General features: G+C 47.9%; 48 protein-coding genes and 1 riboswitch (1 of these 49 running past the window's edge). Of the genes, 42 read left to right on the plus strand and 6 right to left on the minus strand.

The window, feature by feature from the left end; translation table 11 throughout:
- Nucleotides 1–800: 800 nt before the first annotated feature.
- From OCV59_RS07305 to OCV59_RS07375, 15 genes are all read left to right on the plus strand, one after another.
- Complete coding sequence (locus OCV59_RS07305) at nt 801–4,751, plus strand: cell wall-binding repeat-containing protein (RefSeq protein ID WP_147593837.1); 3,951 nt, start codon at nt 801–803, stop codon at nt 4,749–4,751.
- 237 nt (nt 4,752–4,988) lie between these two features.
- Nucleotides 4,989–8,060 carry an RICIN domain-containing protein gene (locus tag OCV59_RS07310; protein WP_147593838.1) on the plus strand — a complete coding sequence of 1,024 codons (3,072 nt, stop codon included), beginning with the start codon at nt 4,989–4,991 and terminating at the stop codon, nt 8,058–8,060.
- A 1-nt stretch (nt 8,061) separates the two neighbouring features.
- Complete coding sequence (locus OCV59_RS07315; RefSeq protein ID WP_147593839.1) at nt 8,062–10,713, plus strand: cell wall-binding repeat-containing protein; 2,652 nt, start codon at nt 8,062–8,064, stop codon at nt 10,711–10,713.
- Between the two features lie 30 nt (nt 10,714–10,743).
- Complete coding sequence (locus OCV59_RS07320) at nt 10,744–11,880, plus strand: DegT/DnrJ/EryC1/StrS family aminotransferase (protein WP_147593840.1); 1,137 nt, start codon at nt 10,744–10,746, stop codon at nt 11,878–11,880.
- 156 nt (nt 11,881–12,036) lie between these two features.
- Nucleotides 12,037–13,344 carry an O-antigen ligase family protein gene (locus OCV59_RS07325; RefSeq protein ID WP_147593841.1) on the plus strand — a complete coding sequence of 436 codons (1,308 nt, stop codon included), beginning with the start codon at nt 12,037–12,039 and terminating at the stop codon, nt 13,342–13,344.
- A 491-nt stretch (nt 13,345–13,835) separates the two neighbouring features.
- Nucleotides 13,836–15,194 carry a hypothetical protein gene (locus tag OCV59_RS07330; RefSeq protein ID WP_147593842.1) on the plus strand — a complete coding sequence of 453 codons (1,359 nt, stop codon included), beginning with the start codon at nt 13,836–13,838 and terminating at the stop codon, nt 15,192–15,194.
- Between the two features lie 149 nt (nt 15,195–15,343).
- Nucleotides 15,344–16,054, plus strand: coding sequence for an IspD/TarI family cytidylyltransferase (locus OCV59_RS07335; protein ID WP_147593843.1), 711 nt, complete (start codon nt 15,344–15,346; stop codon nt 16,052–16,054).
- Nucleotide 16,055: 1 nt separating this feature from the next.
- A complete protein-coding gene (locus OCV59_RS07340; protein WP_147593844.1) occupies nt 16,056–17,081 on the plus strand; it encodes a zinc-binding dehydrogenase in 1,026 nt (341 codons plus the stop codon).
- A 16-nt stretch (nt 17,082–17,097) separates the two neighbouring features.
- Entirely contained in the window at nt 17,098–18,819 is a 1,722-nt protein-coding gene (locus tag OCV59_RS07345) for a glycosyltransferase family 2 protein (RefSeq protein ID WP_262584208.1), read from the plus strand.
- Nucleotide 18,820: 1 nt separating this feature from the next.
- Nucleotides 18,821–19,966, plus strand: coding sequence for a CDP-glycerol glycerophosphotransferase family protein (locus tag OCV59_RS07350; RefSeq protein WP_147593846.1), 1,146 nt, complete (start codon nt 18,821–18,823; stop codon nt 19,964–19,966).
- Nucleotides 19,967–20,050: 84 nt separating this feature from the next.
- Entirely contained in the window at nt 20,051–20,884 is an 834-nt protein-coding gene (locus tag OCV59_RS07355) for an AAA family ATPase (RefSeq protein WP_147593952.1), read from the plus strand.
- A 4-nt stretch (nt 20,885–20,888) separates the two neighbouring features.
- Nucleotides 20,889–22,082, plus strand: coding sequence for a vWA domain-containing protein (locus OCV59_RS07360; protein WP_147593847.1), 1,194 nt, complete (start codon nt 20,889–20,891; stop codon nt 22,080–22,082).
- A 186-nt stretch (nt 22,083–22,268) separates the two neighbouring features.
- Nucleotides 22,269–22,637: a CidA/LrgA family protein gene (locus OCV59_RS07365; protein WP_147593848.1), complete on the plus strand. Its 369-nt coding sequence runs from the start codon at nt 22,269–22,271 to the stop codon at nt 22,635–22,637.
- Nucleotides 22,630–23,322: an LrgB family protein gene (locus tag OCV59_RS07370; RefSeq protein ID WP_147593849.1), complete on the plus strand. Its 693-nt coding sequence runs from the start codon at nt 22,630–22,632 to the stop codon at nt 23,320–23,322. The genes OCV59_RS07365 and OCV59_RS07370 overlap by 8 nt, the downstream gene beginning before the upstream one ends.
- Nucleotides 23,323–23,353: 31 nt before the next feature.
- Nucleotides 23,354–24,034 carry a FadR/GntR family transcriptional regulator gene (locus OCV59_RS07375; protein WP_147593850.1) on the plus strand — a complete coding sequence of 227 codons (681 nt, stop codon included), beginning with the start codon at nt 23,354–23,356 and terminating at the stop codon, nt 24,032–24,034.
- Between the two features lie 194 nt (nt 24,035–24,228).
- Here OCV59_RS07375 and hcp read toward each other — a convergent pair whose 3' ends face one another.
- Nucleotides 24,229–25,998 (minus strand): hydroxylamine reductase, encoded by a 1,770-nt coding sequence (gene hcp, locus OCV59_RS07380; protein ID WP_147593851.1) that lies wholly within the window; start codon nt 25,996–25,998, stop codon nt 24,229–24,231.
- Between the two features lie 205 nt (nt 25,999–26,203).
- Between hcp and OCV59_RS07385 the strand changes: the two genes are divergently transcribed.
- The gene (locus tag OCV59_RS07385; RefSeq protein WP_147593852.1) at nt 26,204–26,482 is read left to right on the plus strand and encodes a type II toxin-antitoxin system RelB/DinJ family antitoxin; all 279 of its coding nucleotides are present in this window, start codon (nt 26,204–26,206) and stop codon (nt 26,480–26,482) included.
- Between the two features lie 147 nt (nt 26,483–26,629).
- On the opposite strand, the gene lexA is transcribed toward OCV59_RS07385, so the two are convergent.
- On the minus strand, nt 26,630–27,292 hold the full coding sequence (lexA, locus tag OCV59_RS07390) for a transcriptional repressor LexA (protein ID WP_147593853.1): 663 nt from the start codon (nt 27,290–27,292) through the stop codon (nt 26,630–26,632).
- A 728-nt stretch (nt 27,293–28,020) separates the two neighbouring features.
- Between lexA and OCV59_RS07395 the strand changes: the two genes are divergently transcribed.
- The 17 genes from OCV59_RS07395 to OCV59_RS07475 all read left to right on the plus strand — a co-directional run bounded on the left by OCV59_RS07395 (nt 28,021) and on the right by OCV59_RS07475 (nt 43,565).
- A complete protein-coding gene (locus OCV59_RS07395) occupies nt 28,021–28,302 on the plus strand; it encodes a hypothetical protein (protein ID WP_147593854.1) in 282 nt (93 codons plus the stop codon).
- Nucleotides 28,303–28,474: 172 nt separating this feature from the next.
- Entirely contained in the window at nt 28,475–28,786 is a 312-nt protein-coding gene (trxA, locus tag OCV59_RS07400; RefSeq protein WP_147593855.1) for a thioredoxin, read from the plus strand.
- 365 nt (nt 28,787–29,151) lie between these two features.
- On the plus strand, nt 29,152–29,652 hold the full coding sequence (gene infC, locus OCV59_RS07405) for a translation initiation factor IF-3 (RefSeq protein WP_147593856.1): 501 nt from the start codon (nt 29,152–29,154) through the stop codon (nt 29,650–29,652).
- Between the two features lie 36 nt (nt 29,653–29,688).
- Entirely contained in the window at nt 29,689–29,889 is a 201-nt protein-coding gene (rpmI, locus tag OCV59_RS07410; RefSeq protein WP_147593857.1) for a 50S ribosomal protein L35, read from the plus strand.
- A 15-nt stretch (nt 29,890–29,904) separates the two neighbouring features.
- Entirely contained in the window at nt 29,905–30,258 is a 354-nt protein-coding gene (gene rplT, locus OCV59_RS07415) for a 50S ribosomal protein L20 (RefSeq protein WP_147593858.1), read from the plus strand.
- 184 nt (nt 30,259–30,442) lie between these two features.
- A complete protein-coding gene (locus OCV59_RS07420) occupies nt 30,443–31,351 on the plus strand; it encodes a sigma-E processing peptidase SpoIIGA (RefSeq protein ID WP_147593859.1) in 909 nt (302 codons plus the stop codon).
- A complete protein-coding gene (sigE, locus tag OCV59_RS07425; RefSeq protein ID WP_147593860.1) occupies nt 31,339–32,043 on the plus strand; it encodes an RNA polymerase sporulation sigma factor SigE in 705 nt (234 codons plus the stop codon). The genes OCV59_RS07420 and sigE overlap by 13 nt, the downstream gene beginning before the upstream one ends.
- A gap of 133 nt (nt 32,044–32,176) precedes the next feature.
- Entirely contained in the window at nt 32,177–33,118 is a 942-nt protein-coding gene (gene argC / locus OCV59_RS07430; RefSeq protein ID WP_147593861.1) for an N-acetyl-gamma-glutamyl-phosphate reductase, read from the plus strand.
- A 2-nt stretch (nt 33,119–33,120) separates the two neighbouring features.
- Nucleotides 33,121–34,350 carry a bifunctional glutamate N-acetyltransferase/amino-acid acetyltransferase ArgJ gene (gene argJ, locus OCV59_RS07435; RefSeq protein WP_147593862.1) on the plus strand — a complete coding sequence of 410 codons (1,230 nt, stop codon included), beginning with the start codon at nt 33,121–33,123 and terminating at the stop codon, nt 34,348–34,350.
- A gap of 2 nt (nt 34,351–34,352) precedes the next feature.
- On the plus strand, nt 34,353–35,243 hold the full coding sequence (gene argB, locus OCV59_RS07440) for an acetylglutamate kinase (protein ID WP_147593863.1): 891 nt from the start codon (nt 34,353–34,355) through the stop codon (nt 35,241–35,243).
- Nucleotides 35,236–36,405 (plus strand): acetylornithine/succinylornithine family transaminase, encoded by a 1,170-nt coding sequence (locus OCV59_RS07445; RefSeq protein ID WP_147593864.1) that lies wholly within the window; start codon nt 35,236–35,238, stop codon nt 36,403–36,405. Before argB ends, OCV59_RS07445 begins: the two co-directional genes overlap by 8 nt.
- Nucleotides 36,406–36,608: 203 nt before the next feature.
- Nucleotides 36,609–37,379, plus strand: a complete 771-nt coding sequence (gene sigG / locus OCV59_RS07450; RefSeq protein WP_147593865.1) for an RNA polymerase sporulation sigma factor SigG — start codon at nt 36,609–36,611, stop codon at nt 37,377–37,379.
- A 351-nt stretch (nt 37,380–37,730) separates the two neighbouring features.
- Nucleotides 37,731–39,251, plus strand: a complete 1,521-nt coding sequence (locus tag OCV59_RS07455) for an amino acid permease (protein WP_147593866.1) — start codon at nt 37,731–37,733, stop codon at nt 39,249–39,251.
- Nucleotides 39,252–39,370: 119 nt separating this feature from the next.
- On the plus strand, nt 39,371–40,045 hold the full coding sequence (locus OCV59_RS07460) for a GTP pyrophosphokinase (RefSeq protein ID WP_262584210.1): 675 nt from the start codon (nt 39,371–39,373) through the stop codon (nt 40,043–40,045).
- Nucleotides 40,046–40,085: 40 nt separating this feature from the next.
- Nucleotides 40,086–41,165: a trigger factor gene (gene tig / locus OCV59_RS07465; protein ID WP_262584211.1), complete on the plus strand. Its 1,080-nt coding sequence runs from the start codon at nt 40,086–40,088 to the stop codon at nt 41,163–41,165.
- A gap of 201 nt (nt 41,166–41,366) precedes the next feature.
- A riboswitch (glycine riboswitch) is annotated at nt 41,367–41,467 on the plus strand.
- A gap of 198 nt (nt 41,468–41,665) precedes the next feature.
- Nucleotides 41,666–43,090: an alanine/glycine:cation symporter family protein gene (locus tag OCV59_RS07470; protein WP_147593869.1), complete on the plus strand. Its 1,425-nt coding sequence runs from the start codon at nt 41,666–41,668 to the stop codon at nt 43,088–43,090.
- A 223-nt stretch (nt 43,091–43,313) separates the two neighbouring features.
- Entirely contained in the window at nt 43,314–43,565 is a 252-nt protein-coding gene (locus OCV59_RS07475) for a YlmC/YmxH family sporulation protein (RefSeq protein ID WP_147593870.1), read from the plus strand.
- A gap of 212 nt (nt 43,566–43,777) precedes the next feature.
- On the opposite strand, the gene OCV59_RS07480 is transcribed toward OCV59_RS07475, so the two are convergent.
- Entirely contained in the window at nt 43,778–44,128 is a 351-nt protein-coding gene (locus tag OCV59_RS07480; protein ID WP_147593871.1) for a hypothetical protein, read from the minus strand.
- A 511-nt stretch (nt 44,129–44,639) separates the two neighbouring features.
- On the opposite strand from OCV59_RS07480, the gene nrdR reads away from it, so the two are divergent.
- From nrdR to OCV59_RS07500, 4 genes are read left to right on the plus strand one after another with little or no spacing between them, the layout of a single operon-like run.
- On the plus strand, nt 44,640–45,104 hold the full coding sequence (nrdR, locus tag OCV59_RS07485; RefSeq protein WP_147593872.1) for a transcriptional regulator NrdR: 465 nt from the start codon (nt 44,640–44,642) through the stop codon (nt 45,102–45,104).
- A 24-nt stretch (nt 45,105–45,128) separates the two neighbouring features.
- Nucleotides 45,129–45,779, plus strand: coding sequence for a (d)CMP kinase (gene cmk / locus OCV59_RS07490; RefSeq protein ID WP_147593873.1), 651 nt, complete (start codon nt 45,129–45,131; stop codon nt 45,777–45,779).
- Nucleotides 45,779–47,023: a DUF1015 domain-containing protein gene (locus OCV59_RS07495; RefSeq protein WP_147593874.1), complete on the plus strand. Its 1,245-nt coding sequence runs from the start codon at nt 45,779–45,781 to the stop codon at nt 47,021–47,023. The genes cmk and OCV59_RS07495 overlap by 1 nt, the downstream gene beginning before the upstream one ends.
- A 59-nt stretch (nt 47,024–47,082) precedes the next feature.
- Entirely contained in the window at nt 47,083–48,711 is a 1,629-nt protein-coding gene (locus tag OCV59_RS07500) for a peptidoglycan D,D-transpeptidase FtsI family protein (RefSeq protein WP_262584212.1), read from the plus strand.
- 51 nt (nt 48,712–48,762) lie between these two features.
- Here the strand turns inward: OCV59_RS07500 and sigK are convergent, their stop codons facing one another.
- Nucleotides 48,763–49,389: an RNA polymerase sporulation sigma factor SigK gene (gene sigK / locus OCV59_RS07505; RefSeq protein ID WP_147593876.1), complete on the minus strand. Its 627-nt coding sequence runs from the start codon at nt 49,387–49,389 to the stop codon at nt 48,763–48,765.
- Nucleotides 49,390–49,579: 190 nt separating this feature from the next.
- Nucleotides 49,580–49,738: a DUF1540 domain-containing protein gene (locus tag OCV59_RS07510; RefSeq protein WP_147593877.1), complete on the minus strand. Its 159-nt coding sequence runs from the start codon at nt 49,736–49,738 to the stop codon at nt 49,580–49,582.
- A gap of 156 nt (nt 49,739–49,894) precedes the next feature.
- On the opposite strand from OCV59_RS07510, the gene radC reads away from it, so the two are divergent.
- The 3 genes from radC to minD are packed head-to-tail and all read left to right on the plus strand — an operon-like array spanning nt 49,895 to nt 53,652.
- Nucleotides 49,895–50,575 carry a RadC family protein gene (radC, locus tag OCV59_RS07515; protein WP_147593878.1) on the plus strand — a complete coding sequence of 227 codons (681 nt, stop codon included), beginning with the start codon at nt 49,895–49,897 and terminating at the stop codon, nt 50,573–50,575.
- 21 nt (nt 50,576–50,596) lie between these two features.
- A complete protein-coding gene (locus OCV59_RS07520; RefSeq protein WP_147593879.1) occupies nt 50,597–52,945 on the plus strand; it encodes a peptidoglycan D,D-transpeptidase FtsI family protein in 2,349 nt (782 codons plus the stop codon).
- Entirely contained in the window at nt 52,927–53,652 is a 726-nt protein-coding gene (gene minD, locus OCV59_RS07525) for a septum site-determining protein MinD (protein WP_262584213.1), read from the plus strand. The genes OCV59_RS07520 and minD overlap by 19 nt, the downstream gene beginning before the upstream one ends.
- Nucleotides 53,653–53,710: 58 nt before the next feature.
- Here the strand turns inward: minD and OCV59_RS07530 are convergent, their stop codons facing one another.
- Entirely contained in the window at nt 53,711–54,808 is a 1,098-nt protein-coding gene (locus tag OCV59_RS07530) for an FtsW/RodA/SpoVE family cell cycle protein (protein ID WP_147593881.1), read from the minus strand.
- Between the two features lie 166 nt (nt 54,809–54,974).
- Between OCV59_RS07530 and rny the strand changes: the two genes are divergently transcribed.
- Both rny and OCV59_RS07540 read left to right on the plus strand, forming a co-directional pair.
- Entirely contained in the window at nt 54,975–56,519 is a 1,545-nt protein-coding gene (gene rny / locus OCV59_RS07535; protein ID WP_147593882.1) for a ribonuclease Y, read from the plus strand.
- A gap of 72 nt (nt 56,520–56,591) precedes the next feature.
- On the plus strand, nt 56,592–57,671 hold the 5' portion of the coding sequence (locus OCV59_RS07540) for a cysteine desulfurase family protein (RefSeq protein ID WP_147593883.1). The gene runs 84 nt beyond the window's last position; the window shows 1,080 of its 1,164 coding nt (coding positions 1–1,080); the start codon lies at nt 56,592–56,594; its stop codon lies off the right edge, out of view.

Raw genomic sequence — 57,671 nt, forward strand, 5'->3', positions numbered from 1 at the left:
AAAAAAAAACAACAGAGCATACCTTTTTGAGATATACTCTGTCTTGTTGTTTTAAGAAACGCCCGGTCCAATGTCGCTTAACTTAATGACATTGGTTACGTGCCGTTTTCTTTTTTAAGATCAATGGCGGCGGATGGTTATTAGAAAGGTATGCAGGGTATGCAGGAGAGAAATATAGTTGGAATAAAAAAGAAAATGAGAAAAATATTGTAAAATAATCGCAAGAATGATACAATGAAAACAGAGAAGCCTGAGACACGGTGGACGGAAGCTCCCTGGAAAGGGAGGTGATACTATGATTACATATGAAGCCCTGAGTGCATTCTGCACCGCCGGACTTTTGATAGTCGCAGTTATCGCCTTGTTGAAAGACAAGCATTAGTTTTTACAGGAAGTAAAAACTCCGTCCCAACCTCTATAATGTGACGGAGTAATTACTTCAAATCATTATGGGAGCAGCCGTTCATCGGCTTCTCTTTTCTAATAAAACTATACATCCCTGGCAGGTGTCTGTCAATACTTTTCAAGGTCTATATGATGGTTTGATAGAGCATATGGTTTGTGGTAATATTTTTCTTCAGACCTTTGCATACATACGATGAAAATAATAGATCTGCTGAGCAAAAATCAGGTGGATATTGCAAAGATGCAGCCTGCTCTTTTTGTTACATTTTACGAACTGATTGTTACTTATATGTGAACGGAGAGTTCGATTGTGATATAATAAGATGTCTAAATATAGCGACGGGATATAGAAAAATGTAGAGATAACGTTATATCACAGAGAAAGGAACGAGAAGATGGAGTGGATAAGGAAAAGGAAATTTAACAGAACGATAATCGCCGCTCTGCTGATGACCATGACAGTCTGGCTGTTGCCGGCAGGGCTCATGGCGGATAAGGCCGAGGCGGCGACCACATTGAAAAATCCGAGAATCGTTGAGGATTCATCAATGTATGCCGGGCAGAAGGTGACCTGGGACTGCGTATGGTTCGGCAGTTATCCTCAGTCAGAGGTGGTGTGCGAAACTGACAGTGATGCGATAGCAAACCTTGAGACAATGAACACTAACTTCGGTGTAGAGTATTCAAAGGTAAGTGAAAATATCTGGAACAGCATAGTGAATGCGAGTTATGACGGCAACGGTGATGCTAAAGTTGGGAGCACAAAGTACCGCAGGATAAAGAAGGGCGATGCGACATATGCGACTTACGGTGACAGCAACTATTATAAGTGGGGCGATGATACTGTTCGATATTTCAGATACGAACCGATCAAATGGCGAGTGCTGAACGTCAATGGGACAGATGCGTTCCTGCTGGCAGACAAAGCTCTTGATGACCAGTGCTATAACAATTCAAATACATCTATCACATGGGAAACATGCACAATTAGGAGCTGGCTCAATGGGTATGACAGCTCTTCTAACAGCTATGGCAGAGACTATACTAAATTCAATTTCATAAACACTGCATTCACATCAAGTGAACGCAGTGCGATAAAAACGACAGAAGTAGCAAACGATAACAATATAAGTTATGGTACAGCAGGCGGCAATGATACAAGTGATAAGGTATTCCTTTTATCGGAAAATGAAGTCTATAATTCTAATACAGCCTTTTCGTATGGTTTTACAAAAAGTGATTCAAAGTGTGATGAAGGTCGCAGATGTAAAAGCAGCACCTTTGCGAAGGCAATGGGTGTGTACAGTAGTATTATAGACAGTAGTACATACGCAGGGAACTGCTTTTGGTGGCTGCGTTCGCCTGGCTATGATACTGATATTGCCGCCGACGTCAGTAATGACGGCCACGTCGTCAGTGGTGGCGGCAGCAGTGTCAACTGTGATGTTTATGCCGTGCGTCCCGCTTTGCATCTTGACCTTTCATCATCTGATCTATATAGCTATGCAGGAACAGTATGCAGTGACGGAACTGTGAACGAAGAGGGCGGTGGTGTGGTGACACCGGACGATCCGGACAGTAATCAGGTCGACGGAACAGTCAGCGTACCATACATATCTTCATATGATAAGACTGACAGGTCTTTGTCCGTTAAATACAGAGACGGATTCTTTACAGCAGGAAACCAAAAATATGATATGGACTTAAGCAAGGTTTCTCTGGGACTTACAATGACCACGATGAAGCAGAAAAAGAGCGGAAGCAAATATGTGTGGGACGACAGCAATACAAAAAGTTTTCTGAAAAACACATTGAAATTCGACGAAGGATACAAGCCATACAACCAGAATAAATCGCTTACGGATACCTCTGATAAGGCTGCTTACGCCATCGCACATAAAAAAGTCTCGATAGATGGCAGTTATACTACGATCGTTGCCGTGGCAGTGAGAAGTGCGAACTATGGTGGCGAATGGTACAGCAACGGACAGGTCAGCGGTGGCAGTGACAGTAAACTCCATAAGGGATTTTCAGGTGCGGCAGCGGAAATATCAGACAGCGTGAAAGCGTATATGAGAGACAACGGGATCAGCAGTGATGCAAAGATATGGATCACAGGCTTCAGCAGGGGCGGTGCAGTTGCGAATCTCACAGGGAGGATGCTTGTGAACAGGTCGGCGGTGAAAGCGGAGAATATGTACTGCTACACATTCGCAGCCCCTCTGACTACGAAGAAGCTTTCCAGATCACAACTAGGTATATTCAACACAGTCAACAGCTTTGATATGATACCGGATGTCCCTATGAAATCATGGGGATTCGGCAGATATGGAGATAACTATTATCTTCCGAGTAAGATGAACAAAGGTTATGCCACACTGAAGAAGCAGGCTGACCAGAGCTTTAATGAGCTTACAGGGCAGAGCTATGGTGTTTACTGGAACCATCTGCTTTTTAAGGAAAAGCTTCTGGATTCTCTTAATGGTGCAGTAGGATATACGGAATCTTCATATGCAAAGAATTTTCAGGGCAATGTGTCCACACTCCTCGGTTCAACTATGGGAGACACTGGAAAGGATGCGGATACTGCAGGTTTACTGAATAGTCTGCTATGTGTAAATATGAAAAGCGTTAATACATCTGTTCTTGCTACGATCGGTACTGTCATACTTGGTATAACAAATGTAAAGGACCTGAGCAAGGGAAGGAACAGCAAACTTTTCAGACAGCACTGGCCGGAAGCATATATGGCATGGCTGCAGCAGGGAAAAGTATACAACAATCTGGGAACGAAGCTAATATCTGTGAAATGCCCTGTGGATGTATACGTATATGATAAGAGTGACGGCAGTCTGGTGGCAGAAATAAAGGATGAGGATTTCGAAAAATTCCAGGAGGAGAATCCGGATATGGCGTTGGAAGCTTATGTGGATGAAAACGGGCAGAAACAGGTGCTCGTACCGGGCGACGGCGATTATACCGTAAAGGTGGTCGCAAGAGAAGACGGCAAGATGAATTATGCGATCTCTGAATATGAAAACGAAGAACTCGTCCGCAAGACGAACTATACAGATGTGAAGATAAAGGAAAATGATGAATTCGAATGTTCACTTGAAGCCGTTTCGGAACCGCTGACAGAAGAATTCGAGCTGATCAAAAACGGAGATATGACGATCCCGCAGACTGAGCAGCTCACGGAAGATAATCTTGAAAGCATCGATATAGATGCTCAGGCAGAAGGAGATGGCGCAGTATTCGGAGGAGGCTCGTATACATCGGGAGACAGTGTTGTACTGAAGGCGGTAACATCCGATACGTCAGTATTCACCGGCTGGTATGAAAACGGAAAACTCATCAGTGAAGAAAGTGACTACGGATTCCTGGCTGAAAAAGACCGCACTATCGTCGGCAAATTCAAGACTGTAAAGGGTGATATTTTCGGCAGCGAAAGCATGATCAGGATCGCCGGCGACAATCGTTACGCTACTTCGACTGCCGCAGCCGATGCTTTGAAGAAGAGCCTCGCAGCCGACAAATTCGAGAACATCATCGTAGCAAGCGGTGCTGACTATCCGGACGCGCTGGCAGGCAGCTACCTTGCAAAGGTGAAAAACGCTCCTGTGATGCTGGTCGGCAAGGATGCGAATACCGAAGCTGATGTCAAGCAGTACATAAACAAGAACCTGAAGAAAAGCGGCACTGTATATCTGCTGGGCGGCACCGGTGTGGTGACTTCGAGGTTCGAAAAGAGTCTGGGAGATTTAAAGGTAGAACGACTCGGCGGTCAGACGAGATATGAGACCAATATAGCGATACTAAAAGCTGCAGGCGTGGATAAGGAAGATCTGCTCGTGTGCACAGGCGAGGGCTTTGCAGACAGTCTGTCGGCGTCAGCAGTCGGCAAACCGATACTGCTCGTAGCAGGCAGCGGTGTGGATGACACTCAGAAGAAATACTTAGGCAGCCTGAAGATAAAGGATATCTATCTGATAGGCGGAACAGGCGTAGTAAGCGATAAGACCGGAACGCAGCTGAAGAAGTATGATCAGGACGATAAGTGTGAGCGTGTAGCCGGACAGAACAGATACCTGACGTCGGTGGCGGTAGCGGAGGAGTTCTTCCCTAAAGGCAGTGACAGTACAGTACTGGCATATGCCATGAATTTCCCTGACGGCCTTGCAGGCGGACCGCTGGCGCTTTCCATAAAAGCTCCGCTGATACTGACAGACAACAGCGGATACAGCGATGCGGTGGCTTATGCAAAGAACGCAGGTATCAAGAAAGCTGTTGTTCTAGGTGGTCCGACGCTGATATCTGATGGCATAGTGAAAAACATAATCAAATAAATATGAAACAGAGAAGACGGCAGCTACGTGCCGTTTTCTTTTTTGCCTTATAGTGGGTGTCTGTCAATACTTTTCAAGGTCTATATGATGGTAATGGTTGCCTCTGGACGTTTGCGAACGTGCACTGCCTGCTCTTTTTGTTTGTGTATTCAATCCTCAGCTGATATAATATATTTTTAGAAGAGAAGAGCCGGAACAGAGTGAATAAGTTGTTGCAATATATATGGAGATATTAGCATGAGATCATCAGTACGAAAAGTGAGGAATGTTGTACTGCTGCTGGCAGCAGTATGTATGCTGCTGGCGGGTACAGAAGTATATGCGGTGGATAAAAGCAGCGATGAGCAGTCAGCGGCTGGGGAAAGCAGGCTGGCGAACAGCTGGAGATTCAAAGACGGCGAGCCGATCGATCCGGCAGATATAGACAGCAGAGACAGCGGAAACGGTGGTGCGATAAAACGGCGGAGTTCTGCGCAGATGCCCGATATCACGAGAAAAGGGATCGACGTCAGTGAATGGCAGTGGGATATAGACTGGGCGAAGGTCAAGGCGAGCGGAATAGAGTTCGCTATAATAAGGTGCGGATACGGCGAGAATCAGACAGACCAGGACGATGCTAAATTTCTCAGGAACGTCACGGAATGCGAAAGACTCGATATACCGTACGGTGTTTACATATATTCATATGCGACAGATACAGCGAGTGCTGCTGACGAAGCCGATCATGTGCTGAGACTGATAAAAGGGCACGATCTTTCCTATCCGGTGTATTTTGATATGGAGGACAAGAGCACCCTGCCGTACAGGGCGAATTTCGGTGCCATAGCATCGGCATTCTGCAGCAAGATATCTGCAGCAGGATATCCCGTAGGAGTATATGCGAACCTCAACTGGTGGAACAATTATCTGACTTCGCCGGTGTTTGACAACTGGTACAAGTGGGTGGCGCAGTACTACACGACATGCCAGTATCAGAAAGAGTATGCGATGTGGCAGTATTCATCGTCAGGAAGCGTCCCGGGGATAAACGGGCATGTGGACATGAACTATCTGATAGGATATCCGGATGACCACGGCAGGAACAATAATGCGGCGATCGATGAAGGCACATATACGATAAGCAGCAAGGCAGATCCTGAAAGAGTCATAAGCATAAAGGATGCATCGGTAAATAACAATGAGTCTGCACAGCTCGATGTGCTTTCCGGCGATGCTGCTTCAAACCAGAAGTTTGAGGTGATATCTGTCGGTGAGAAGCGATACAAGCTTCTTGCAGAGCATTCCGGCAAAGCGCTTGATGTCAGAAACAGCAATAACGAGCCGGGAGCAGAGATGCAGCAGTACGAATGGCATCAGGCAAGAGCTCAGATCTGGGAATTCACGGATGCAGGCGATGGCTACTACTATATAAAATCGAAGCTGGGGACGTATCTCAAGCAGGACGCTGCGGGAAGCAGCGTCCTGACAACTTCGGAGTTTTTTGATGATGATACACTCAAGTGGAAACTGGAACTCACCGGATCGGCAAATATCGATGATGGTATATACAATATAGTTTCTGCAGCAGACAATGATGCGGTGCTGGAGGTAAAAGACGGTGGTGTAGCAGACAGGGTCGCGGTACAGACCGGGAAATACAGCAACTGGATCTCGCAGCAGTATTCAGTGAAATATGTCGATAACGGATATTATCGTATAACAGCAGAACATTCGGGTAAAGTCTTCGATGTGGCGAGCGGTTCAAAAGATGCGGGTGCATCGCTGCAGCAGTACAGGGACAACGGTTCAAATGCGCAGCTGTGGAAATTCGTAGAGACCGGGGATGGACATTACTATCTCAAATCAAAGCTGGGGACGACGGTTACGTTATCGGATAAGAGCGGCGCAGTCAGCATGGAGATCATGGCTTTTGGAGAAGGGCAGAAATGGGAGCTGAAACCAGCTGAACTGACCGTGATCGAAGACGGAGTATATTCCCTGAGAAATAAAAGCAATACATCGAATGCGGCGATAGAAAATAACGGTAATGTAGAACTGGCTGGATATGAAAACTTCATCGAGCAGAAATACAGGATAGAGAAGCAGAAGGACGGATACTGCAGGATAGTTGACATGTCTTCAGGCAAAGTACTCAGTGCAGTGAACGGCTCCGGCTCGTCTGGAACACGTCTCAAGACATCAGACTGGAATGGAAGTGACGTGCAGCTCTGGCGTATCGCAGAGGATGTGAATGGCGGCTATCTGTTGAAGTCAAAGACCGGTGCATTTGCCGTACCGGGGTCTGTAAAGGCTGGAAGCGTCATATCGCTGGGCAGTTTCAATGGAAAAGCTGAACATAAATGGGTGTTCAAGACAGAAAAGCTGATTTACAGTGATAAATCGGCAAATGATGCGAGCGAAAATATCGGCAGGGTGTTCGGCAGCAATGCATCGGTTAGATATGCCGGCGCTGACAGGTACGACACTGCGATCCTGGCTGCCGATGCATTGAAGAAGAGCATGGACGTGAAGCAGTTCGAAAATATCATAATCGCATGTGGCAGCGATTATCCGGATGCGCTTTCAGGCAGCTGTCTGGCAGCAGAAAAGAATGCACCTATACTGCTTATAGATGATAGCTGCAAAGAAAAGATAGAACGCTATGTAGAAAAGAATCTTAAAAACGGTGGGACGGTATACCTGCTGGGCGGAGAAGGTGTTATCTCACGAGATATAGAAAAAAGTCTCAAGGCGCATGCTGTGGTGAAACGTCTTGCAGGAAAGGACAGGTATGGTACGAATATGGCAGTACTAAAGGAAGCGGACGTGACCGGTGAAACGCTGCTGGTATGTTCGGGACAGAGCTTTGCGGACAGCCTGTCAGTGTCTTCTACAGGGCTCCCGATACTTCTTGCCGCTGATACGATGACAGCTGCACAGAAGTCTTATATCTCTGATATAGCCACTGACAGATTTTATATGATTGGCGGCACAGGTGCCGTAAGCAGCAGTGTGGAAAGAACGTGCAAACTACAGGGGGACACTGTAAGGCTGGCGGGAAAGAACCGGTATACGACTTCGACAGCTGTAGCGAGAGCTTTTTACGGGGACTGGAGCAGCAGTGCGGTGCTCGCATATGCTCAGAATTTTCCTGACGGTCTTGCCGGAGGAACGCTGGCAATGTCACTGCAGGCGCCTGTCGTGCTGACAGATAACAGCAGCTTTAGCTATGCCGGATTTTACGGAACAGATGCAGGCTTGGAGAAAGCGGCAGTACTGGGCGGAGTGACTCTGATAAATGATGATGTAGTGAATAAGGTGATAAACTGATATGGATAGAAGCTTTATAAAAAAAATAGTACCTTTGATACTCATAATGCTTTTGCTTTCAGGCAGTGCAGCATTTGCAGCGGAGCCGATCGACGGATCAGGATCTTCGGCGGACAGTTCCGTCGAGGCAGATACTTCAGTGACTGCTGTGTCAGAGGAGCCTGAATATGACAGCGCAGTGAATCAGTTCTATGCAAACGGAAGCAGGATAAGCATTTCATATAATGACGAAGATAGCAGTAAGATCTCATGGAACTCAGCGGATGGCACAGCACATTCGGCCGTGGTCGCTTTTGATACAATAGTGTATGCAGGTGGTCGCAGCCATGAGTATGTCGGAGGATATATAGAGATGACCGGCGGCAGCGTCGATGTTATCGATCTTGGCGGAAAAGGTCAGCGTGTGGGGGCGTCTGAGTTTGTTATGAAAGGTGGAACTGTAGGCAGGCTGGAGCTGGGTAATTCCAATGTAAAGAAACTCGATATAAAAAAAGGTGAATTGAACTCGGTGGGAGCATCATCTGAAACTGTGATGACGGATGCTGAAGTTTTGTTCTTTGATAACATAGTGTCTGTTGATCAGATGCGAGATGCGGGATTCAGCGAAGGACAGCTCAGAGAATATGTATCAGTATGGTTGTATCTGGGCGAAAATGGTATTCTTGAACTGCCGGGGAGCAAGGGCAAATGGAAATATTCTCAGGAGTGGTACTATCTTGGGGCTGTGCCTGAAGGCGAGACCGTGAAAAGTTATGTGACTGATACCAAAGGTGCGGCTTACTACGAGACGCTCAGGAATCCAAAACCATATGACGGGTCCGGATTTTCGGGATGGTATGCCGATAAAAACAAAGATATAGAATGGGATATGGATACACGTGTGATATCGTTAGCAGAATGTCATGTCGAAGACGTAAAGCTGCAGGATGTGGAAGGCGAGACTTTTAAAGAGAAGACCCTGGATCTGTATGCCGGCTGGAATGTAAATTATAAGAGGATATATGGCAAAAACAGATATAATACTTCATATAAAGCAGCTGCGGAATTTATATCTCTGAAAGGAAAAAAGCAGGCGTCAGCAGCAATAATAGCGGATGGAAGCAATTATCCCGATGCCTTGTCAGGAAGTTACCTTGCAGGCGCGGCGGATGCGCCTATATTGCTGGTAGATAAAAAAACTGAAGATGACCTGGTGGCTCAGATATATTCCGACGTTAAGATAGATGGAGTGATATATATACTGGGAGGGACCGGAGCGGTTTCGAAAAACCTTGAAAAAGCACTGTCGGCGAATTACAGGGTCAAGCGTCTTGCGGGAGCAGATCGGTATGAAACAAATCTCAAGATCCTGAAAGAAGGCGACAGGCTGCTTGGGGATAAAAAGCTGCCGGTGATGATATGCACCGGCACGGGTTTTGCAGATTCATTATCAGCTTCAGCTACCGGGAATCCTGTGATGCTGGCAGGCAATAAGCTCACAGAGAGTCAGAAAGAGTATATTTCATCTCTGAAAGACAGAGATGCATATATAATTGGAGGAAACAGTATAGTTTCGAATGCGGTAAAAAAGGAATATGAAACTCTGGCAGGAGGGTCGGCAGAAAGGCTGTATGGAAAAGACAGATATGATACTTCTGTGAAAATAGCGGAACGTTTCTTCGAAGCACCATCATCTGCAGTACTGGTATGCGGTACTGATTTTCCTGATGGTTTGTCAGGAGGGCCTCTTGCGATGAGATCTTCTGCGCCGGTACTGCTTGCGGGCACAGGAGATATGACATCCATAAAAAACTATCTTAAAAAGAACGATGTGGAGATGGAGTATGTACTGGGAGGTCCGTCACTCATACCCGACAGCCTCATGATTCAGCTTGCAGGTACTGAAAGCCCGAGTGATAATATGACAGCAGGGGAACAGCCAGATATAAGAGAAACTGATATCGATGTCGATACAGTCACAAATTCAAAAAAGAAATCGACAAAGAAAAAGGCTGCCAGCATCGACGAGAGATTGAAGACATTAGATCTTGAGGGAATAAACAATGTGATGATAGTAGCGCATCCGGATGATGAAAATTTCTGGGGTGGCTCACACCTTCTGGAAGACGATTATCTTGTAGTTTGCATAACTAATGGGGATAATACTGTCAGAAAGAAAGAGTTTATGAACGCTGCAGAATACAGTGGTGATAAAGGTATGATACTTGAATATCCGGATGTAAAGAATGGCGTGAAAAGCAAATGGCAGGAGTGTCAGGATGATATTTATGCCGATCTGCAGACGGTCCTTGAGTATAAAGACTGGGATATCATAGCTACACATAATCCGGATGGTGAGTATGGTCATATACACCATAAGATAACAGACCGATTAGTGACTAAGATCTGCAGTGAAGATGGAAAAGAAGACAGGTTGTTCTATTTTGAAAAGTTTTTTGAAAAAAATGAGATCCCTCAGAATTTCAAGGGAAATGTGAGCAGCAGCACTTTGATGAAAAAACATGAAATGGCGACATTGTATACAAGTCAGTATAAAGGATATTCAAACAGCCTGATGCAGATGGAGCCGTATGAGTTCTGGATCAGGGCAGATCAATGGGATGAATGCAATAAAATGATGACAAGAGTCTATACTGATACTGAATATAAATAGGAATTTATTATAAGGAGGAAATTTCGTAATATGCAATTCAGAGATTTAAAACAGCAATATCAGGTGTTGAAAAAGGATATCGATGCGGCGATGATAGAGGTCGCAACCAACTGCAACTTTATCAATGGTCAGCAGGTCAAGGATCTGGAAAAAAAGCTGGCAGAATACGTTGGAGTCAGGCACTGTATAACGTGCGGCAACGGGACAGATGCACTTACGATGGCGATGATGGCCTGGGGATTCAAAGAAGGCGATGCGGTATTCGTACCGGATTTCACGTTCTTTTCATCGGGCGAGATAGTTTCGCATGCAGGCGCTACGCCGGTGTTCGTGGATGTCGATATGGATACGTTCAACATTTCAGCAGAGTCGCTGGAAAAGGCGGTAAAAAAGACGTTGGATGAAGGCATACTGAAACCGCAGGCTGTAGTGGCTGTCGATCTTTTCGGACTCCCCGCAGATTTTGCAGCAGTAAGAGCTGTGGCAGACAAATACGGACTCAAAGTGCTGGAGGACGGCGCTCAGGGCTTTGGTGGAAACATCGAAGGCAAGGTTGCGTGCAGCTTCGGAGACATAAGCACGACTTCATTCTTCCCTGCAAAGCCGCTTGGTTGCTACGGGGACGGAGGAGCGGTCTTCACTGATGATGACGAAATCGCAGCGCTCCTTGAATCTATCAGAGTACATGGCAAAGGCGAGATGAAATATGATAATGTCAGGATCGGACTGAATTCGAGACTTGATACGATCCAGGCAGCAGTTCTTGATGTAAAGCTCAGGGCATTCGACGATTATGAGCTGGTCGATATAAACAAGGCTGCTGACAGGTATACGGAAAAACTCTCGGCGCTTGGAGAAAAGGTGAAGACTCCTGTGATACCTGCAGGTTTTTACTCCAGCTGGGCGCAGTACACGATACAGCTCAGTGACAGGAAAACCAGAGACGATCTGCAGGCGGCGCTGAAAGCTGAAGGCATCCCTAGCATGGTATATTATCCGAAGCCTATGCACAGACAGGAAGCTTTTGCAGGACAGGCATATGATGATGCAGAGTTTCCGAACACACTGAAACTGTGTGATACAGTGCTTTCACTGCCGATGCATCCATATCTGACAGATGAGGATATTGATATGGTAGTCGATGTGATAAAAAAGTTTTTTGAATAAAATCAGAGAAGTAAATAAGCGGGTATCTTCGTTTGTGTGAAGATGCCCTTTTTTCCTGTTATGGTTTGTGATAAAATCCAGACATAGCAGACTGGGTTGAAATATTTGACATATCACGACAGGAGAAGTTTTACAAGTAAGAAAGGCAGAAATCTAATGGAAACAGTTTATACGAGTTCATGGTTGAACAGGCTGCATTTACTGAGCAGCAGGATACTGATGCCGCTGATGGCAGTATTGTTCATATGTACGAATACCGTGATCAATTTATGGATAGATGAACGGATGGAGACTATACAGAACATCATAGCAATACTGCTACTTCTGATAGTTGCATGCTATCTGTTATCAGCACCGAGAGAACGGCTGCGCCCCTGGATAAAAAGTAATATACTGGTGATCGCGTATTTCGTCGTAAGACTGATTTCGTTATGGCAATGCGGATTTGATTACAGTGTGATACGTACGATATGTTTTGAAATGTTTTTTCTTATAGGTATCTGTGGATTTACAGTGGACTCGAGGACAGGAAACCGATTCTATGTGAAATTTTTCATATGGTTCGAAGTGATAGCAACGGCTTTGTGTGCATTGATTTTTCTGCTGATGCCGCATCTGGGAGCAAACATGCAGCATGTGATCATTGAATTTTCATATTATGAAAAGGCAGAAAATGCAGCATTTTTCAGTAATGTAAATACTGCAGGGATAATGGCGGGCTTTTCGATAGTGCTGGCATTTATAATGTATCATAAAGATATGTTTGCAAAAAAGCTTATTATAGCATTTGGTATTTATAATATTTGTGCGCTTTTATATTTCGGTTCGAGGGCGGCAGAAGTTGGTATGGCAGCTGTTGTTTTATTTTTCGTGATAAAAAAGGTGTTTTCTGGAATCGATGCCAAGAAACTTACGATAGTAGCTCTATGTCTTATGGTTCTAACACTTGTCCCATTATATGCGATGATAGGGTATCATGAAAGCCAGGCGACACTCTCATACAGAGGTTTTGAACGAAAACTGGATAATGTCAGCACGGGGCGTTATTCGATATGGAAAGAATGTTACATAACGCAGAAAGATTCACTTCTTGTAGGTATGGGAAATCTGAAACTGGAGCAGGATGCAAGAAAGGAAATGGTAGCGGCAAACCATTGTGGAGAATACTGGTGGTATGAAATGGCAGCTGAACTCGGTCCGCACAATGGCTATATAAGCATGATATCCGGTGCAGGCTGGCTGGGACTGCTGCTGTTTATCGCAATTCTGATACAGCGAATCAGGCGTTCTAAAAATCTTGAAAAAGGCAACTGGTACCTGATGCTGGTGTTCATTTTTGCGATCAATTGCTTCGAGAGCCTGTTTATCCTGAACCGGTTCTTCGCATGTTTCTATATGTTCCTGATACTGGAGTCGGACTGGGAGAAGGAAGATGATGCAAACCAGATAGTTTTCAAGCTGTGATTTTATAAATATAACTATATTCATGTCAGTCGCACAGGAGCTGATTGAAAGGTATTGACAGACACCTGATGAAGCGGTATAGTTTTTATAGAAAAGAGAAGCCGATGAACGGCTGCTCCCATAATGTGTAGAGTAAATACTCCGTCACATCATAGGGTTGAGGACGGAGTTTTTACTTCCTGTAAAAACTAATGCTTGTCTTTAAACAAGGCAATAACTGCGACTATCAAAAGTCCGGCAGTGCAGAATGCACTCAGGGCTTCATATGTAATCATAGTATCACCTCCCTTTCCAGGGAACTTCCGTCCACCGTGTCTCAGGCTTCTCTGATTTCATTGTATCATTGCCGCAAAGTTTTTACAATATTTTTCTGTTTTTCTTTTTTATTCCATTTTATCATCGAATTTTTTGATTCCCGCCAGCTATTTACTGCAACTTTCAAATAACATATAATTAAAGAAAGTGCGGCGCAGGAAGACCGCACAGCTGGTATGATCGTACCGTTAATAAGACATCATGGAAGAGGAAGTGATATCGTGAAATGCAGCGGCACAGCGGAAGCTGCAAAAGGCAGAAGACTCAACGAAGACAGAGAACGTATAATAAAACTGTGCGATTCATGCAAGGACGACACAGGCTTCATATCATACAAAAAGTCCGTAGGACTCAGGGAAAAACTCGAATCGTATATGAACGATGTGGTGCGCGGTGAGCTTCTGGGGGAACTCAGATATCGCGACGCATTCGATATGACGAGTTTCATCATGGAAGAGATATGCAGGCTGAGTATCGATGATGCGGGAAGCATCACGGAGTCGCTGATGTACAGGTGCAAGTACACGATCCTTCATATAATTGACAAGAGCGGTGATGATGAGCTGACGAAAGATATTTTCGACTGGCTCGGCGGTATCGTGGAGCTGGAGGAAAAAGAATATGTGGACGACCAGATAAAATCACTCTGGCTGAAGGCCTTTAACAAAAAGGAGTATCTGAAGGTAAAGCTCGATACTGCGCTCCGTAAGGTCGATTCCTGTGCGGCAGCAGACGAAGATCCGGGAAAATGTCCGGGCCTTTCAGAATGGCTGCGTGCGTTTTTCCATATCGCCGGCAGGATGAAACTGAGCGATGCGGAAATAATGCCGGTGGCCGAAAAGTTCCGGGTGCTTCCGGCGGTCAGAAACTGCATGGTGGACAGGTATACTGACGGTGGACGTTACGAGGAAGCTGTAAAGGTGCTGCGCGAGAGCATGGAGCTTGAGGCGGATGATCCCGTCAAGGTGGCTTCGTACAGCAGACGTATAGTCGATATATATGAAGAGTCGGGGAATCGCCGGGGCATGAAGGAAGAACTCAAGGCTATCGTGCTCGTATATGACCGCGGAAGTCTGGAGGATTTCAGAAGACTAAAATCATGCTACAGCAGAGAACTGTGGAGAAAACTGCGCGATGGGATCCTGGACGAGCTGAAGGACGAACCGGGTATCGGCAGGCTTTACTGCGAGGAGGAGATGTTCGAAAAACTGATGGAATTCGTCGCAGCAGACGGCAGTATAGAGGTGCTGGATGAATTCAGACCCGTGCTCAAAAACAGGTACAGAGAAGAGATGCTGGCGCTTTACGAAAAGATCGTGCGTGAAAAGCTGGCGCATGCCAGGGCGCAGAGGCATTACAGGAGTATGACCGCCGTGATGAGGAGGATGAAAGACATACCCGGCGGAGATGTAGTGATAGAGGAACTCGACGAGGAATTCAGGATAAAATATCCGAACCACAAGAGTATGATAAATGAACTCGATATACTTTACAGAGAGAAGATAAAGCGTGGCGGTATCATCCTTTTAGACTGACATATACTCGCGCATACTTTTTAAGCATGTCTGCGTGCACTTTTTTATTTGCGCCATTTATGGTAAAATAATAATGTATGCGCAGAGGCAGAGAGCTCTGCGCATGTCGGACGTTAACAAAGAATCATATCACTGAGAAAGGTGGACTTATGATATACGGAGTAATCCTTGCGGGAGGCATAGGCAGCCGCATGGGGAACAAGGAAAAACCTAAGCAGTATATAAACATAGGCGGCAAGCCTATAATCCTGCACACAGTAGAAAAATTCTGCATGTGCAGCGAATTTGAAAAAATACTGATACTCTGTCCGGAGGACTGGATCGAGTACACGAAAAATCTGATAAAGAAGCACGTATCGGACACGGACCGCATCGAAGTGATCGAGGGCGGCGCGACGAGAAATGAAACGATCATGAACTCGATCGCGTACATAGACGACGTCGGTCATCTCGATGACGACACGGTCATCGTGACGCATGATGCCGTAAGGCCGTTCGTGACATACAGGATACTGAAAGCGAACATAGACGCTGCGCAGCGATATGGTGCATGCGATACGGTGATACCTGCAACGGATACGATAGTAGAGAGCAGGAACGGCAGCATCATATCAGATATACCGGACAGGTCGGTCCTCTATCAGGGCCAGACGCCGCAGAGCTTCAAGGCTGTGAAGCTGCGTGCGCTTTACGAGGACCTGACTGATGAGGAAAAAAACATACTGACGGATGCAGCCAAGATATTTGTGATCAGAGGAGAAGATGTATATCTTGTAAAGGGCGAGAATTCCAATATCAAGATAACATACCCGTACGACCTGACGGTAGCGGAAAGCCTGCTCCAGACGAAAGGTGAGTAAGATGCTCAATACGATTTACAGACTGGTGGAACCCAGAAAAATAGAAGTTGAATTCAATGAAATAGACACGAAAGCGGACAGCGTGATAGTCAGACCGACGCACCTTTCCATATGCAACGCGGATCAGCGATATTACCAGGGGACGAGAGCACCGGAAGTGCTGGCGAAGAAGCTGCCGATGGCGCTGATACACGAAGGGATCGGAGTGGTGGTGCACGACAGCAGAGGTGAGTTCGTACCGGGCGAGGCCGTGGTGATGATCCCGAACACACCTGTAGAGAGCGATCCGTTCATCGCGGAGAACTACCTGCGTTCCAGCAGATTCAGAGCGAGCGGCTTTGACGGATTCATGCAGGACAACGTGGCGATGGGCAGAGACCGCGTAGTCAGACTGCCGGATCATATCGACCGCGAAGTGGCGGCGTTCCTGGAGATAATCTCGGTGAGCAACCATGCAGTCGGCAGGTTCGACAGGTTTTCACACGGGAGAAAGGACCACATCGCAGTGTGGGGAGACGGCAACCTGGGATATATCACGTCGCTGTTCCTCAGATACAGATATCCGGATGCGAAGCTCTATATAATGGGAGTCAATCGCGACAAGCTCACGGGATTTTCATTTGCAGATGAGACTTTCGACGTGCGTGAGATCCCGGATGACATCGTGATAGATCACGCTTTCGAATGTGTAGGGGGGACAGGCGCGCCGAAGGCTATCGATCAGATCATCGATCATATCAGACCGGAGGCGACGATCGGCATCCTGGGTGTTTCGGAGAACCCTGTACCGGTCAATACCAGGATGATACTGGAAAAGGGTCTGCGCGTATTCGGCAGCAGCCGTTCCGGCAGGCAGGACTTCATCAGCACGATAGAGATGTTCACGGAGCATCCGGAAATGGTCGCGCTGATGAAAAACATAGTCGGTGACGTGGTGGACGTCAGGAGTATCGAAGACATGCACACCGCGTTTCAGAAAGATATAGCCAAGGCAGGCGGCAAGACGATAATGCTTTGGAATGTATGAGGATTCAAGAGGTAGTATGTGTAAAGTTTCTGTTATCGTACCAGTGTACAATGTTGAAGATTATATAAGGGACATGCTGGAGTCAGTGCAGCGTCAGTCGTTTGAGGACTTCGAAGTAGTGATAGTCAATGACGGCTCGACTGACGGCTCGCAGGCGATCATAGATGAGTTCTGTCGTGAAGACAACAGGTTCAGGTGTTTTGTAAAGGCTAACGGCGGCGTTGCCTCGGCACGCAACAAGGGACTGGACAAGGCTCGCGGCGAATACGTGGTGTTTTATGATCCTGACGACCTCATCCCTGAGGACAGCCTGGAAAAGATGTACGGCACCGCCGAAGCATCCGGTGCGGACATGGTGATAGGTGTGATGGAGGAAAAAAGCCTCGGAGAGTCGCTCATCTACATGCATTCGCAGAAGCTGGCAAAGCAGAAGAGGATAAGTCCTCTCGACCGTCACTTTTTCGGGGCGTGGTCGCTGTGCAACAAGATGTTCTCGCTGGATTTCCTGAAAAGGACAGGCATAAGAGTAGAAAAGATGTCGAACGCAGAAGACGGCGTCTTTACTTTCTGTGCGCTCAACCGCACGAAGAAGATAAGCGGCTGCGACACGATCGCGTACAATTATATAAAGCGCCCGTTCTGGCTGTCACCGTCCGCAACACAGATCATAAGCAGCAGATATCTTGACGGCCTGCTGGAGTCGCATGACAGGATACTTCAGGAGGCACAGCGGCTTGCGGACAGATATCTGAAGACTGCAGCTCAGAAGAGGGCATATCTCGAACCCCTGTACATACGCTTTATCGAGGGGGAAATGATAAACGGATATTACCGCGGCATATGGCGTGCTCAGGAAGACCTGACAGACAGGATGATGTACAGGACAAAGATGTATAAAGCGCACGTTTCAGACAAAGAGTGGGACAGACTGCTGAAGCGCCATGAGGATATAGATCTGGCAAAAGGATTCATGCAGCCTTCTGTCATGGCTGCGAAGCCTAAGGTTTCCATAATACTGACTGCAGGAGGTTCCGCGAAGAAGCTGGATATGATACTGGGGAGCATATACAATCAGCTGTTCCCGATGTTCGAGGTACTGGTGCCTGTCGAAACGTATGGCAAGATAGACAATATATACAGGAGAAAGGCCAATCTCAGGACCGTCGACAGCATAAACGGATCCTCTTTCGGATACGAAGCCATGAAATCGGCAAAGGGCGAATACGTGCTGGTTTTCAATGAATTTGCCATGTTCACGAAAAACTCGCTGAAGCAGATGGTGATGAAGCTGATGAAGAACAGCAGTCTGGATTTCGTATCGATGCTGATGAAGCGGTATGACGGTGAAAAATACGAACAGATCCCGTGCCTGAGCGCATCTTACGGATACACGAAAAGCGGAGCGACGAAAAACAGCAGACTGACGATGTATGACACGTTCCTTTCGAACAAGCTGTTCAGAAAAGATGTGATGTCCGACTTTGATTTCGGCAGCGACACGGTCAGGGCGGTGCACAAGCTGTACAGAACGCTCAATTTCATGAAGCTGCGAAAAGGCGTGATGATAACTGATATGTCGGAGGAGGACATCATGGCAAGGGCCGGATGTGATGTGAACAGATTTGCGATCAGAGCCGGATACCTCAGGAACGAGACCGTGCGAAAGATGACCGAAAGCCTGAAGCGACACATAACGAGAGAAGATATAGATAAATTCAGGAGAAGACTGGGAAGATAACATGAAGATCGTTTTTAAAGCCCTTCTGGGGATATTGAATTTGATATACGGCGTGATGAAGCTGTTTCCTGTAAAGGAAAGGATCACGTTCATAAGCCGTCAGAGCAATGAAAAGTCGGAGGATATGCTCCTTCTGGAGCGTGAGCTGAGGCGGCAGATGCCGGGAACCGAGCTGGTGTTCCTGTGCCGCAGGATCGACGGCGGGATAGGATCGAAGATAGGATACTGCTTCCACATACTGACGCAGATGAAATATATCGCGACATCAAAGGTCGTTGTGCTCGACTCGTACTGCATAAGCGTGAGCGCGCTCAGGCAGCGCAGATCTCTTGTGGTGATACAGATGTGGCACGCGCTCGGATCACTGAAAAAATTCGGGCTGAGCATAGTCGGTGAAGGCGAAGGCAGGGATGCGGATATCGCAGACGTCTTCGCGATGCACCGGAACTATACTCATGTGCTGACGAGCAGTCACGCGTGTGCTCCGAACTTTGCAGAGGCTTTCGGATATGACATGGATCACATGGTGGTGATGTCGCTGCCGAGAGTCGACAAGCTGACGAGCTGGGAGATCAAGGAGGACGCGCTGCGCAGGATATACAGCGAGTACCCTGACTTCAGGGACAAAAAGGTAGTCGTATATGCGCCGACGCTCCGTGTGGGACGAGACATATCTGCAGAGACTGCCGAGCTCGCGGCAGCCTTTTCCGCACCGGAATACATATTCGTGGTAAAGAAGCATCCGCTTACGGATATCGACTTCGAACACGGTGAAAACTGCATCATCGATGACCGTTTCACGACGCTCGAGATGCTTTTCGCTGCAGACTGCGTGATATGTGATTATTCGGCGGTGATATTCGAGGCTGCGATAATAGGAAAGCCGATGTTCTTCTATACGTTCGACTATGACACCTACGGAGTGAAACGGGACTTTTACATAGACTACAGAGCCGAGATGCCGGGACTCATGTCCCCCGATCCGCAGATGCTGGAGCGAGCCGTGGCGAACGACGACTGCGACCTCAGCCGCGTGCGGGCCTTTGCACATAAATATGTGGAAAACCAGGAGAACTGCACAAAGAAACTTGCGGCTTTCATAGAAGAGCAGTACAGGCAGTACGGCGACAAAAAGCTTGAAAAATAGAGCTTTTTGATATATCATAAAATTTGTGACAATTACAGCTGAGGCTGTTTTGATTAGCTTAAGGAGATGAATGGAAAGATGAATATGAATGTTTTTAAGGGAAGCGACAAGTATGTCGTTACCAATGAACTTATGAATGCAGTAAACGTATCTATCGCGCTGGAAAAGCCGCTCCTCATCAAGGGAGAACCGGGAACAGGCAAGACTATGCTGGCAGAGGCGATAGCGGACGCTCTCGATATGGAGCTGATAATCTGGGGTATCAAATCGACTACGAAGGCTCAGGAAGGTCTCTACGTGTACGATACAGTGCAGAGACTGTACGACAGCCAGTTCGGCGAAGGAAACGTAGGCGATATCAGCCAGTACATCAAGCTCGGAAAGCTCGGGGAAGCGTTCACTTCGGACAAGCAGGTCGTGCTCCTGATCGACGAGATCGACAAGGCTGACCTCGAATTCCCTAACGACCTCCTCTGGGAGCTCGACAAGATGGAGTTTTACATAAATGAAACCAAGGAAACTGTAAAGACAAAGTACAGACCTATTGTTATCATCACATCGAATGCAGAAAAGGAACTGCCTGACGCATTCCTCAGAAGATGTATCTTCCACTACATCGAATTCCCTACAAAGGAAAAGATGGAAGAGATCGTAAATGTGCACTTCGGAGATATCGACAGAAAGCTCAGCGAAAAGGCACTCGAGGCATTCTACGAGCTCAGAGGAATGGATGACCTGCAGAAGAAGCCGAGCACATCAGAGCTTCTTGACTGGATACAGGCGCTGATGATAAGTGGTGTGGACATCAATAACCTGAAGAAGGAAATGCCGTTCGTAGGCGTGCTTCTCAAGAAGAACCAGGATATCGATGTGATGCATGAAATAAATGAGAAAGGATACTCGCTTAAGAGATGGTAACGCTATGTTTTTAGAATTTTTTTACCTGCTTAGAGCAAAAGGTTTGGAAGTTTCTATAAACGAGTGGATGATACTTGTAGAGGCTCTTGACAAAGGGCTGGCGCATTCGTCTCTTATGGGATTTTACAATTTGTGCAGGAGCATCCTGATAAAGTCGGAATCCGAGTACGATAAGTTCGATGCTGTTTTTGCGGAGTACTTCAAGAACGTGCAGACGCCTGACGATCTGCCGCAGGAGTTCTGGGACTGGCTCGACGAGAGCGATCACGAAAGACCGCTTGACGACAAGGGCAAAGGCGATGAATTCCCTAAGGAGCTTGAAGAGCTGCTCGAGATGTTCGAGGAGCGTATCAAGGAGCAGAAGGAAAAGCACGACGGCGGATGCTACTGGATCGGTACGGGCGGAACATCGGTGATGGGCCGCGGCGGATTCCATACTACCGGCATCAGGACAGGCGGTCACAGCCGTCACAAGTCGGCGGTGCAGGTCGCAGGCGAGAGAAACTTCCAGGATTTCAGAGATGACAAGATCTTGGATATAAGACAGTTCCAGATGGCGTTCAGAAGGCTCAGACAGTATTCGTCGAGAGTCGAGGCGCAGGAGACGGAACTCAATATCGACAAGACGATAGACGAGACATGCGATAATGCAGGCATGCTCAAGATAGTATATGACAAGCCGAGGAAAAATACTGTAAAGCTGCTGCTGCTGATAGATTCGGACGGTTCCATGCTTCCGTACAGCAAGCTGTGCAACAGGCTTTTCCAGGCGGTGAGCCAGGCGAACCACTTCAAGGATCTGAAGATATACTATTTCCACAACTGTGTGTACGATCATCTGTACACGACGCCTTACTGCAAGAGAGGCGACTGGATCGAGACAAACTGGGTCCTCAGGAACCTGGACAGCGAGTACAAAGTCATCTTCGTAGGTGATGCGGCGATGGCGCCGTCAGAGCTTTTCAAGAAGGGCGGCAACTCGTACATCGGTCTGTGGAACGAAGAGCCGGGAATGGAATGGCTCTACAAATTCAAGACAAGATACAAGAAACAGATATGGCTCAATCCTATCGACAAGAGCACATGGGAATGGATATACGGCGCAAAGACGATAAATGCGATATCCGAGGTGTTCCCTATGTTCGAGCTTACTCTTGACGGTCTTGAAGCCGGCATCAAGAAACTTCTCGTTAAATAGCAGATATATGCAGGATATGTAAAAGCGCAGGCATGCAGAGTGTCTGCGTTTTTTGCTTGCTGTTTTCAGGAAAAGTTGCCCGCAGTTTTCAGGAAAACCGTATTGACAAAAGCGGAGGATAGTATATAATAAATAATTGGTAGCACCAATTTAAGGAAGGAGTATTGGGAATAGAGAAATACAGACATGAAATATGTGAAGCAATTTTTGATAATACTGGCGATCTCTCTTGCGGGAGAGATCCTGAAATATGTGCTGCCGCTGCCGATACCGGCGAGCATCTACGGGATGGCGATCCTGTTCACAGCTCTTATGACGGGGCTGATAAAGCTGGATGCAGTCCGGGATACGGGCAGGTTCCTGATCGAGATAATGCCGGTCATGTTCATTCCGGCAGGAGTGGGTCTGATGGAGAGCTGGGGCGCTCTCAAGCCTATCCTGCTGCCCGTTGCGATCATCACCGTCGTCACCAGCATCACCGCCATGGGGGCGACCGGACTGCTTTCGCAGTGCGTCATCAGAATTGGAAGGAAGCGAGGTGACGGCAATGAATGAGTTTCTGCAGGATTCGATGTTTGCGGGCGTTACGATCAGTCTGATAGCATATCTGATCGGAGTCATGCTGAAGAAAAAATTCAAGTCGGGGATCTTCAATCCTCTGCTTATTTCCATTGTCGTGTCGATCGCGATACTGGCGATAGGCAAAGTGGATTATGAAACATATAACGAAGGTGCAAAATATCTGAGCTGGCTGCTTACTCCGGCTACCGTGTGTCTGGCGATACCGCTGTATGAGCAGTGGAGCCTTTTGAAAAAGCATTACAAGGCGGTCATGCTGGGTCTTGCTGCAGGAACGGTGACGAGCCTCAGCACTGTGCTGGGACTGTCGCTGCTGTGCGGACTCAGTCATAAAGAGTATGTGACGCTGCTGCCGAAGTCCATCACTACAGCTATAGGCATGGGAGTTTCGGAGGAGCTGGGCGGATATGTGACGATCACCGTTGCAGTGATCATCATCACAGGCGTTTTCGGCAATATGTTCGGTGAACTGATATGCAAAATATTCCGGATAACGGAGCCTGTTTCAAAAGGTCTTGCATTCGGTGCATCTTCCCATGCGATCGGAACGGCAAAGGCCATAGAGATAGGCGAGATCGAAGGTGCCATGAGCAGTCTGGCGATAGCTGTATCCGGAGTGCTGACCGTTGTGCTGGCATCGCTTTATACTCATTTTCTCTGATCCTGTTATGATCCTGTGAGGAGGCGTACGTATGGGTAAATCTGAATCTATGGAATATGAAAAAGTCATAGACTATATAAATCAGCTGATCTGCAGCGGTGAGCTCGGTGTAGGATCGAAGCTGCCGACAGAGAGGTCGATCGCGGAAACACTGGGGATAGGAAGGAATTCCACGCGGGAAGCGCTCAGCATACTGCACGGTATGGGGATGATCCGCAGCGTGCAGGGTTCGGGCAATTATCTGACAGGCGATGCGCACCGCTCCATCCGTCAGATCTGTACGATGATGCTGGCTCTGGGAACTGTCACGAAAAGAGATGTCTGCGAATTCAGGCGAGTGATGGAAAAGTCGGCATGCATGCTTTTGGCTGCGAAGGATCTTGAGGCAGAAGACAGGCAGAAGTTCAGGGGGATCCTTGAAGATATGGAAAGTGCGGCAGACGAGCGGCAGGTGCTGCTGGATCGTGATTTTCACGCACTGCTTTTGCAGGCTACCGGAAATCCACTGATGACGACGATCCTTGATGCGGTGTCAGATGTGTATCAGGAATGGATCGATATCGTTATCAGCAGAGCAGGTGCAGATGAGAAAGCAAAGCTTCATGGATATCACAGAGGTATTGTTGACGGGATATCAGCAGGTGATATGGAAGGTACCGTAAGATGTGTAGATGGACACTATGATCTGATCGAGAAGCTTCTGGAAATATGAATAGTAAGAACAGGAAACCTCCGATCCTGAAATGTTATAAATAAATTGACAGACAGATAAAACGACAAACGTGACTTCGAGCGCCAGACGGCTGCCGGGAGTCACGTTTTGCTTAAGGAATGAAATCGTTATATGGGGGGGCAAGCGTATATGCGGTCTGCATATGGGGTTTTATATGCAGATCGCAGGCTGGATCAGATGTTCTGTTTGAGGCATGACTTGATGTCATCCTCTGCATTGCTGATCGGTCTGAGGCCGAATGTGTCGGTCATATACTGCAGCACATTAGGGCTGAGGAACGCCGGCAGTGTCGGGCCCAGATAGATGTTTTTAACGCCCAGGCTCAGCAGCGCCAGCAGCACGGCAACGGCTTTCTGTTCATACCATGATAAGATGAAGGAAAGCGGCAGGCTGTTGATATCGGTCTCGAACGCATCCGCCAGCGCCTCGGCGATCCGTACTGCGGAGTATGCGTCGTTGCACTGGCCGACATCGAGAAGTCTCGGCAGGCCCGCAGTCTCGCCGAAATCGAGCTTGTTGAAGCGGTATTTACCGCATGCAAGAGTCAGTATCAGGCAGTCGTCCGGAACGAGCTTTGCGAATTCAGTGAAGTAGTTGCGGCCAGGCCTTGCGCCGTCGCATCCTCCGATGAGGAAAAAGTGTCTGATCTTTCCTTCCCTGACTGAGCTGACGATGTGTTCGGCATGGCTGAGGACCGCCTCTCGGGCAAACCCGGTCATTATTTTCTTCGGTTCCTGATCCTCGCTGAAGCCGCCGAGCTGCAGCGCGTGTTCGATGATCTCGCTGAAATCCTTTGTTCCGTCCGCATTTTTGGGGATATATTTTATCCCGTCCCAGCCGACGACATTGGTGCTGTATATGCGGTCTTTATACGATTCTCTCGGACGCATCAGGCAGTTCGTTGTCATGAGTATGCACCCCGGCAGGTCATCGAACTCCTTCTGCTGATCCTGCCACGCGCCGCCGAAATTACCAACGAGATGCGAATACCTGTTGAGCTTTTCATATCCGTGGCCTGGCAGCATCTCGCCGTGGGTGTAGATGTTGACGCCCTTGCCTTCAGACTGCTCCAGCAGCATTTCCAGGTCTTTGAGATCATGGCCCGATACGATGATGAACGGCCCTTTGCGTACAGTCGTGTCGACCGTTCGCGGCGCAGGATCTGAGTATACAGATGTGTTTGCATCGTCGAGTGTCTTCATCACTTCAAAAGCAGCTTCTCCGGTGCGCATCGTCATCCGGATCAGTTCGTCCGCGCTGAGGCTGTCGTCGGTCGTCGCCTCCAGTGCCGTGATATAGAAGTCGTCGACCTGATTGCTGTAAAATCCGAGTTCGCGCGCCTGGTGTCCGTAGGCGCTGATCCCCTTGAGTCCGTAGACGATCGTCTGTCTCAGCGACCTGATGTCGGGATCGAGGTCACGTTCGTACATTATGCCTGCGATCTGCGATTCCTGCAGCATCTCGCTTTTTGACTCCGGCAGATCGAAAGTCGCGTGAGCTGTTTTTTCTGCCGCTTTGCAGATGGCTTCACTGTCGTCTGATGCCTTTGCTTCGGAACGCAGAGCTTCTTTTATTTGCTGCGATCTGTGCAAAAGCTCAATGTGTGCGTCTGCATCGAAGTTGACGTTCGTCAGAGTCGTAAAGAGCGCGCTTTCGATAAAGCTGACGATAGCTTTATTTATGTGTGATTGACCGTTATCGCCGCGGCTGGCGCAGCCCCTGCCTTTGCAGGTATCCTGGCCATTGTGTGAGCGCTGACCATAGTCAGCCAGTGCTTTTGCATAACAGCTGATCCCCTTGAGCTGAAATATCAGCAGGTCCTGAAGCGCTGCGATCTCAGGTGTTTTGCCGCAGACGCCCAGCTTCGTGCAGCCCTTTCCGCCTGCAGTCTGTTCGCACTGATAGCAGAACATTTCATAATTAAGGTCCATGTTATTGTCCATAGTTATACACTCCGTTTCTGTAGGTTTTGTTTTTTATTGATACTTTTGTTTAGTTTGCGCAGAACAGAGAGATAATATGAAAAGGAGCGCAGGTGGGTTTTGATCGTGGATTTTATGTAAAAGTATACAATTTTTTCGTGCAGATAATGGATTTTTTCATGCTGTTAGCGTACAATATACTAAAAATATGCGAGGAGATGGTTATATGGCTGGAAATACTACAAATATAAGTATAAGGATGGATTCTGAGCTCAAAGCACAGGCGGACGCTTTGTTTGCGGAACTTGGCATGAATTTGTCTACAGCGTTCAATATATTTGTTCGTCAGTCTATCAGAGAAGGAAGGATCCCTTTTGATATTTCATTGAATCAGCCGAACCGGGAAACGATCGCTGCAATGCTGGAAGCGGAAAGGAACACAAAGGACCGCTCTGTAAAGGGTTACAGCGATTTGAATGAGCTGTTCAAAGAACTGAAGTTATGAGTGAGGCGAAATATACAGTTAAATATACGTCCCAATGCGACAGTCCTTTTCTCATGCTAAAGCGCCAATAAATGAGCCGCCATGAAATCATCATGGCGGCTTTGTCATATACTGATAAAAATTTATACGATTATAATAAAGGCTGGCTTAGAAGTATCGGAACACTCCTTTTACCTTGCCGAGTATCTTGACATCTTTAACGATGATCGGGCTCATTGCGGAGTTTTCCGGCTGCAGTCTTATGTGATCGGCCTCCCGGTAAAATGTCTTGACTGTGGCCTCGCTTTCGAAGCCGTCGACCATTGCAACTACGATATCACCGTTGCGTGCTGTGTTCTGCTGCTCTACAAGGATGTAGTCGCCGTCCATGATGCCGGCTTCGATCATGCTTTCACCTCTGACGGTGAGCATGAAGTTCGGTCCGCTGCCGACGAAACGTGCAGGGATCGGAAAGCTGTCTTCGATGTTCTGTTCTGCGAGTATCGGCGTACCGGCTGCGATCCTGCCGACTACCGGAATATCGACTACTTCAGTCTGCGATACGCTGTTCTGTATATTTTTCTGTACTGATTCCGAAGTTTTATCGTGTACAGGATCCTGTCCGTTGTCCACGAGCATCAGTGCACGCGGTTTGGAAGGATCTTTTTTTATGTAGCCTTTGCTTACGAGACTTGCGATATCCTTGTGCGCCGTAGAAGTGGACTTGATATCAAGCGCCGAGCATATCTCACGCACAGTAGGAGGATAGCCTTTTTCTCTTATTTCTTTTCTCATATAATCCAGAATCTTCTGTTCGCGTTCTTTTAACATGTCTAAATCCTCCTCATGGACTAAAGGGCAGTTTTATATGAGAACATGATATCATAAAAAGAACAAAATGTAAACGTGTGTTTTCGGTAGCGGGTGAAAAAAGAACGGAAAAGAACATTCTTTTGCAGCTTTTACCGTCTTCACCACGATAATGTCGAGGACGGCCGCTTGGAACTTCGCTGTCACATATGCCGGCAGTTTTGTGCTGAACTGTGGCTGAGCCGATGTTTTTCCGATTTCAGCCGTAAATCATATAATTACAGAGTCGCATGGCGGAAAAATGGAAATGCAGGGGAATATCAGGCATCGTTGCTCGTTGTCAGCATGCTCTTGAGAAAGTGTTTTATCTGTCTTTCAGCTATATATCGGCTTTTCAAGGCTTCTATGGCTGAAAATTTCCATGAACATCCATTTGACGGTCGAGCCTCATTCGTTTTATTTGATAATTTTGGAATATTTCAGCCATACGGCAGGTGATAAAGGGTATTTATGGCTGAAATCGGTGCGACAGATTGCTGAAAACTGAGTGGCAGCTCACCGAAGCCGGCATGGCAGCTCACAGGAAAAGGGCGCGCCAGCTCATTTTAGTGAGTGGACATGCTTACAGTAAAGATGATATAATGGCAGGACTGATACAGGGGGTGCGGCATCGTTGTATGATATATGATGATAATTACGCAGAGTGCATTGGGATATATCAGGATCAAGGAGAACGAAAGAGCGAAACCATGATAAAGAAAAAAGCGATATTTGCAGTTATAACTATGATGATGCTGATCCTGGCGGCGGGATGCGGCTACACGTCAGACGAGGCGTGCATATGGTGCGGTGCGACGCCGACCAAAGCGATCAAAAGCGAGCTGGACGGGGAGACCGTGACGAATTACTATTGCGAGGAATGCTCGACGATGTGCCTTTTGTGCGGAGCAAAGGCTACTCAGCAGTTCACCAACGAATCCGGCGTCGATGTTTTCCTGTGCGACGACTGCGCAGCCGGCATGACGGAATAGCGTCTGCGCTTTGCATGAGAACGCCGGCGGCTTTGCATAACAAAAACATATTTAATTTACCTTGATAGTCCAATATGGAAGTGTTATTATATAGGTAGCGGAGCGATGTGCTCAAAACTGCTGATGATACATAGAGATTCGGGCAGAATAAGAAAAAAGAGAGGTAATCGATATGGAAATAATTAAAATAACAAAAGACAATTTTGAGAAAGAAGTAGTGGAGTCGTTAAAGCCGGTGCTCGTTGATTTCTGGGCGTCGTGGTGCGGCCCATGCATGATGCAGGGACCTGTGCTGGATGAGATGGCAGCAGAGTACGACAGCATCAGGATCGGCAAGATAAATGTAGACGAAGAACAGGCGCTGGCTATAAAATTCGGCGTGAGCAGCATTCCTACGCTCATACTCTTCAAAGACGGCCAGATCGATAAAAGGCTCGTCGGCCTCAGAACGAAAGAACAGCTGGCTGCGGAGCTCGGTCTGTAGAGAGTTGTAAAGGCGCACGCTGCCTACATGAGTGAGGCTTTTGCGCAAAGCGCAGGATCATGGATTCCCGGGCTGCATGCGAGATGCACGGGGATCTGCGGAATCTGCGGAAAAGGCTGCAGCGGAGCAAAAAATCCTTGCATGCGGCCGCTGCATATGATATAGTTATTCAGGTAGAAAGAAGAAGTTATCCGCTTCTCACCTCAAGGCGAAAGTTACTGGGGTCAATATTCAGCAGATTTTATCCTGTCTGTTTTCCGGTGCGGATCTGGCGGGATCGAAACTATTGTATAATTGAGGCGGATATACGTATCCGCCTTTTTCAATATGTTTTTTGGAGGTGTAAGACAATTAGCAGAGAAGCTATGATAAACGAAGAAATTCGTGCAAAGGAACTGAGAGTCATCGATACGGACGGTACCCAGATGGGGATCATGAGCAGACAGGAAGCTCTTGATATTTCTGAAGAAAAGAAACTTGACCTGGTTTGCATCTCACCGAAGGCAAACCCGCCGGTGTGCAAGATCCTGGATTACGGCAAGTATAAGTATGAACTTCAGAAGAAAGAAAAAGAAGCGAAGAAAAAGCAGAAGACTACTCAGGTGAAAGAGATAAGACTTTCGACATTCATCGAGGATCACGATATCATGGTAAAGGCAAAGACAGGATCGAAGTTCCTCAAAGACGGTGATAAGCTGAAAGTAAGCCTGAGGTTCAGAGGCAGAGAAAAGGATTATGTCGCAAGAGGCATGGAAGTTATGAACAAATTTGCCGAAGCCGTTTCGGATGTTGGTGATATCGACAGAAAGCCTAATTTCGAAGGCAGGAGCCTTACGATGATACTTACACCGAAGAGCGATAAATAAACTGAAGGAATAATTTATACAGGAGGAAAATATACCATGGCAAAGCAGAAAATGAAGTCTCACAGAGGCGCATCAAAAAGATTCAAAATAACAGGTTCAGGAAAAGTAAAGAGAAATAAAGCATACAAGAGCCACATCCTTACTAAGAAGAGCCAGAAGAGAAAGAGAGGCCTGAGAAAGGCAACAACTCTGACAAGCGCAGATCTTAAGAGAATAAAAGCAGTACTGAGCAAATAGTAGGGAGGTAGTAAAATGGCAAGAGTAAAAAAGGGTGTAAATGCACATAAGAGACATAAAAAAGTATTAAAGATGGCAAAAGGGTACTACGGCGCAAAGAGCAAGACTTTCAAAGCCGCTAAACCCGCAACTATGAGAGCTCTCCGTTCAGCTTACGTTGGAAGAAAGAACAAGAAGAGAGAATACAGAAAGTTATGGATCGCAAGAATCAACGCTGCTGCAAGAATGAACGACATATCATACAGCAGACTGATGGATGGACTCAAGAAGTCAAACATCGAGATCAACAGAAAGATGCTTTCAGAAATGGCTATCCACGATCCAGCTGCTTTCGCAAAGCTTTGTGAAACTGCAAAGAAAGCTATCTAGTGCCGTACGGCGTGAGAAAGCTCTAATAATACATGAAGTCGCAGAGACCGGAATTCCCGGTCTCTTTTTTTGCGCCCGCACCGCTTTCGACAAATTGTGGAGCGTGGAAAATATATAATCTTAATTGCCGCATCCGGATCATTTGGGATCTGCAGCATTCAGAGCGGCAGAAAAGAAGAGGTGCATGATGACGGTTTACGGAGACATCCTGTTTGCGGAGAATTTCATAATAGGCTGCGCATTGATATACATAACGGCAGAGGTTTTCGGCGCGGATCTCCACGGGCGTACTGCAAAGCTCAGACTCGCTGCCGGTGGGGTGATGTGCGGACTGTTTGCGATGCTGATATTCCTGCCGGTGAGGATGCCTCTCACTGTTGTGCTCGAAGCGGGGTTCGCGTTCGCAGTATCAGTGGTAGTGTTCGGCGTCAAAGGTGCATGGAAAAAAGCGCTGGTGCTGATACTGGTGACATATTTCATGGGCGGCGTCACGATGGGGCTGCTGCTCGTGACCGGAAACACCGGCATGTATGCAGCGACAGGCATTTACACGGGAGATATGAAAGCTGCGATGCTGGCTGTCTTCATATGCACAGGGACGTTTACGGCAAAACAGATCATCAGAACTGTTTCAAAAAAGAAGTTTTACAGCGAGCATGTCTTCGCTGTAAGGATCGTCAGCGGCGGCAGTATCGTGGAAACCAGAGGATTCTTTGACTCCGGCAATCAGCTAACAGACCCTGTCAGCGGCATGGCGGTCGCGGTGGCACAGGAAAGTCTGTGGGAGCGGCTGGAAAGCGCGGGTATAGTGACGCCGGAGCGGAGCAGGCTGATACCTTATGATGTGATAGGCGCACACGGTCTGCTGGAGGCTGTGCGTGTCGATGATGTGGAAAGTGCGGGAAAGCACCGGGGAAACACGATCATAGCGAGGGCAGGATGCGGATTCGGGCTGGCAGGCAGAGATCTGGAGGGATGCGAGCTGCTTCTTTCCCGGGAAATGCACAGCAGGTCTGCGGCGGCGCAAAGCGAGCTCGGGATGACAGGTGAGGAGCCTGCAGGTACAGGACAACAGAAGGGATGGGTAGGATGAGACTTATTGCATGGATCAGGGAAAAGCTTTTTAAAAAGAAAAACACAGTATTTTACATAGGCGGAAGCGATACACTGCCGCCGCCGCTGTCGGCAGAAGAAGAACGCGATGCGATACTGGGCGCGGTGAACGGCAGGAAAAAGGACAGAGACCTGCTTATAGAGCACAATCTCAGGCTGGTCGTTTACATAGCGAAAAAATTCGAGAGCACCGGAGTCAATGTCGAGGATCTGATATCCATAGGCACGATAGGACTGATAAAAGCGGTCAACACGTTCAAGGTTGAGAAGAACATAAAGCTGGCCACTTATGCATCAAGATGCATAGAAAACGAGATCCTGATGTACCTCAGACGGAACAACAAGATAAAGGGGGAGGTTTCCCTTGACGAGCCGCTGAATGTGGACTGGGACGGCAACGAGCTGCTGCTTTCCGATATACTGGGCACGGAAAACGATGAGGTTTACGGGCATCTCGAAGATGAAGTCAATAAAAATTTGCTTGTGCATGCGCTGAGGCAGCTGTCAGGACGAGAGCGGGAGATAGTGCAGATGCGCTTCGGGCTTGCCGGATGCCGCGAGCTGACCCAGAAAGAGGTAGCAGACAGGATGGGGATATCTCAGTCATATATATCCAGACTTGAAAAAAAGATAATAGGCAGACTACAAAAAGAAATAAAAAAATTGGGTTAAATTAACAAAAAAATATTGAAAAAACGGCCTTCCTGGTGTATCATAAGCTTTATGAATAAATATTCTGAGTGATTAATAAAAATTCAACACGAATACTTCATATAAATAGTATATTATACAAGCGGAGGCGATTATGAAATACAAAGTTTTTATCGACGGTGCAGAAGGCACTACAGGTCTGAAGATACACCAGTATTTTCAGAAGAGAGATGATATAGATCTCCTGAAGATAGATCAGGAAAAGCGCAAGGATCTCGATGAAAGGCTGAGCCTTATAAAGCAGGCGGACATTTCGTTCCTGTGCCTGCCTGATGCGGCAGCGAGAGAGATCGCGGCAGCAGCGCCGGCAGAGTGCAGGATACTCGATACTTCAACGGCGCACAGGACAGATCCGTCATGGGTGTACGGCATGCCTGAGCTTTGCGGGGGACAGAGAGAAAAGATCAAAAACAGCAACAGAGTGGCAGTTCCGGGATGTCATGCTACAGGTGTGATACTGCTGATAAAGCCGCTCCTCGAGGCAGGACTCGTTCCTGCAGACTATCCGTTCTGCGCATGCTCTCTCACGGGATACAGCGGCGGCGGCAAGAAGATGATCGCACAGTATGAAAGTCCTGAAAGACAGAGAGGCAATATGGGCGGACAGGATATACTCTGCAGTCCGAGACAGTACGGCATAGCACAGGCACACAAACATCTGCCTGAAATAATCGCAGCGACCGGGATAAGCAGTGCGCCTGCATTTTCTCCTATAGTGGCTGACTACTACAGCGGCATGGAGGTGACTGTACCGATCAAGGTCGACGGACTGACGAAAGCCGATGTAGAAAAGGCAGTTGCGGGATATTACAAGGATCAGCCGCTGGTAACAGTGAAGGATTCACTGGATGAGGGAGGATTCATCGCTGCAGGACAGCTGTCCGGAACGAACAGACTCGAGATAACGGTCGAAGGAAATGACGACAATATACTTCTGGTGGCTGTATATGACAATCTGGGCAAGGGAGCTTCAGGTGCAGCTATACAGAATATGAACATAATGCTGGGAATAGACGAGACAAAGGGGCTGATATAGATATGAAAAATACCGAGATAAGATATACAGGGGGAGGCGTGTGTGCGCCTTCCGGATTCAGAGCGGCAGGGACTGCATGCGGCATAAAAGGCACGATCGATAAAAAAGATCTGGCTCTGATAGTCAGCGATGTGATGTGCAGTGCTGCAGCCGTTTATACTACTAACAAGGTAAAAGGCGCACCGCTCAAGGTAACGAAAGATCACATAGCAGACGGAAAAGCGATCGCTGTGATATGCAACAGCGGCAATGCCAATACATGCGCTCCGGACGGGGAAGCCGTGGCTGAGAAGACATGCGAGATAACAGCGTCGAATATAGGTGCTGACAAAAACGATATCGTCGTATGTTCGACGGGAGTCATAGGCCAGCAGTTGCAGATGGAGCCGTTCGAAAGAGGCATACCGGAGCTTGCGAAGATCGCGGATTACAACGGATCGGCGTCGGCTGCAGAAGCCATCATGACGACTGATACGATACCTAAGGAAGTCGCAGTAGAGGTTTCCATAGGCGGGAAAACATGCAGGATAGGCGGCATCGCAAAGGGCAGCGGCATGATAAACCCTAACATGGCGACGATGCTTTCATTCATAACCACTGATGTGGATATCGCTCCTGAAGTGCTTGACAGCGTTCTGAAAGAAAATGTGAAGACGAGCTACAACCAGATCTGCGTGGACGGCGATACGTCGACGAACGACATGGTAGTGGTACTGGCAAACGGTCTTGCAGGAAACGACAGGATCACGGGCGAGGGAGAAGCTCTCGATGCATTCAGAGAAGCTCTTTCGGCAGTGACTGTATACCTTGCAAAGAAGCTGGCGAGAGACGGCGAGGGAGCGACCAAGCTCATCGAGTGCATCGTCAGCGGTGCGGCAGATGACGTGCAGGCTCAGGTGATAAGCAAGTCAGTCATAGCCTCAGATCTTCTCAAGGCTGCGATGTTCGGGGCAGACGCTAACTGGGGACGTGTCCTCTGTGCGATCGGATATGCGCCGGGAGAATTCAGCACAGATAACATCGATGTAGTGATGGAGTCTGCAAAGGGCAGCGTTTTCGTTTGTCAGGGCTCGAGACACAAGGAATACAGCGAAGAAAAGGCGTCGGAGATACTGGCGGAAGAGGAGATAACGATAAAGGTGGATATGCATCAGGGCAGCGGCAGTGCAGTCGCATGGGGATGCGATCTCACTTATGATTACGTTCAGATAAACGGAGACTACAGGAGTTAATGATGGTAAATCAGAAATATTTGGATAAAGCAGAGGTACTTATAGAAGCGCTGCCTTATATACAGCGTTTCAGCAAAAAAATAATTGTTGTAAAATACGGCGGCAGCGCTATGATAGATGAGGAGCTCAAGCAGGACGTCATCGAGGACGTTGTACTGCTCAAGCTGATAGGGTTCAAGCCTATCATCGTTCACGGCGGCGGCAAGGAGATCAGCCGATGGGTGGACAAGGTAGGGATGGACACTAAATTCGTGAACGGTCTGAGAGTCACGGATGCCGACACGATGGAGCTTGCGGAGATGGTACTCGCAAGGGTCAACAAGGAGCTGGTCGCAAAGATCCAGACTCTCGGCATAAAGGCTGCAGGCATAAGCGGCAAGGACGGCGGCCTCCTCACTGTAGAGAAGAAGTTCTCGGGAAGCGAGGATATAGGATTTGTCGGTGATGTGACCGAAGTGGACACGAAGATCCTGGAGGATCTTCTGGAGAAGGATTTCCTGCCTGTAGTGTTCCCTGTGGGAATGGACAAGGACGGCGTTACATACAATATCAATGCCGATGAAGCGGCAAGCTCGATAGCTACAGCGCTCAGGGCAGAGAAACTCGCATACCTTTCAGATGTGGAGGGCGTGAGACTCGATCCGGAAGACCCGGAATCCGTGATATCTGAGCTTTACACGAATGAAGCACAGGATCTGATCGAACAGGGTGTGATCTCGGGCGGCATGCTGCCTAAGATCGAAAACTGCATAGACGCTATCAACAAGGGTGTGTCAAGAGTGCATATAATGGACGGAAGGATACCGCACGGACTCCTCCTGGAGATATTTACGAACAAAGGTATAGGAACAGCGATCATCAAAGAAAACGAGGAGAAATACTGGAATGAATAGTAGTGAGATCAAGAAACTGGACAAGGAAAAAATAGTATCGACATACGGCAGATATGACCTGGTGGCAGAGAGCGGAAAAGGCGCTTGCTGCACATCGGCAGACGGCAAGAAATACATAGATTTTACAGCGGGAATAGGCGTGAATTCCCTCGGCTTCTGTGACGACGGATGGGTAGAGGCTGTGACTGCTCAGCTGAAAAAGCTGCAGCACGTGTCAAACCTGTTCTATACGGAGCCGCAGGTGAAGGTGGCAGACATGCTCACGTCGAGAACCGGACTGAAGAAAGTATTCTTTGGAAACTCCGGTGCGGAGGCGAATGAAGCGGCGATCAAGACTGCCAGAAAATACGGCACGGTGAACAAGGGCGAAAACGTGAACAAGATAATCACGCTCAACAATTCGTTCCACGGCAGGACTATGGCGACGATAACGGCTACGGGACAGGAGCATTACCACAAGTTCTTCACTCCTTTCGTAGGCGGATTCGACTACTGCGACGCGAATGATTCCGCTCAGCTCGAGAAACTGGCTGACGAGAATACATGTGCGATAATGATGGAAATGATACAGGGAGAGGGCGGAGTGCTCAATCTCGATGAGGACTTTGTAAAGGCGGCAGAGAGGATCTGCAGAGAAAAAGACATCCTGTTCATAGTCGATGAGGTGCAGACGGGTATCGGCAGAAGCGGCAAGCTGTTCGCGCACGAGCATTTCGGTGTGAAGCCTGATATCGTGACATTTGCAAAGGGTGTCGGCGGCGGTCTTCCTATCGGCGGTGCGATATTCAGCGAAAAATGCTGCGATGTGCTCAAGCCTGGCGATCACGGTACGACGTATGGCGGGAATCCTGTCGCATGTGCGGGTGCGGTCGAAGTGCTGACGAGAATGGATGACGCGTTCCTCAGGGAAGTGGAAGCCAAAGGCGAATATATAAAGGAAAAGCTGATGGCTATGCCTCAGGTCAAAGATGTGTCAGGAATGGGCCTGATGCTCGGAGTCGCAGTGGAAGGCAAAGAGGCTTCAAAGGTAGTCAGCGATGCGCTTGAGGCCGGTCTGATGATACTCACTGCAAAGGACAAAGTAAGACTTCTGCCTCCTCTTACGATAACATATGAGGAGATCGATGCGGGACTTGCTATCCTTGAAAAGGTGCTTGCATAATGCAGGTCATATGACGAAATATGATAAAAACGGCAGCGATGCTATGAGCGACATGCTCAGGGTGTCCTGCCGTTTTTTGTGAAGAAAAAACCACGGTTTGATATGCTGCATGCAGAATAAAAAAATGACGATCTGCACATAAATATATTACGACATCGAAGGTCGCTTAAAGGGGAGCGAAGGATATGCGAGGATAATTATTTATGGCCGGCAAGGTGGAAATCTGTGGTGTTAATACGGCGAGTCTGCCGCGGTACCGTGACCAGGAGATGCATGACATGCTCGTGGCGGTGAAAGCGGGAGACATGGAGGTCAGGGATGAATTCATAAAAGGCAATCTGAGACTGGTGCTCAGCGTGATACAGAAGTTTTCCGGACGAGGGGAAAACCCCGACGATCTGTTCCAGGTAGGATGTGTAGGGCTGATCAAGGCTCTCGACAATTTCGATATGTCGCATGGCGTGAAGTTCAGCACGTATGCGGTCCCGATGATAATCGGAGAGATACGGCGCTACCTGAGAGACAACAACAGCATAAGAGTTTCAAGATCGATGAGAGATCTGGCGTACAAGGCGCTTACGGCCAGGGAAAAGCTCGGGCGTGAGCTGCAGCGTGAGGCTACGGTAGATGAGATAGCGCGCGAGCTTGAAGTGAAAAAAGAAGATGTAGTGCTGGCACTTGATTCGATACAGGATCCTGTTTCACTGTTCGATCCCGTTTTCAACGATGACGGCGATCCCATATATGTGATGGATCAGATAAGGGATATGAAAAACACAGATGTGAAATGGATAGAAAATCTTTCGCTTTCGGAGGCGATGAAGAAACTGTCACCCAGGGAGCAGAACATCCTTACTATGAGATTCTTTGAGGGAAAGACGCAGATGGAGGTCGCGGATGAGATATCGATAAGTCAGGCGCAGGTATCGCGTCTTGAAAAGAACGCTCTGAATTATATGAAGAAATATGTCTGATATATCTGCTACGGAGGCGGGCGCACAGGTGAAAAGTTCATCACCTGTGCGTCCGTTTTGTCGTCATGGTAATACTGTTACCGAGGATGCATATAATGGTACATGAGAACGTATTACGCACAGAAAATGTTTGTAAAATGCGCAAAAGCGTTTTTGCAACAATTTGTGATTTTGTTGGTTGACATCGGATATCTATTAGCATATAATGAGTTATCTGAATTACTAGTAATTTTCAACAATTCGAAATTTCATACGCAATAATATAAAATTTAAAATATTTTAAAACTGTTCGAGAATGAAAATACGACTGATTCAGAGTGGCAATTATGTATCGAAGAAAAGGAGGGTGTTATGACAGACGAAAGAAAAGTTTCCGCTTCTAATGAAAAGAACGAACTGAAACGCGGTATCAAAGGCTGGCAGGTTGCATTCATCGGTATTGGTGGTGTAATCGGATCATGTTATTTCCTCGGGATAGGCGCCTGCCTCTCCAGCATGGGACCTGGCGTGCTGATCGCATTTATTGTGACTGGTATTATCGTTTACGGTACTATGATTTCTTATTCGGAACTGCTGGTAAACGTTCCTAGAACAGGATCGTTCGTGGCATATACCAGTGAGTTCCTGACTCCTACCATTTCGACCGGGTTCGGATGGGCATTCTGGTTCAACTGGGTATGCTATGTACCATCCGAAGCGATAGCGGTTTCGACCGTGCTCACATCGCTGATGGGAACAGACAGTGCAGTTACATATGTTTCTATCGCTCTCGGCGCAATGGCTGCAATAACTGTTATAAATCTCTGCGCAGTAGATATCTTCGCAAAGATCGAGGCAGGACTTGCTATCACTAAGGTAATAGTTATCATGATATTCGTTATCGCTGCATTTGGTATCTGGGTAGGTCTCTGGGGTCAGAGCAGCAGTTACACAGGTTTCCTGGCAGGTATTGTAAACTTCGGAGACGCTACTATGTCATTCGGTCAGAAGGTATTCCCTCTGGGTATCATGGCTGTACTGGTGAACATGACAGTAGTACTGGTAACTTTCCAGGGTACAGAGATCGTCGGTCTTGCGGCTGCAGAATCTCAGAATCCTGAGAAATCAGTACCTAAGGCATGCAAGAGTGTTACTTACCGTATCGCACTGCTTTACATACTGCCGCTGATCCTTGTTATACTCGTTTATCCATATGAGCTGGCAAGTGATGCAAATCCGGTATTTGCTGATATCATGAACTACTACGGCATAGAATGGCTTGGCTTCGTATTCTCGGCAGTAGTACTGGTTGCAGCATTCAGCTGTGCAAATACAGGCTTCTACGGAACAGTAAGATGCATGTTCGGGCTTTCGATCGAAGGTCTGGCACCTAAGTTCCTCAGCAAAGTAACTAAATCAGGAAACCCTAGAGCTGCAGTTCTCTGGACTCTGGGCTTCATGTGGATCGTACTTCTGTTAGGACTTATTTCACAGGTTACAGGATATCTCGAAGACCTGTATGTAAGCCTGCTGTCACTGTCAGGATTCACAGGAACTCTGGCATGGGTAGGAATCATCCTGTCGCATCTTTCTCTCAGAAGAAAGCTCAAGAGAAACGGATATGATCCTGAAACATGCCTGAAGGCAAGAGTAAAGAAAGGTCAGAGATGGATCCCTTACTTTGCAGTAATAGCACAGATCATATGCCTGATCATGCTGGTATTTGAAGATGTCCTCATCTTTGCGATCGCATGCGGAGCTATAGTTCTGCCGATGATCGGATATCAGATCGCAAAGAAGGCAGGCAAGATAAGAGATATATCAGAGCTTGCATCGACTAACGAGACTTCATTTGATGAATTGTTCCCGCCACTTAACAAAGATGGTAAATAGATGAATGTATAATAGATTGTGAAAGAATGGACGGAAGCAGATGCTTCCGTCTGTTTTTTTGGAAAAAATCACCTGATTTACAAAAAAGAATGATAAAATCGCCGGAGAAGGAGATCGATATGATATTAGAGAAGAATGAAAACTTCGTTATCAACGAATCTATGATACCGCCCGAGATGAGCGTCACCATAGACAATGCGAGAGAGCTCGCAAGGGAGTTCAGAGATCTCAGGATGAGATATCATGCGGCGATAAAAGAGATAAGCACCAAGCTCGAGGTCCTTGACAATGAGTTCAGTGTAAGGAATGATTACAATCCGATACATCATATGCAGTGCAGACTTAAAAGCATCGAGAGTATCGTGGATAAGATCGGCAGGAAAGGCTGGCCTATGGAAATGGAGTCGGTCTATAAAGTGATGGATTTTGCAGGGGTCAGAGTAGTATGCAATTACATAGACGATATCTACACGGTCGAGGAAAGTCTTTTGAGACAGGATGATATCAAGCTGCTTAAGCGCAAGGATTATATAAGGAACCCCAAGGAGAGCGGCTACAGGAGCCTGCATCTGCTGGTGGAAGTCCCTATATTCCTGTCGGACAGGACTTACAACATGCCTGTCGAGATACAGATACGCACGATCGCGATGGATACCTGGGCGAGTCTTGAACATGAGCTCAAATATAAGAGCAAAAAAGAAATGCCGGGGTATGTGGTGCAGGAACTGAAAAACTGTGCCAAGTCGATGGCAGATCTTGATGCGTCGATGGAACGTATACATAAAATGCTCTGATAAACCGGGCATCGATAATCTGAAATGGAGAGAAAATCAAATGAAAAGAAAAGCATTGAGAACATCAGCGTTGGTTTTATGTGTGATAATGGCTTTCTGCCTGTCATCGTGCGGTACTGAAGTATCATACGATGATTATGACCTTAGCAAGTATATAAAGGTCGGGGATTACAAGGGGATGGAAGTCGCATCGTACAGCATTTCCGTGACTGATGATGAAGTCGAGACTGCGATACAGAGTGCTCTGGATGAAGCAGCCACTGACAAGGAGCTTGATAAAGGGACTGCTATCGAGAATGGTGATGTTGTAAATATCGACTACACCGGAAAGCTGGACGGCAAGAAATTCGACGGAGGATCGGCAGAGGGGTATGATCTGACTATAGGCAGCGGAAGCTTCATAGACGGATTCGAATCGGGTCTGATCGGAAAGAAAGTCGGAGAAAAGACTGATCTTGAGCTGACGTTTCCGGAGGATTATTCCTCTGAGGATCTTCAGGGAAAAGATGTAGTGTTCACTGTCAAGATAAATTCGGCGACAAGAAAAGAAGTTCCTGTGCTGGATGAAGATTTCGTCAAGAATACCACGGAATTCGAGACTGTCGAGGAATACAGAGCGGATCTTGAGAAAAAGCTTTACGATGAAAAGGAACAGGAAGCGATAAACAATCAGAAGACGACACTATGGTCAAATCTACTGGAAAATGTGGAAGTCAAGAAATATCCGGAAAGAGAGCTCGATTACTATATACAGTTCAACAGCGATCAGATGGATACCATGGCAAAGGAATACGACATGACACGTGATGAACTGCTGGCTGCCTACGATTTCGGCGATGAGGACGAATTCGCGGCGACCAATGAAGACAGCAGCAAGCAGCGTGTGAAGCAGGAGATGCTGATCGAATATATCGCGCAGAAAGAGGAACTTGAATATACAGAAAAGGAAAAGGATGCGCTGATAAAGAACTACAAGAATGCAGGGTACGACGAGAAGACGATAAAGACACAGACCGGAAGGACCATGGACGAATATGTGGATATGGAGCTTCTTTACGGAAAGGTGCTGGATTTTCTGCTGGACAATGCTGTGATCACTGATGCTGCATCCGCAGAATAGCGAAAGGCCAGTGAATCAAAATTCGCTGCATGCCATGGCCGTGTGTGTTACGGCTGGATTTGCAGAATAGAAAATAGAAACTGTTTTGTATAAAATGTAAATATTTTAGTTGAAAAGAGCCGCGTGGTATGATAAACTTATAACATTAGTTTATTATCTGCCATGCGGCTGTTGTTATGTCACCGCATATGGCGGGAAAGGCTATGATTCTCTGGAGAGTCTCATAATGAGCGCCGAAGGTGTACGCATGCAGGGTCATATACTGTATGTAATCTCTCAGGCAAAAGGACAGAGCAGATAGTTTTTATATTATTTGTGTCCTCTCCGGAAGTCGATAAAAATATCGGCTTTTTTTATTATCTGGGAAATATCGAAAACGATATTTCCGTAATATCAACAAAAGTTTCATATGAAAATATGTGTGGCGAAGCCGCTTTTGTTATTGCACAGCTGAGAAGCTGAGCAGAAGATACTTTTTATTCAGGAGAAGGAGAAAGAAAATGGAAGCATTGACAAAGATTCTGGAGGCAATAGACGGAGTCGTCTGGGGAGTGCCTCTCATCGTACTGATCATGGGAACGGGTATATACCTGACCATCAGACTGGGTCTGCTGCAGTTCAGAAAACTCGGCAAGGCGCTGAAGTACATGGTGAAGAATGAAGAAGGAGCAAAAGGTGAGGTGACGAGCTTCGGTGCGCTCTGTACAGCGATGGCAGCGACTATCGGTACAGGAAATATCGTAGGTGTTGCGACTGCCGTTATGGCGGGAGGCCCGGGAGCACTGTTCTGGATGATAGTTGCAGCATGTCTCGGTATGGCAACGAAGTATTCCGAAGGACTGCTCGCTGTTAAGTTCCGTGAGGACAAAGGCGGAAGATTCCTTGGCGGACCTTTCAGATATATAGAACAGGGTATGGGGCCTGGATGGAAATGGCTCGCCAAGCTGTTCGCTATATTCGGCATAGGTGCCGGACTTCTTGGTATCGGAACGATAACTCAGGTAAACGGTATTGCATCTGCGGTAAAGAATGTTTTCGACCCTGAGGCACAGAACGTCGTACATTTATTTGGATCTGAGTATTCGATAGCGACTGTTATCACAGCGATCGTAGTGGCATTTTTCACAGCACTTGTAGTTATCGGCGGACTGAAGAGGATCGCAAGCGTTACTTCGATCGTAGTGCCGTTCATGGCTATCGCATATATCATAATATGCGTCGTGATACTGATATACAATATAGAAAAGCTGCCTTCAGCTGTAGTGATGATCGTTGAAAGTGCATTCGGGGCAAGAGCGATGGCAGGTGGAGCTCTCGGAGCGCTGCTGCTCGCTATGCAGAAGGGTGTCGCAAGAGGTATATTCTCGAATGAGGCAGGTCTGGGAAGCGCGCCTATCGCCGCTGCTGCAGCACAGACGCATGAGCCTGTAAGACAGGGTCTCGTATCGATGACAGGAACATTCATCGATACAGTCATCGTTTGTACTATGACAGGTCTTTCGATCATGGTAACAGGTGCATATGATTTCTCGACGGCAAACGGACTCGACGGCGTAGATGTAACTATATGGGCATTTTCGAACGGCCTTCCGTGGGCGGCAGGAGTCGGCTCAGTGATCCTGATGGTGTGCCTGGCTCTCTTCGCATTCACTACTATCCTCGGATGGGACTATTACAGCGAAAGATGCCTCGAATATCTGACAGGAGGCAAGATGGGAGTCGTAAAGGTTTACAGATGGTTCTACATACTGGCAGTACTGATCGGACCGTTCCTCACGTTATCGGCAGTATGGACTCTGGCGGATATCTTCAACGGACTGATGGCTATACCTAACCTGATAGCACTTGTTGCTCTGAGCGGCGTAATCGTTGCAGAAACGAAGAGCTACTTCAAGAGACTCGAAGCAGGTCATATAGACGGCTAGTTTCAGCAGGGTAGCCGATACGGATCACGATGGAGCATATCAGAGGGGTAGTCGCCGGATCAGCAGCAATAAAGAATTATACATCTGAAAATACATAACATAATATGATGAGAAACGATCGCAGGATGAACGCAAAGACATCCTGCGATTTTTATATATACAGGCATAGCACGTACACCTGCTGCATATAAATCTATAAACAACGGAAAAGGGAGGAGCAGATATGCTTAATACAGAAGATATAAGAAACAAAGAGGTCATCAATATCTATGACGGCAGGAGCATGGGATTCGTATGCGATATAGAGATAAACCTCAAGGAAGGACGTATAGACGGGATAGTGCTGCCGGGAGACAGGGGATTCATGAAACTGCTGGGACGCGGAGAGCCGAACGACTTTGTGATAAAGTGGAAACACGTGAAGACCATAGGAGACGACGTTATACTGGTAGATGTGCCGCCTGTAATAGATTAGCAGCTGAGATGGACATCACGATCAGCTGTGTGCTGAGACGATATCGCAGGTTTGGCAGTGCGAAAAGAAAAGAGTGCACTGCGCCTGAACAGTGCGCACCGGCGGAACCTGCAAAAAAATAAAGCCGTTTGCAGGCTTTGATCTTTTTTCATTAAACTGCCGGACATCTGCGGTATCTGATTTTATAGACAGTGTGTTTATGTGTGTTCTGTTCAATGCTCCTGATCAGCTGTTATTCCTGCTTCGGCGAGTTCTTTGTTCAGTTCTGCATCGCGTATCTTGTCGAGTTTGATATTTCTGAAATAAAGACAGATGTCTATCGTTATTTCAAGCATGTTCAATACATAAAATATGAAGCTGAGGTAAAACATGAATCCGTGATCGACTTCTGTGCAGGTCAGGATGATTTTTCTCGTAATACCGAATCCATATCCTATCCACAGAAAGACCTCGAAAAACAGGCTTTTTCCTTTAGCTGTACGTGATGTCCACGAACGATATATAGATAAAGGCCACGATAAGCCGAAACAGATTATCATCATAGCTTCTAAAAAATTCACCATAGTATTATTCCTCTCTGCGATCAATTGATCAAAAATTATCAGTGTTCTGTTGAACCAATAGTGATAACGGCATGTCTTTACAGATGTGGCAAGTGAACGCAAATCAGCCCGATGTGTTCGTACAAGTCGCAGTTATTCAGTTTTCAATGTTCGTACACCCTGATTGTATGGAGGATAATGTTCGTATATATTTTTTCTGAAAATCTGGATTTCAATCTGGATTTCAACTTTTGATACGAACTTCTTTCATTGACAAGAATATCACAAGACGATCGGCAGAGATAATTGATTATTCTGATGACGCCATCAGTTTTTCTAATGATTTCATATTTTCTGACAATACACATCAGACTCTGATGCGCTCCATGCTTCAAAATCATTTCAAATATCGGGATATGCCACTTTCTAAGCTATGTTCTTATGATCGGAATAAGTTAGACAAAAGACACAATATGTAGTATAATTATATAAAATTTTGAATGCTGATATGTCCGAAAAAGGAGGTCACAAAATGAGATGCCCTTATTGCGAAAACGAAGACAGCAAGGTAATCGACTCCAGACATACGGAAGATGGACGTGCTATAAGGAGACGAAGAGAATGTGAAGAGTGCGGCAGGCGATTCACGACTTATGAAAAAATAGAAGAAGTCATACTTATGGTGATAAAAAAGGATGGAAGCCGTCAGGCATTTGACAGGAACAAGCTCCTGAACGGCATAATAAGAGCATGTGAGAAGCGTCCCGTGTCCATCGCTGATATGGAGAAGATAGTAGATGACATCGAGAGAGGTCTCAACAACACGATGGAAAAGGAAGTCGAGAGCAGTCTGATAGGAGAGCTCGTTATGGAAAGACTCAGAGATCTGGATGAAGTGGCATACGTGCGCTTTGCATCGGTATACAGACAGTTCACAGACATAAACACATTCGTAGCGGAGATAGAAAAGCTGCTCACCAACAGAAAGAACAGCTGAGCGGAGAAAAGAGAAACGGCAGATATGGATAAATTGATCAGGATAGCAGTAGACGGGCCGAGCGGAGCAGGTAAAAGCACGATAGCAAAAGCTGTGGCAGCTGAGCTTGGCATAGATTATATAGATACCGGGGCGATGTACAGAGCTATAGGCTACAAGATGAAGCTCGAAGGCATAGAAGACGGCGGAGATGCGAGATTCGTACAGGTCCTCGACGATACGGACATAGACTTTGCCGACGGAGATATTATACTGGACGGCGAGACGGTCAATGATCTGATAAGGACTCCGGAAATGTCAGAACGTGCATCGCGTTTTTCGGCGATACCTGCGGTGCGCGCAAAACTCGTGGAGCTGCAGCGTGGCATGGGCATGAAAAAAAGCGTGATAATGGACGGCAGAGACATAGGCACCAACGTTCTTAAAGACGCGGAGTACAAATTTTTCCTGACAGCAACGGCAGAGGAAAGAGCAGAAAGACGTTATAAAGAACTGAAGGAAAAAGGGGAAAACATTTCTTTCGAAGAAGTTCTTGAGGATATAAAACAGAGAGACTACCGTGATATGACAAGAGAGCTGAATCCGCTGAAGAAAGCGGATGACGCGCTGGAAGTCGATACGACGGAACTTTCTATTGAAGAAGTGACAGACAGGATAGTAAAGGAGATCAGGTAATGGCTACAGTAAGACCTTTCAAGGCGGTGAGACCGGCACGGGAGCGCGTGCAGGATGTTATTTCACTGCCTTACGATGTGATGAACAGAAGTGAAGCGGCAGCGATGGCGGAAGGAAATCCGCACAGCTTTCTGCATATCTGCAGATCTGAGATAGATCTGCCGGATCAGGAGGATCCGTACGACGCATCGGTTTATCAGAAAGCGAAAGAAAATATAGCGAAATTCATAGAAGACGGAACGTTTATCGAAGACGACAGCCCGTGTCTTTACATATACAGAGAGATAATGGACGGCCGCGTGCAGACCGGTATAGTAGGATGCGTGGCAGTCGATGAATATCAGAACAACACGATCAGGAAACACGAATTCACGCGAGTGGAGAAGGAGCAGGACAGGATCAGGCATTTCGACGTGTGTGACACGAATACTGAGCCTGTGTTCCTCACATACAGAGACGACAAGAGGATCAGATCCATCGTGGAGGGCTTTGCGGAGAACAATGAGCCGGTATACGATGTGACTGCATCCGACGGGATACGACATATACTCTGGGTAGTGGACGACGAAGAGCTGATCGCAGGTATAACAGCGCTTTTCACAGAGATCCCTGCGCTTTACATAGCGGACGGCCACCATAGAAGTGCGTCGGCGTGCAAGGTCGGACTGAAAAGGCGCGATGAGAATCCGGACTATACGGGCGATGAGGAGTTCAATTTCTTCATGGCGGCGATATTCCCCGACAGCGATCTGAGGATATTCGACTACAACAGAGTGATAAAGGATCTCAATGGACTTTCGGAAGAAGAGTTTATCGAAAAGATAAAGGCTGCGGGCTTTGCGGTCGACGATATGGGTGAAGAGACGTATTATCCTGAAGCAAAGCATGTGTTCTCGATGTACCTCGGCGGAAAATGGTACAGGCTGACAGCCGACAGCAGTATCATACCGGATCATGTGATCGATTCGCTGGATGTTGCGATCCTGCAGAACAATATCTTCGAACCGGTGCTCGGCATCAGCGATCCGAGAACTGACAAGAGGATAGACTTCGTCGGAGGCATACGAGGTCTTGGCGAACTCAAAAGACGTGCAGAGAGCGATATGAAGGTCGCATTTGCGGTATATCCGGTAGACGTGACGGATCTTCTCAGGGTATCCGACAACGATATGGTGATGCCGCCTAAATCGACGTGGTTCGAGCCGAAGCTCGGCAGCGGACTGTTCATGCACCGCCTCAAATAAATATGATGATGTATACAGGCTCCTTTGCGTGGTAAAAATACATGCAGAGGAGTTTTTTTATGGACAGAATGGCGGGAAATCTGAAAAAAGTCATGTTGATAGCAGCGGTGCTGGCTGGGCTGCTCGTCTGCAGGCTGTTTTATATACAGATCACAGGAAACGGAGAGCTGGCGGCGGTGACCAGGATGCAGTCGATGATAGCTCTTGAGGGCGGCAACACGCGCGGCATCATTTACGACAGGAACGGATCACCTCTGGTAGCTGATGAAAAGCGTTTTGTCTATATAATAAATAAGAAAAAGATGGACAGTGAGGCTTTGCGTATCCTGGACCGTATCGGCGCACATGAGGTCATCAACGAGGAGAATGAGTATGCGGTCTACAGCTCTGAGTCGTATGAAAAATATGCAGGGCACAGGCTGATATCCGGATATGGAGCGTATATACTGCAGGCATCCGCGAGATACAGCGACGAGCAGACGGCAGTGCACCTCATAGGGTATGTGAACAGGAGCGATTCATCGGGCGCTGCAGGGCTTGAGCTGATGTATGACGATCAGCTGTCCGGCTTCAACCGCAGGATATATGCGGTCGCGGATGTAAAAGGCGGGATCCTTCCGGGAAGAGGGCTTGTGATCACGTCTGACAGTGAGAAGGACTCGTCTGTCATAAAAGGCATACGCACGACGGTGGACAAGGAGCTTCAGCAGGCCGTCGAGGAGATAATACAGAATGTGGAAAAGGACTGCGCGGTCGTCATTCTCGATGCTTCAGACGGGGGAGTCGCGGCTATGGCCTGTACGCCGTCTTTCGATCCCAATGATGTAGGCACGCATCTTGAAAGTGATGGCGATGAGCTTGTGAACAAGGCCACTCAGGGTGAGTATGCACCGGGGTCTGTTTTCAAGATCGCGGTCGCAGCCGCGGCACTGGAAAACGGTGTGGATATCGACTGCAGCTATGACTGTACGGGGTCGGTATCAGTAGGAGATCTGCAGGTGAAGTGCGAGACAGGTGGAGACGACGGGCATGGCAGCATAGGATTCGAGGATGCTTTTGCGCAGTCGTGCAACAGCTTCTTCATACAGCTGGGGCAGGAGATCGGCGCTGACGATATAATAGAGACGGCGCAGAAGCTTGGACTCGGAAAGAAAGCTCTGACAGGGTATCCTCAGGAAAGTGCAGGGCACCTGATGACTTCCGGAGAGCGGTCAGGAGATGCGATAGCCAATCTGTCGATCGGGCAGGGAGAAACTCTCGTCACGCCTCTGCAGGTGGCGCATATGACAGGGATCATAGCTTCCGGCGGCATAGACAGAGGCGTGCATATGCTGATGGAGGAAGAAGCCGGTAATGAACGCGTGATTTCCGGGAAAACTGCGGGAGCGATAGCCGCCATGATGGAAAAAACGACGGAGAGCGGAACAGGGAGCGGTCTGGATATGACAGCGCGTGACGGGAGCGCGGAGGCTGCGGTGAAAACGGGCACTGCGGAGTACAGCGACGGCGAAACTGTCAGGACCCACGGCTGGATCACAGGGTATGCTCCGTGTAGCGAGCCGGAATATGTGATAACCGTGTTCGTGGAAGACGGAGGGTCCGGATCGGCGTCAGCAGGGCCTGTATTTGAAAAGATACTGGAATATATGAGAAAATCAGGGAGCTACAGCAGTCCGGCGCTGGCGTGATGCGGTGCGATGCGACGCACTGCATGCGAGGCGGGGTCCGTACATGACATGTCAGGATTCCATCGCGCGCCGGAGCTTTTCCAGAGCCTTCTTTTCGATGCGCGAGACATATGATCTGCTTATCCCCAGATATGCGGCGACTTCGCGCTGTGTCCTCGGTGCGGTGCCGAGTATGCCGTAGCGATGTATTATGATCTGTTTTTCGCGGTCAGTCAGCACGCTGCCTAGTGCGTTGAGCATATCGCGAACCTGTATCCTGGTATTGATATCGTCTATGACGGCATCGGGATCTGTGCCCAGTATATCGTTCAGACTGATTTCGTTCCCGTCCTTATCGGTCCCTATCGGCAGATTTATGGAAACCTCAGAGGAAGTCTTCTTTGATGCTCTTATACTCATCAGGATCTCGTTTTCGATGCATCTGGCAGCATAAGTGGCAAGTCTGACAGACTTGCCGCTGCGGTAGGTGTTTACCGCTTTTATCAGCCCTATAGTGCCTGTAGAGATATAGTCGTCCATGCTCTGAGTGGCAGTGGCGTATTTTTTTGCAATGTGGGCAACGAGACGCAGATTGCGCTCGATAAGTATTTCTCTGGCCTGTTCATCGCCTTTTTCCCATAGTGAGATATAGTATTTTTCTTCTTTGTCGGTCAGTGGTTTCGGAAATGAAACACTCATTCTATGTATCCCCCTCTGTAGATGATCGTGAGCGGATAAAACGCTGCATCATCCGGTATTTCAGCGTATTACCAGAGTCTCGCACCAGTGTCGCTGGTGTTGCCGGCTTTGGTACTATATGCAGAAATCAGAGGGGAAGTGCCTGACCTCAGAAAAAGAGCATGCTCCTATTTGAGGAGGACAGGATCAGCTATTTTCTTTTGAATGAAAGACAGTCTGTACACTGATCAACGGTAGGGTCGCACTCGTGTGTTCCTACAGTGATGCAGTCCAGTGAACAGTAGTCAGCTGAATCACAGTGGTTCTGACATGTTCCTACTGTGCATTTGATGCTTTTGTTCATATCCATGATATTGACCTCCTGAAAAATGTTTTGCATTACTTATTATGCCCGCACGCGGTAAATTTATCGAAAAAATATTTAGAAAAACACGGTTTAAATGTAAAAATATGGTATAATAACACGAAGCACAGCAATGCATAATAAAAGGAGATAAAGGGAAAAATGAAGATCAGAAAACTTCCGGACAGCGAAAGGCCGAGAGAAAAGCTGCTGAGAGAAGGTAAAGAGCGGCTTTCCAATACAGAGATACTGGCGATAATAATAGGAAGCGGCACGGGCGGCAGGTCGGCGCTGGATCTGGCGTCAGAAGTGATATCGCTTGACAGCACGGGCATAAGATTCCTGGCGGGATGCAGGCCTGAAGAGCTGCAGCGCGTAAAAGGCATAGGAAGAGCCAAAGCGTGTGAGATCCTGGCAGCTGCAGAGCTTGGAAAACGCATCGCGACCAGACCGCATGAGGAGTGCACGCGCATAGAACGTTCTTCGGATATAGCCGAGCTGTTCATGGAGAAAATGAGATATCACAAGAAAGAGCATTTTGTGACGCTGCTGATAAATGTAAAAGGAGAGATAATCGAAGAGGCGGAGATTTCGGTAGGCGATCTGTGTTCAAGTACGACGCATCCGAGAGAAGTATTCGTGGATGCAGTCAGACGGAGCGCGGGCTCGGTCGCTTTCGTACATAATCATCCCAGCGGGGATCCGACGCCGAGCAGCGCCGATCTCGATACGACGAGACGGCTGATGCAGGCGGGAGAGATACTGGGGATCCCGGTGCTCGACCATATAGTGATAGGCGACGGATGCTATGTCAGCATGAGAGCGGAGGGGATGATGGACTGATCTTGCGACGAGGAGGCTTCAGTGAAAAGAGAAAAGAGATCGAAACATTCGCTGATGAGTATTTTCATGATATTTATGGGACTCGTACTGTCCGTGAGGCTTCTGGTGCTTACTTCAGTGCAGGCCGGAGAGTGGAAAAGCGCTGCGGAAGACATGTCGGTCAGAACAGTTTACGAGACGGCGCCAAGGGGTGATATACTCGACAGGAACGGGGTGGTGCTGGCGACGAGCAGACCGGTCTATTCGGTATGTGTGAGCCGTGCCGGTATGGATCGGGACGAGATGCTGGAAACGGCTGCCTCTGTGATGAGCGAGCTCGAGGAACTGGGCGAGGATCTGAACGTGACGATCGACGAAGTGCGGGACGCGGTATCGGATACGGGATATACGGCATATATGCCTGTAGTCATTGCGGAGGATGTTTCGGAAGAGGCGGCAGACAGCATACAGCGGCAGAGGATAAAGGGAGTGACTGTTTCCACTGAATATGTGAGAAGCTATCCGCAGGGATCGCTGGCATCGCATGTCCTCGGATATATGGGTCGTATCAGCTCTGATGAGGAAGAGGAATATGTGAACGAAAAAGGATACAGAAAGGATGCACTGATCGGGAAGGCAGGCATCGAAAGCCGCTATGAGGAAAAGCTCAGAGGGAGCGATTCGGTACAGCGGTTCCGGGTGGACTCATCCGGCAGAGTGACAGGGCTTATCAGCAGCAGTGAAGCGAAAAAAGGCGGCGATGTAAAGCTTACGATAGATTCGAGGCTGCAGAAGGTGACTGAGGATGCTCTGGAGCAGGCGGTCGCAAAAGCTGCAGAGGGAGGTACCTTCGAGAGCAGCTACGGGGATTATGCGATGACAACGGCAAAAAACGCAGCTTCAGGCGCGGCCGTGGCTATCGACGTGGAGACCGGCGAGGTGCTTGCCATGGCAAGCTTCCCGGACTATGATCCCAATGATTTTGCGGTATCTGTGTCAGAAGAGAAATGGGCGTCGCTCCAGCAGGAGAATCCGTACGATCCGATGAGCCCGTCGCCCATGTACAACACGGCCACGATGACAGCCGTGCAGCCCGGCTCTGCATTCAAGCCGGTGACCGCACTGGCTGCGATGAGCTGCGGGCTGGACGAGAAAAAATATCTGTATGATGACGGAGCCGTGACCCTGGGAGAGAGGACGTACGGCTGTTTTCTATGGAATGAAAAAAATGAAACGCACGGATACGTGAGCCTGCGGGAAGCCCTCAAGGTATCATGCAATTACTATTTTTTCGATATCGCTGCAGGAAAAGACTTTGCGTCGGGGACATCTCTCGACTACGACCGCAGGATAAGCAACGAGACGATAACCGATACTGCGAAGATGCTGGGACTCGGCAGAAAAACGGGTATAGAGATAGAAGAAAGTGCAGGAGTGCTGCCGTCTGCAGAGCTCAAAAAAGAAGGGGTGAAAAGCTCGCTGAGGAATTATCTGCTTGCGGAAGAAGAGACGTATTTTAAAAAGGATACGCTGAAGGACAGAAAGCAGACCAGAAAAAATATAGAAAAAATCGTAAAATGGGCAGATAAGGACTTGACTTTAGAGGAAATTATAGGCAAACTAACTAAAGAGAATTTTATCAGACAAGATAAAGCGGAGACACTGGCGTCTATATGTAAATTCACGTATTTCGATCAGATAAAGTGGACTTTAGGCGATACATTCAACATTTCGATCGGACAGGGGGACAATGCGTACACCACGCTTCAGATGGCAAGTTATATGTCGGCCCTGGCAAACGGCGGGGTAAGGAAACCTGTTACACTTACAGCTTCCCGGAAGCAGCAGAAGGATACGCGGGAGGCAGGAATCCCAGACAAGGCAGATATCAGTTATATAATCAGTGCGATGACAAGAGTCACCGGAGATAAGGATGGCTCGCTTTATCGAGCCTTTGCGTCTTTTCCCTATTCTGTTGCGGCGAAGACGGGCACTGCGCAGCGCGCCGGGAAAAAGAGTGTTGAAGATGAACGTGAGTATCTGAGAAAACATCTGCATCTGATAGCGCCTGACGTCACGATGAGTCAGGTGGAGGAGGAAGCTGAGCGTCTCATGACGGATTATCCGGATCTGTATGATAACGATGATACGGCGCTCAGGAGAGCAGTGATAAATAAAAGCCGGAATGAAATAAGCGCAGATGACATAGATCTTTACAAGGAAGGGTACGACAGCTTTGCATGGACAGTGGCGTTTGCGCCGGCGGAGGATCCGCAGATCGCGGTGGCGGTGATGCTGATCCAGGGCGGGGAGTCCTCGAATGCGGCTCCGGCAGTAAGAGAAATTATAGGAAAGTATGGAGAATATTCACAATGGGAAAAGTCATTTTAGTTTCATCAGGTAAAGGCGGCACGGGCAAAACTATGTTTTCCGTAAATCTGGGCGCGGTACTGGCGCAGCGGGAAAAGCGTGTCATACTGATAGACCTCGATATGGGACTGAGAAACATGGACATCTATCTGGGTATGGAAAACAAAGTCGTATACAACATAATGGATGTAGTCTCAGGGATCTGCCGCATCAAAAAAGCCATGATAAAAGTGGACGGTTTCGATACCCTTTACTTCATGGCGGCTTCGCCGAGACGCGACGACAGAGATATCACGCCTCTCCATATGGAAGTGCTGTGCAGCAAGCTGCGCAGATATTTCGACTACATAATAATCGACTGCCCGGCAGGCATCGGCGACATGCTGGATGTGGCGCTCAGACCTGCGGACCAGGTGGTGATCGTGACAGAGCCTGAAGCGGCATCCCTCAGAGATGCAGACGTCACAGAGAGATACATAAGAGAGAACGGCGTGACCAATACGGTCTTCATAATCAATAAAGTCAGAGTCGAGCTCATGAAAGCCGGCTTCGTGCCGGATCTGGCGACGATACTGAACATGTTCAAAAATCCCGTTGTCGGCATGATACAGGACGACGACAACATACACATTTCCACCAACAAGGGCATACCGATAGTGTGCAAGAAAGGCACATACATAGAAAAGAACTTTCAGGATATAGCGGACAAGATAACAGGGCTTATGTGAGCTCTGTTTTTTCTTGTAAAGGTGCAGTCTTCCGGAGTGCACGGCGGTCATGAGCACGTCACAGTTTCTGCCGGCAGCTCACGCTGAGAAGCAGCCCGACTCCCATCATCGCGGATATCAGAGATGAGCCGCCGCAGCTCACGAAAGGCAGCGTGATGCCGGTCACAGGCATCAGCCCCATGTTCATCGCGATATTTTCAAATGCCTGGAAAAAGAACATCCCGGCAAGCCCGGCAGCGATAAGAGTGCCCTGAAGATCCTCTGCGTATTTTGCGATCTTCAGCGTCTCGAAAAGAAAAAAAGCGAAAAGTCCTATGATCAGCATACCGCCGAAAAAGCCTGTTTCTTCCACGAAAGATGCGAATATAAAGTCGGACTCGGGGACCGGCAGGAAGCCGAGCGCGCCCTGAGTGCCTTGCATGAATCCTTTGCCGAACAGACCGCCCGAACCTGCGGCGACCTTTGCATTCCAGACCTGATAATTACCGGGAAGACTAAGATCCCCCGGTTTCAGGAATGCGTCTATCCGGTCTTTCTGGTATCCGGCCATAAAAAAATAGGCGATCGGTATCAGAGATACGAATACGAGCGCCAGCCTGCAGATGGTTCGCAGTTCCAGGCCGGAGCAGAATACCATGAAGATCCAGATGGCGCAGAACACACAGCCGCTGCCGAAATCCTCCTTTGTGACGATGAGTATGAACGGCATAGCGTAAAGCGCTGCTGCTGCCGCTCCGCGCGCCTTTGCAGGAGAATCTCCGCAGCGCGACAGGTATGAGGACATAAGTATGATAAAAAATATTTTCACCGGTTCGGACGGCTGGATCGTGATGAATCCCAGATCGATCCATGAACGCGAACCGTACAGCGATGTGCCGAGTCCGGGCACGTACACGGACAGCAGCAGTATCATGCTGAATATATATATGGGCTTCTCCAGGTCGGTAAAATATCTGTAGCCCGCGTATGTGATGACGGATACGAGTATCAGTCCGATCACGAGGGCTACAGACTGTATGATAACTTCCCTGGTGAGGAAGGTCTTGTCAGTGCGGCTGACGCTTGCTATCGCAGCGATGCCCGCAGCCGAGAGGGCGACAGGTGCGACAAGCACGAGACGGTTGCAGTGTCTGAATAACTGGGGAAATTTGTTCATCGATGCCCCCTCACTTTCCTTGACTACTAGGACAAAAAAGTCTATAATAATATTGTGTGCTTTTAATTAATTATTATTACTTCTTATATAACAAAATTGATATTTACAAGGAACTTTGAGTTGATTATAAAAACTTGAAAATCGAGAAGAAAAAGGAGGGTGATCAATGACGGAAATCGTTATAGCGGTTGTTGTTGGACTGGTGGCTCTTGTGATAGGGATACTGGTTGGATATATACTAAGAAAATCTATAGGCGAAAAGACTATCGGGAATGCTGAACAGAAAGCAAAGAACCTGATACTCGACGCAGAGAACAGGGCGGAAACGCTCAAAAAGGAAAAGATACTGGAGGCCAAGGAGGAAGCTCACAGGCACAGAAGTGATGCCGAGAAGGAGATAAGAGAAAGGCGAAATGAGATCCAGAAATCTGAGAGAAGACTCGTTCAGAAGGAGGAGTCGATAGACAGAAAACTTGAAAATATTGAGAAGAAAGAAGAAAGCATTACTAATAAAGAAAAAAGCATTACCAACAAGCAGCAGGAAATGGAGAGACTGCTGAAGAGGCAGCTCGAGGAGCTCGAGAAGATCTCCGGATACTCCATCGAACAGGCGAGGGAGATCATACTGCAGAAGGTAGAAAAGGAAGCACGAAGCGACGCGGCGCTTTTGTACAAGGATATCGAGAACAAGGCAAAGGAAGACGCAGAGAAAAAGGCGAAGGAGATAATCACCGGAGCCATCCAGAGATGTGCGGCGGATCACGTTGCGGAATCTACAGTCTCTGTTGTGCCGCTTCCTAACGATGAGATGAAGGGTCGTATCATCGGAAGAGAAGGCAGGAACATACGCGCCATCGAGACGCTCACAGGCATAGATCTGATAATAGACGACACGCCTGAAGCGGTGATTCTGTCGGGGTTCGATCCGGTAAGGAGAGAGATCGCCAGACTGTCGCTTGAAAAACTGATCGTTGACGGAAGGATACATCCGGCGAGGATCGAGGAAATGGTGCAGAAATCAGAAAAAGAAGTAAATGCTATAATCAAGGAGGAAGGCGAACAGGCTACATTCGAGGTAGGCATCCACAACCTTCATCCTGAACTGATAAAACTGCTGGGAAGACTGAAGTACAGAACGTCATACGGTCAGAACGTGCTCAAGCACTCTGTAGAGGTGGCGCATCTGGCAGGTCTGATGGCAGGCGAACTCGGACTGGATGTGACTCTTGCGAAGAGAGCGGGACTCCTGCATGACATAGGAAAGGCTCTCGACCACGAGCGTGAAGGCACACATGTGGATATTGGTATCGAAGTGCTGAGAAAGTACAAGGAGTCCGAAGCTGTGATCAATGGAATGGCTGCACACCACGGTGATTACGAGCCTAAGTCGATCGAAGCTGTACTTATCGCTGCGGCGGATGCACTTTCGGCAGCAAGACCTGGTGCAAGGCGTGAAACTCTCGAGTCGTATATCAAGAGACTGCAGAAGCTCGAAGAGATCGCAAACACTACCGAAGGCGTAGAGAGATCGTTTGCGATACAGGCGGGAAGAGAGATCAGGATCATCGCGAAACCTGATGAAGTAGGCGATGATGCGATAGCCCTGCTTGCAAGAGATATTTCGAAGAAGATCGAATCAGAGCTCGAATACCCTGGTCAGATCAAGGTCAATGTTGTCAGAGAGACGAGAGCAGTAGACTATGCGAAATAGATGATGACAAAGTCAGAATAAAAACGAACTGAGGCGGACTGGATCCGCCTCAGACTGTTATAGGAGAAATACATGATTTATTTGGATAACAGTGCGACAACGAGGCAGTATCCCGAGGTGACACGCGAGATGCTGCGGTATATGGACGAATTTTACGGCAATCCGTCGTCGCTATATCAGCTCGGTGTGGACAGTGAAAAGGCTGTAAAAAAGGCGCGTACCGCACTGCAGAAGGCGATCGGCATGGAAGACGGCAGGGTGTACTTTACATCAGGAGGTACAGAAGCTGACAATATGGCGATATTCGGAGCGGCCAGGGCGCTGAAGAGACGAGGGCGCAGGATCGTGACGACAGCGGTGGAGCATCCGGCAGTGCTGGAATGCTGCAAAGAGCTGGAAAAACAGGGCTTCGAGGTGATATATGTCGGTGTCGACCGGAACTGCAGACTCGATATCGATGCGCTGAGATCGGCTGTCAACGATGAAACTATCCTCGTATCTATGATGCATGTGAACAATGAAGCCGGAACGATAATGCCCGTAAACGAAGTCAAACAGATAATGAAAGAAAAGGATGCGCCCGGGATATTCCACTGTGACGCGGTACAGAGCTTCGGCAAACTGCAGCTTTGCAGTGATGCAGATGTGATATCGGTAAGCGGACACAAGATCCACGGGCCGAAAGGCACCGGAGCCATCTGCATAAGAGAAGGCGTGAACATACCGGCGTTCATATGCGGAGGCGGACAGGAGAGCGGCAAGCGATCAGGAACGGAGAATGTGCCTGCGATAGCGGGATTCGGTCTGGCGGCGGAGATGTCTGAGCACGGACGCCGTGAAAACAGTGCATCTATGGCGCAGATGAGACAGCGGCTGATATCGCAGCTGACGGCATCGCTTGATGACATAGTGATAAACAGTCCGGAAACGGCCGGGGAGAATGCCGGCGAGTGCTGCAGTTCACTGCTGAACATATCGTTTCTGGGAACGCGCGGTGAAGTGCTGCTGCACACGCTGGAGCAGGACGGAATATACGTGTCGACCGGGTCGGCATGCTCGTCCAACAAGAAGGGGCAGAGTCACGTGCTCAAGGCGATGGGGCTCAAAGACAAGGAAATAGAAGGAACGCTGAGATTCAGCTTCGGAAGGATG

This window comes from Brotomerdimonas butyrica (assembly GCF_025567305.1).
Classification (GTDB): Bacteria; Bacillota; Clostridia; order Peptostreptococcales; family Anaerovoracaceae; genus Lentihominibacter; species Lentihominibacter butyricus.

Coding starts and splice junctions, on each gene's coding strand:
- sigG (WP_147593865.1), top strand. CDS start 36,609: ATGGCCGGCAAGGTGGAAATCTGTGGTGTTAATACGGCGAGTCTGCCG.
- lexA (WP_147593853.1), bottom strand. CDS start 27,292: ATGTTAAAAGAACGCGAACAGAAGATTCTGGATTATATGAGAAAAGAA.
- OCV59_RS07375 (WP_147593850.1), top strand. CDS start 23,354: ATGGGTAAATCTGAATCTATGGAATATGAAAAAGTCATAGACTATATA.
- sigK (WP_147593876.1), bottom strand. CDS start 49,389: ATGAGTGTTTCATTTCCGAAACCACTGACCGACAAAGAAGAAAAATAC.
- OCV59_RS07340 (WP_147593844.1), top strand. CDS start 16,056: ATGCTCAATACGATTTACAGACTGGTGGAACCCAGAAAAATAGAAGTT.
- OCV59_RS07320 (WP_147593840.1), top strand. CDS start 10,744: ATGCAATTCAGAGATTTAAAACAGCAATATCAGGTGTTGAAAAAGGAT.
- OCV59_RS07360 (WP_147593847.1), top strand. CDS start 20,889: ATGTTTTTAGAATTTTTTTACCTGCTTAGAGCAAAAGGTTTGGAAGTT.
- rpmI (WP_147593857.1), top strand. CDS start 29,689: ATGGCAAAGCAGAAAATGAAGTCTCACAGAGGCGCATCAAAAAGATTC.
- OCV59_RS07420 (WP_147593859.1), top strand. CDS start 30,443: ATGATGACGGTTTACGGAGACATCCTGTTTGCGGAGAATTTCATAATA.
- OCV59_RS07510 (WP_147593877.1), bottom strand. CDS start 49,738: ATGGATATGAACAAAAGCATCAAATGCACAGTAGGAACATGTCAGAAC.
- OCV59_RS07330 (WP_147593842.1), top strand. CDS start 13,836: ATGATCGTACCGTTAATAAGACATCATGGAAGAGGAAGTGATATCGTG.
- cmk (WP_147593873.1), top strand. CDS start 45,129: ATGGATAAATTGATCAGGATAGCAGTAGACGGGCCGAGCGGAGCAGGT.
- rplT (WP_147593858.1), top strand. CDS start 29,905: ATGGCAAGAGTAAAAAAGGGTGTAAATGCACATAAGAGACATAAAAAA.
- OCV59_RS07445 (WP_147593864.1), top strand. CDS start 35,236: ATGAATAGTAGTGAGATCAAGAAACTGGACAAGGAAAAAATAGTATCG.
- OCV59_RS07470 (WP_147593869.1), top strand. CDS start 41,666: ATGGAAGCATTGACAAAGATTCTGGAGGCAATAGACGGAGTCGTCTGG.
- OCV59_RS07530 (WP_147593881.1), bottom strand. CDS start 54,808: ATGAACAAATTTCCCCAGTTATTCAGACACTGCAACCGTCTCGTGCTT.
- trxA (WP_147593855.1), top strand. CDS start 28,475: ATGGAAATAATTAAAATAACAAAAGACAATTTTGAGAAAGAAGTAGTG.
- OCV59_RS07305 (WP_147593837.1), top strand. CDS start 801: ATGGAGTGGATAAGGAAAAGGAAATTTAACAGAACGATAATCGCCGCT.
- OCV59_RS07370 (WP_147593849.1), top strand. CDS start 22,630: ATGAATGAGTTTCTGCAGGATTCGATGTTTGCGGGCGTTACGATCAGT.
- OCV59_RS07335 (WP_147593843.1), top strand. CDS start 15,344: ATGATATACGGAGTAATCCTTGCGGGAGGCATAGGCAGCCGCATGGGG.
- OCV59_RS07325 (WP_147593841.1), top strand. CDS start 12,037: ATGGAAACAGTTTATACGAGTTCATGGTTGAACAGGCTGCATTTACTG.
- nrdR (WP_147593872.1), top strand. CDS start 44,640: ATGAGATGCCCTTATTGCGAAAACGAAGACAGCAAGGTAATCGACTCC.
- argB (WP_147593863.1), top strand. CDS start 34,353: ATGGTAAATCAGAAATATTTGGATAAAGCAGAGGTACTTATAGAAGCG.
- radC (WP_147593878.1), top strand. CDS start 49,895: ATGAAGATCAGAAAACTTCCGGACAGCGAAAGGCCGAGAGAAAAGCTG.
- OCV59_RS07475 (WP_147593870.1), top strand. CDS start 43,314: ATGCTTAATACAGAAGATATAAGAAACAAAGAGGTCATCAATATCTAT.
- hcp (WP_147593851.1), bottom strand. CDS start 25,998: ATGGACAATAACATGGACCTTAATTATGAAATGTTCTGCTATCAGTGC.
- OCV59_RS07315 (WP_147593839.1), top strand. CDS start 8,062: ATGGATAGAAGCTTTATAAAAAAAATAGTACCTTTGATACTCATAATG.
- sigE (WP_147593860.1), top strand. CDS start 31,339: ATGGGTAGGATGAGACTTATTGCATGGATCAGGGAAAAGCTTTTTAAA.
- tig (WP_262584211.1), top strand. CDS start 40,086: ATGAAAAGAAAAGCATTGAGAACATCAGCGTTGGTTTTATGTGTGATA.
- OCV59_RS07480 (WP_147593871.1), bottom strand. CDS start 44,128: ATGGTGAATTTTTTAGAAGCTATGATGATAATCTGTTTCGGCTTATCG.
- OCV59_RS07385 (WP_147593852.1), top strand. CDS start 26,204: ATGGCTGGAAATACTACAAATATAAGTATAAGGATGGATTCTGAGCTC.
- OCV59_RS07455 (WP_147593866.1), top strand. CDS start 37,731: ATGACAGACGAAAGAAAAGTTTCCGCTTCTAATGAAAAGAACGAACTG.
- argJ (WP_147593862.1), top strand. CDS start 33,121: ATGAAAAATACCGAGATAAGATATACAGGGGGAGGCGTGTGTGCGCCT.
- OCV59_RS07310 (WP_147593838.1), top strand. CDS start 4,989: ATGAGATCATCAGTACGAAAAGTGAGGAATGTTGTACTGCTGCTGGCA.
- infC (WP_147593856.1), top strand. CDS start 29,152: ATGATAAACGAAGAAATTCGTGCAAAGGAACTGAGAGTCATCGATACG.
- OCV59_RS07355 (WP_147593952.1), top strand. CDS start 20,051: ATGAATGTTTTTAAGGGAAGCGACAAGTATGTCGTTACCAATGAACTT.
- rny (WP_147593882.1), top strand. CDS start 54,975: ATGACGGAAATCGTTATAGCGGTTGTTGTTGGACTGGTGGCTCTTGTG.
- OCV59_RS07495 (WP_147593874.1), top strand. CDS start 45,779: ATGGCTACAGTAAGACCTTTCAAGGCGGTGAGACCGGCACGGGAGCGC.
- OCV59_RS07350 (WP_147593846.1), top strand. CDS start 18,821: ATGAAGATCGTTTTTAAAGCCCTTCTGGGGATATTGAATTTGATATAC.
- OCV59_RS07365 (WP_147593848.1), top strand. CDS start 22,269: ATGAAATATGTGAAGCAATTTTTGATAATACTGGCGATCTCTCTTGCG.
- OCV59_RS07345 (WP_262584208.1), top strand. CDS start 17,098: ATGTGTAAAGTTTCTGTTATCGTACCAGTGTACAATGTTGAAGATTAT.
- OCV59_RS07500 (WP_262584212.1), top strand. CDS start 47,083: ATGGACAGAATGGCGGGAAATCTGAAAAAAGTCATGTTGATAGCAGCG.
- minD (WP_262584213.1), top strand. CDS start 52,927: ATGGGAAAAGTCATTTTAGTTTCATCAGGTAAAGGCGGCACGGGCAAA.
- OCV59_RS07395 (WP_147593854.1), top strand. CDS start 28,021: ATGATAAAGAAAAAAGCGATATTTGCAGTTATAACTATGATGATGCTG.
- argC (WP_147593861.1), top strand. CDS start 32,177: ATGAAATACAAAGTTTTTATCGACGGTGCAGAAGGCACTACAGGTCTG.
- OCV59_RS07460 (WP_262584210.1), top strand. CDS start 39,371: ATGATATTAGAGAAGAATGAAAACTTCGTTATCAACGAATCTATGATA.